53 protein-coding genes (1 of these 53 only partly in view) are annotated in these 57,671 nt (G+C 38.7%); 27 read left to right on the forward strand and 26 right to left on the reverse strand.

Annotated elements, in window-relative coordinates:
- Positions 1-171: 171 nt before the first annotated feature.
- Together AC106K_RS22410 and AC106K_RS22415 are read left to right on the forward strand one after the other, a co-directional pair.
- Entirely contained in the window at positions 172-738 is a 567-nt protein-coding gene (locus AC106K_RS22410; protein WP_482447684.1) for a Crp/Fnr family transcriptional regulator, read from the forward strand.
- 142 nt (positions 739-880) lie between these two features.
- The gene (locus AC106K_RS22415; RefSeq protein ID WP_482447685.1) at positions 881-1,945 is read left to right on the forward strand and encodes a DUF418 domain-containing protein; all 1,065 of its coding nucleotides are present in this window, start codon (positions 881-883) and stop codon (positions 1,943-1,945) included.
- Positions 1,946-2,146: 201 nt separating this feature from the next.
- On the opposite strand, the gene AC106K_RS22420 is transcribed toward AC106K_RS22415, so the two are convergent.
- The 11 genes from AC106K_RS22420 to AC106K_RS22470 all read right to left on the reverse strand — a co-directional run bounded on the left by AC106K_RS22420 (position 2,147) and on the right by AC106K_RS22470 (position 14,007).
- A complete protein-coding gene (locus AC106K_RS22420; RefSeq protein WP_482447686.1) occupies positions 2,147-2,707 on the reverse strand; it encodes a DUF6624 domain-containing protein in 561 nt (186 codons plus the stop codon).
- A gap of 36 nt (positions 2,708-2,743) precedes the next feature.
- Complete coding sequence (locus tag AC106K_RS22425) at positions 2,744-3,301, reverse strand: AAA family ATPase (RefSeq protein WP_482447687.1); 558 nt, start codon at positions 3,299-3,301, stop codon at positions 2,744-2,746.
- 127 nt (positions 3,302-3,428) lie between these two features.
- Positions 3,429-4,427 carry an MsnO8 family LLM class oxidoreductase gene (locus AC106K_RS22430; protein ID WP_482447688.1) on the reverse strand — a complete coding sequence of 333 codons (999 nt, stop codon included), beginning with the start codon at positions 4,425-4,427 and terminating at the stop codon, positions 3,429-3,431.
- Positions 4,428-4,560: 133 nt separating this feature from the next.
- A complete protein-coding gene (locus tag AC106K_RS22435) occupies positions 4,561-5,196 on the reverse strand; it encodes an ABC transporter ATP-binding protein (RefSeq protein ID WP_482447689.1) in 636 nt (211 codons plus the stop codon).
- On the reverse strand, positions 5,183-6,094 hold the full coding sequence (locus AC106K_RS22440; RefSeq protein ID WP_482447690.1) for a hypothetical protein: 912 nt from the start codon (positions 6,092-6,094) through the stop codon (positions 5,183-5,185). The genes AC106K_RS22435 and AC106K_RS22440 overlap by 14 nt, the downstream gene beginning before the upstream one ends.
- 63 nt (positions 6,095-6,157) lie before the next feature.
- Entirely contained in the window at positions 6,158-7,270 is a 1,113-nt protein-coding gene (locus tag AC106K_RS22445) for a hypothetical protein (RefSeq protein ID WP_482447691.1), read from the reverse strand.
- Between the two features lie 261 nt (positions 7,271-7,531).
- Entirely contained in the window at positions 7,532-7,861 is a 330-nt protein-coding gene (locus tag AC106K_RS22450) for a DUF7710 domain-containing protein (protein ID WP_482447693.1), read from the reverse strand.
- A gap of 82 nt (positions 7,862-7,943) precedes the next feature.
- Positions 7,944-9,440, reverse strand: coding sequence for a sodium/proline symporter PutP (gene putP / locus AC106K_RS22455; protein WP_482447694.1), 1,497 nt, complete (start codon positions 9,438-9,440; stop codon positions 7,944-7,946).
- A 211-nt stretch (positions 9,441-9,651) separates the two neighbouring features.
- Positions 9,652-12,216, reverse strand: coding sequence for a M1 family metallopeptidase (locus AC106K_RS22460; protein WP_482447696.1), 2,565 nt, complete (start codon positions 12,214-12,216; stop codon positions 9,652-9,654).
- A gap of 125 nt (positions 12,217-12,341) precedes the next feature.
- Positions 12,342-12,674 carry a hypothetical protein gene (locus tag AC106K_RS22465; protein WP_482447697.1) on the reverse strand — a complete coding sequence of 111 codons (333 nt, stop codon included), beginning with the start codon at positions 12,672-12,674 and terminating at the stop codon, positions 12,342-12,344.
- A gap of 43 nt (positions 12,675-12,717) precedes the next feature.
- Positions 12,718-14,007 carry an Ig-like domain-containing protein gene (locus tag AC106K_RS22470; RefSeq protein WP_482447699.1) on the reverse strand — a complete coding sequence of 430 codons (1,290 nt, stop codon included), beginning with the start codon at positions 14,005-14,007 and terminating at the stop codon, positions 12,718-12,720.
- A gap of 224 nt (positions 14,008-14,231) precedes the next feature.
- Between AC106K_RS22470 and AC106K_RS22475 the strand changes: the two genes are divergently transcribed.
- From AC106K_RS22475 to AC106K_RS22495, 5 genes are all read left to right on the forward strand, one after another.
- The gene (locus AC106K_RS22475) at positions 14,232-15,113 is read left to right on the forward strand and encodes a cupin-like domain-containing protein (protein ID WP_482447701.1); all 882 of its coding nucleotides are present in this window, start codon (positions 14,232-14,234) and stop codon (positions 15,111-15,113) included.
- Between the two features lie 152 nt (positions 15,114-15,265).
- Positions 15,266-15,988 (forward strand): hypothetical protein, encoded by a 723-nt coding sequence (locus tag AC106K_RS22480; protein WP_482447702.1) that lies wholly within the window; start codon positions 15,266-15,268, stop codon positions 15,986-15,988.
- A 424-nt stretch (positions 15,989-16,412) separates the two neighbouring features.
- Positions 16,413-16,946 carry a TetR/AcrR family transcriptional regulator gene (locus AC106K_RS22485; RefSeq protein ID WP_185289572.1) on the forward strand — a complete coding sequence of 178 codons (534 nt, stop codon included), beginning with the start codon at positions 16,413-16,415 and terminating at the stop codon, positions 16,944-16,946.
- Positions 16,947-16,996: 50 nt separating this feature from the next.
- A complete protein-coding gene (locus AC106K_RS22490; RefSeq protein WP_482447703.1) occupies positions 16,997-17,854 on the forward strand; it encodes a tail fiber domain-containing protein in 858 nt (285 codons plus the stop codon).
- A gap of 99 nt (positions 17,855-17,953) precedes the next feature.
- Positions 17,954-23,611, forward strand: coding sequence for a hypothetical protein (locus AC106K_RS22495; RefSeq protein ID WP_482447704.1), 5,658 nt, complete (start codon positions 17,954-17,956; stop codon positions 23,609-23,611).
- 68 nt (positions 23,612-23,679) lie between these two features.
- Here the strand turns inward: AC106K_RS22495 and AC106K_RS22500 are convergent, their stop codons facing one another.
- The gene (locus tag AC106K_RS22500; protein ID WP_482447705.1) at positions 23,680-24,279 is read right to left on the reverse strand and encodes a hypothetical protein; all 600 of its coding nucleotides are present in this window, start codon (positions 24,277-24,279) and stop codon (positions 23,680-23,682) included.
- Positions 24,280-24,637: 358 nt separating this feature from the next.
- Between AC106K_RS22500 and AC106K_RS22505 the strand changes: the two genes are divergently transcribed.
- From AC106K_RS22505 to AC106K_RS22530, 6 genes are all read left to right on the forward strand, one after another.
- Positions 24,638-25,471 carry a sigma-70 family RNA polymerase sigma factor gene (locus AC106K_RS22505; RefSeq protein ID WP_482447706.1) on the forward strand — a complete coding sequence of 278 codons (834 nt, stop codon included), beginning with the start codon at positions 24,638-24,640 and terminating at the stop codon, positions 25,469-25,471.
- A gap of 43 nt (positions 25,472-25,514) precedes the next feature.
- Positions 25,515-26,093, forward strand: a complete 579-nt coding sequence (locus tag AC106K_RS22510; RefSeq protein ID WP_482447707.1) for an FMN-dependent NADH-azoreductase — start codon at positions 25,515-25,517, stop codon at positions 26,091-26,093.
- 2 nt (positions 26,094-26,095) lie between these two features.
- A complete protein-coding gene (locus AC106K_RS22515) occupies positions 26,096-26,455 on the forward strand; it encodes a nuclear transport factor 2 family protein (RefSeq protein ID WP_482447708.1) in 360 nt (119 codons plus the stop codon).
- A gap of 288 nt (positions 26,456-26,743) precedes the next feature.
- Positions 26,744-27,868: a DUF4236 domain-containing protein gene (locus AC106K_RS22520; RefSeq protein ID WP_482447709.1), complete on the forward strand. Its 1,125-nt coding sequence runs from the start codon at positions 26,744-26,746 to the stop codon at positions 27,866-27,868.
- A 172-nt stretch (positions 27,869-28,040) separates the two neighbouring features.
- Complete coding sequence (locus tag AC106K_RS22525) at positions 28,041-30,851, forward strand: TonB-dependent receptor (RefSeq protein ID WP_482447710.1); 2,811 nt, start codon at positions 28,041-28,043, stop codon at positions 30,849-30,851.
- Positions 30,852-30,855: 4 nt separating this feature from the next.
- Positions 30,856-31,896: a phytase gene (locus tag AC106K_RS22530; RefSeq protein ID WP_482447711.1), complete on the forward strand. Its 1,041-nt coding sequence runs from the start codon at positions 30,856-30,858 to the stop codon at positions 31,894-31,896.
- Positions 31,897-32,551: 655 nt separating this feature from the next.
- Here the strand turns inward: AC106K_RS22530 and AC106K_RS22535 are convergent.
- The 8 genes from AC106K_RS22535 to AC106K_RS22570 all read right to left on the reverse strand — a co-directional run bounded on the left by AC106K_RS22535 (position 32,552) and on the right by AC106K_RS22570 (position 42,821).
- Positions 32,552-33,274: a sterol desaturase family protein gene (locus tag AC106K_RS22535; protein ID WP_482447712.1), complete on the reverse strand. Its 723-nt coding sequence runs from the start codon at positions 33,272-33,274 to the stop codon at positions 32,552-32,554.
- A gap of 66 nt (positions 33,275-33,340) precedes the next feature.
- The gene (locus AC106K_RS22540; protein WP_482447713.1) at positions 33,341-33,613 is read right to left on the reverse strand and encodes a hypothetical protein; all 273 of its coding nucleotides are present in this window, start codon (positions 33,611-33,613) and stop codon (positions 33,341-33,343) included.
- Between the two features lie 30 nt (positions 33,614-33,643).
- Positions 33,644-34,972, reverse strand: coding sequence for a S41 family peptidase (locus AC106K_RS22545; RefSeq protein ID WP_482447714.1), 1,329 nt, complete (start codon positions 34,970-34,972; stop codon positions 33,644-33,646).
- 6 nt (positions 34,973-34,978) lie between these two features.
- Entirely contained in the window at positions 34,979-35,719 is a 741-nt protein-coding gene (locus tag AC106K_RS22550) for a hypothetical protein (RefSeq protein ID WP_482447716.1), read from the reverse strand.
- A 177-nt stretch (positions 35,720-35,896) separates the two neighbouring features.
- A complete protein-coding gene (locus AC106K_RS22555) occupies positions 35,897-36,823 on the reverse strand; it encodes a choice-of-anchor J domain-containing protein (protein WP_482447718.1) in 927 nt (308 codons plus the stop codon).
- A gap of 74 nt (positions 36,824-36,897) precedes the next feature.
- Positions 36,898-38,196 carry a hypothetical protein gene (locus AC106K_RS22560; RefSeq protein WP_482447720.1) on the reverse strand — a complete coding sequence of 433 codons (1,299 nt, stop codon included), beginning with the start codon at positions 38,194-38,196 and terminating at the stop codon, positions 36,898-36,900.
- Between the two features lie 344 nt (positions 38,197-38,540).
- Complete coding sequence (locus tag AC106K_RS22565; protein WP_482447722.1) at positions 38,541-41,822, reverse strand: TonB-dependent receptor; 3,282 nt, start codon at positions 41,820-41,822, stop codon at positions 38,541-38,543.
- Positions 41,823-41,873: 51 nt separating this feature from the next.
- The gene (locus tag AC106K_RS22570) at positions 41,874-42,821 is read right to left on the reverse strand and encodes a FecR family protein (RefSeq protein WP_482447723.1); all 948 of its coding nucleotides are present in this window, start codon (positions 42,819-42,821) and stop codon (positions 41,874-41,876) included.
- 242 nt (positions 42,822-43,063) lie between these two features.
- Between AC106K_RS22570 and AC106K_RS22575 the strand changes: the two genes are divergently transcribed.
- Positions 43,064-43,690, forward strand: coding sequence for an RNA polymerase sigma factor (locus tag AC106K_RS22575; protein WP_482447724.1), 627 nt, complete (start codon positions 43,064-43,066; stop codon positions 43,688-43,690).
- A 39-nt stretch (positions 43,691-43,729) separates the two neighbouring features.
- Here the strand turns inward: AC106K_RS22575 and hxpB are convergent, their stop codons facing one another.
- Together hxpB and AC106K_RS22585 are read right to left on the reverse strand one after the other, a co-directional pair.
- A complete protein-coding gene (hxpB, locus tag AC106K_RS22580) occupies positions 43,730-44,371 on the reverse strand; it encodes a hexitol phosphatase HxpB (RefSeq protein ID WP_482447726.1) in 642 nt (213 codons plus the stop codon).
- A gap of 21 nt (positions 44,372-44,392) precedes the next feature.
- Entirely contained in the window at positions 44,393-45,013 is a 621-nt protein-coding gene (locus AC106K_RS22585) for a helix-turn-helix transcriptional regulator (RefSeq protein WP_482447728.1), read from the reverse strand.
- Between the two features lie 195 nt (positions 45,014-45,208).
- On the opposite strand from AC106K_RS22585, the gene AC106K_RS22590 reads away from it, so the two are divergent.
- The 7 genes from AC106K_RS22590 to AC106K_RS22620 all read left to right on the forward strand — a co-directional run bounded on the left by AC106K_RS22590 (position 45,209) and on the right by AC106K_RS22620 (position 49,797).
- On the forward strand, positions 45,209-45,835 hold the full coding sequence (locus AC106K_RS22590; RefSeq protein ID WP_482447730.1) for a superoxide dismutase: 627 nt from the start codon (positions 45,209-45,211) through the stop codon (positions 45,833-45,835).
- Positions 45,835-46,356, forward strand: a complete 522-nt coding sequence (locus tag AC106K_RS22595; protein WP_482447732.1) for a DUF2480 family protein — start codon at positions 45,835-45,837, stop codon at positions 46,354-46,356. The genes AC106K_RS22590 and AC106K_RS22595 overlap by 1 nt, the downstream gene beginning before the upstream one ends.
- A gap of 6 nt (positions 46,357-46,362) precedes the next feature.
- Entirely contained in the window at positions 46,363-46,932 is a 570-nt protein-coding gene (locus tag AC106K_RS22600) for an NADPH-dependent FMN reductase (protein WP_482447733.1), read from the forward strand.
- A 1-nt stretch (position 46,933) separates the two neighbouring features.
- A complete protein-coding gene (locus tag AC106K_RS22605) occupies positions 46,934-47,986 on the forward strand; it encodes an NAD(P)/FAD-dependent oxidoreductase (RefSeq protein WP_482447734.1) in 1,053 nt (350 codons plus the stop codon).
- Positions 47,987-47,991: 5 nt separating this feature from the next.
- On the forward strand, positions 47,992-48,315 hold the full coding sequence (locus AC106K_RS22610) for a 2Fe-2S iron-sulfur cluster-binding protein (RefSeq protein ID WP_482447735.1): 324 nt from the start codon (positions 47,992-47,994) through the stop codon (positions 48,313-48,315).
- Positions 48,316-48,449: 134 nt separating this feature from the next.
- On the forward strand, positions 48,450-48,800 hold the full coding sequence (locus tag AC106K_RS22615) for a 4Fe-4S dicluster domain-containing protein (protein ID WP_482447736.1): 351 nt from the start codon (positions 48,450-48,452) through the stop codon (positions 48,798-48,800).
- 112 nt (positions 48,801-48,912) lie between these two features.
- Complete coding sequence (locus tag AC106K_RS22620) at positions 48,913-49,797, forward strand: alpha/beta fold hydrolase (protein WP_482447737.1); 885 nt, start codon at positions 48,913-48,915, stop codon at positions 49,795-49,797.
- 145 nt (positions 49,798-49,942) lie between these two features.
- Here the strand turns inward: AC106K_RS22620 and AC106K_RS22625 are convergent, their stop codons facing one another.
- The 3 genes from AC106K_RS22625 to AC106K_RS22635 form a co-directional block, all read right to left on the reverse strand.
- Positions 49,943-50,878, reverse strand: a complete 936-nt coding sequence (locus AC106K_RS22625) for a ketopantoate reductase family protein (protein WP_482447738.1) — start codon at positions 50,876-50,878, stop codon at positions 49,943-49,945.
- A 538-nt stretch (positions 50,879-51,416) separates the two neighbouring features.
- The gene (locus AC106K_RS22630) at positions 51,417-51,995 is read right to left on the reverse strand and encodes a Crp/Fnr family transcriptional regulator (protein WP_482447739.1); all 579 of its coding nucleotides are present in this window, start codon (positions 51,993-51,995) and stop codon (positions 51,417-51,419) included.
- Positions 51,996-52,188: 193 nt separating this feature from the next.
- Positions 52,189-52,986 (reverse strand): class I SAM-dependent methyltransferase, encoded by a 798-nt coding sequence (locus AC106K_RS22635; RefSeq protein WP_482447740.1) that lies wholly within the window; start codon positions 52,984-52,986, stop codon positions 52,189-52,191.
- A 333-nt stretch (positions 52,987-53,319) separates the two neighbouring features.
- Here AC106K_RS22635 and AC106K_RS22640 point away from each other — a divergent pair, with 333 nt between their 5' ends.
- The gene (locus AC106K_RS22640) at positions 53,320-53,877 is read left to right on the forward strand and encodes a GNAT family N-acetyltransferase (RefSeq protein WP_482447741.1); all 558 of its coding nucleotides are present in this window, start codon (positions 53,320-53,322) and stop codon (positions 53,875-53,877) included.
- Between the two features lie 237 nt (positions 53,878-54,114).
- Here AC106K_RS22640 and AC106K_RS22645 read toward each other — a convergent pair whose 3' ends face one another.
- Positions 54,115-54,651, reverse strand: coding sequence for a hypothetical protein (locus AC106K_RS22645; RefSeq protein WP_482447742.1), 537 nt, complete (start codon positions 54,649-54,651; stop codon positions 54,115-54,117).
- 300 nt (positions 54,652-54,951) lie between these two features.
- Here AC106K_RS22645 and AC106K_RS22650 point away from each other — a divergent pair, with 300 nt between their 5' ends.
- The 5 genes from AC106K_RS22650 to AC106K_RS22670 form a co-directional block, all read left to right on the forward strand.
- Positions 54,952-55,311, forward strand: a complete 360-nt coding sequence (locus tag AC106K_RS22650; protein WP_482447743.1) for a hypothetical protein — start codon at positions 54,952-54,954, stop codon at positions 55,309-55,311.
- A gap of 106 nt (positions 55,312-55,417) precedes the next feature.
- Positions 55,418-55,771 (forward strand): hydrogenase maturation nickel metallochaperone HypA/HybF, encoded by a 354-nt coding sequence (locus AC106K_RS22655; protein ID WP_482447745.1) that lies wholly within the window; start codon positions 55,418-55,420, stop codon positions 55,769-55,771.
- Between the two features lies 1 nt (position 55,772).
- Positions 55,773-56,489, forward strand: a complete 717-nt coding sequence (hypB, locus tag AC106K_RS22660) for a hydrogenase nickel incorporation protein HypB (RefSeq protein WP_482447746.1) — start codon at positions 55,773-55,775, stop codon at positions 56,487-56,489.
- A 1-nt stretch (position 56,490) separates the two neighbouring features.
- Positions 56,491-56,967 (forward strand): urease accessory protein UreE, encoded by a 477-nt coding sequence (locus AC106K_RS22665; RefSeq protein ID WP_482447747.1) that lies wholly within the window; start codon positions 56,491-56,493, stop codon positions 56,965-56,967.
- Positions 56,957-57,671 carry the 5' portion of an ABC transporter substrate-binding protein gene (locus AC106K_RS22670; RefSeq protein WP_482447748.1) on the forward strand. 293 nt of this gene lie beyond the right edge of the window, so the window shows 715 of its 1,008 coding nt (coding positions 1-715); the start codon lies at positions 56,957-56,959; its stop codon lies off the right edge, out of view. The genes AC106K_RS22665 and AC106K_RS22670 overlap by 11 nt, the downstream gene beginning before the upstream one ends.

Raw genomic sequence — 57,671 nt, forward strand, 5'->3', positions numbered from 1 at the left:
GCTCCTTCGGAGCGGCCGCCTCATGCAAACTCTTCTATCGTATTAGATGTTGTAGGGTTTATGATTGCTAGGATCTTAAAGAGCCCCAAGCATTAATGAATCACTGCCATTGCAATAATACACTTTCAAAACTCATTAAATTTAAATAAGTTTGAACGTGAAAAAATCATCATGACCGAACACATTGAGAAAATCCAGACTCTTATTTCCGGATTCAGTAAAGAAACTCTTGAAATTCTTGACAAAATTACCACCACCCAGCAGTTTAAAAAGGGAGAGATTCTGTTGCATCAAAATGAAATATGCAGAAAAAGCTATCTGATCCTGGATGGGGTTGCCCGGAAGTTTTTCTTTTCAGATAAAAAGGAAATAACCACGGAATTTTTCTTTAAAGATGATATAGCTCTTTCTTTTAAAAGCTATATTCTTCAAAGACCTGGCAACGAGGTCATCGAATGTCTTACGGATGTCACCGCAGAAACGGTAGATTATACAGCATTTGAAACTGCAAAGAAACAATTTCCGCAACTTAGGGAATATGATATTCTGCTATCAGAACTGTATACGCTCTGGCTGGAAGAAAGGCTGTTTGATTTTCATACGCTGAGTGCTAAAGAGCGCTATGAGGGACTTCTGAAAAAGTCTCCGGAATATTTTCATCATCTTAAACTTACCCATATTGCTTCTTATCTGGGAGTATCCCTGGAAACCCTGAGCAGGATCAGGGCGAAAATATAAACGATCTCCGTGAGGTCAAAGCCGAACGAAGAATGTTCTTTTATTCAGTATTTGAATATCGGTAGATCATCTGTTTTTTTGACTTTTGTCAAAGGAATACCCGGTTCTATCCCTGATTTTTGCTGCTAAAATATCATGCAGTATGAAAAACAGAATTATTGGGTTTGATCTGGCCCGTGCTTACGCCATTTTCGGAATGTTTATCGTAAATTTCAATATGGTTCTGGGGCATCACGACGACCCTTCAGTTATTGGCCGGTTTCTGGTGCTCTTTAGTGGACATTCCAGTACAGTTTTTGTGATGCTTGCGGGGATGGGTGTCGCATTAATGACCAATCGTCTTCAGGAATATACTTCAGAAGACCGAAGAAGACTACGGAATATTATTCTTAAAAGGGCTGCTTTTCTCTTCTTTTTCGGGATGATTTTTTATTTCTGGTGGCCTGCAGATATTCTTCACCTTTATGGAGGATATATGAGTATTGGGGCTCTGTTGGTTTTTATGGATAAAAAATATTATCTGAGGGCGGCCGCTATCGCAATAGTGATCTTTCATGTCTTATTATTAATCATTCCGTTTGAAACCGGATGGAATTTCGCCACTTTTGAATATACTGATTTTCTAAGTGTTCCCGGTTTTCTGAGAAATACCTTTTATAATGGCTGGAACCCTATATTCCCTTGGTTTGCTTATTTTGCCCTCGGGCTATATCTTGGAAGACTGGACTGGACAGAGAAAAATACCTTGCGTACCATCTTCTTTACAGGATTGATTGTATATCTATTTATAAAAGGACTCCGCTATGTAAGTACATTTATGAATCTGAATCCTGAAACGAGAGAATTCATCAACGCAGATTATCTTCCGCCTACGCTTCCGTTTGTTCTCAGTACCATTGGCTTTGGAATGATGCTTATTACAGTATTCATGCTGATCAGTCAATATATTTCTGAAAAATCTTGGGCTACAGATCTGGCGAAAACAGGACAGATGACTCTCACCCACTATGTTTCACACCTCAGCATTGGACTTATCGTATTGGCATTGTTTCAAAATGGCCAACCGGAAAAAAATGCAGTACCACCGCTTTATATCCTACTCTATTCTATAGGATTCTTTATTCTAAGCATTCTTTTCAGTAAGTTTTGGAGCAAAAAATTCAAACAGGGACCGCTCGAAATGCTGATGAGAAAGATCACTGACTAACCTACTCTAACCTATTCATTATGTTTCTTATTGAACTCAGAAGTCTTTGCGGAGGCGTATTTCATTTTTTAAATAGTTGATTTTTAAAGCTTCATCCGTCATTTCGTATCACCTAAAGCCTTAATTTTTATTTTATATTTCCTACATGAAAGAACCTGAGCTTTTTGTTCTGGTTCTTTTGTGATGAAGGGATAAAAATTCCTAAATCCATCCTACTTTCTTTCTCCAAACGGTATACTCACTGTCCTGAGCTTCTATTTCAGGGATTCGATCCGGTTCAGGAATATTGTTGATCTCTTCCTGTGAGAGCTGGGGAAGATTAACCTTTATCCGCTCCTGGTTCAGATTTTCTTTATTTTCTACCGGAAAAAGAGTTCCTTCCGCTGTCAGCTGTGTACCGTATTTTTGAGGTTTGCTCTGAAAAACCAGGATCCGATCGTATAGATACGCTTTATTTTTAGGATTTACATCATAGACATGCTTTTCCATCATTTGATAACAAAGCTTCATAAAATACGGTTCACCTATGGAATGCTGGATGATCAGCCAGGCAGCATCGCTTGCCTTTCTGCCTACTGCTGAAATGGTAGGAAATCCAATTTCTGCAATAATCTCACGCAACCGTTTTGCATTGTCCTGATGCACTCTTTCCATTTCAGGATGATAGCCTCCCGAAAGCTTTCCTGCCGCCAGTAATTTTTCCCGTATCGCCAGATCATGATCTGCAAGCTCTATTAGTTCTTTTGCAATTCTGTCATTCATTGTTTTACGAATTGAATGATACAAATTACAAATATTTTATTCAGATGAACTGATTGTAAGGAAACTAAGGATAAATTCAGCTCTTTTTTCTACCGGAGCTTCAGGCACTTCAATCAAATGACAGCTATTTTCCAGATAGATCTCCTTCATATGATTAAACGTTGAAACCGCTTCTCCGAAGCTTTGCTTTCTCTCCGGATCATTTTCATAAATCTGCTTCCAGGGCGGAAGGATAAAGACATGATCATGGTACTTCATTTCCCTGGCTTTTATTTCCATTTCTTCAGGGACAGGCATATTTTCCAGCCTAAGGTATCCTATGGTATCCCATATTCCCCGATCGAAGAAAACAGGTTGAAGACCGGCAGTTTCAATGATTTCCTGATAGGCCTTTACGGAAGCTTCAAACATTAATCTTGCAAAAAGCATTTTATTCTTCCACGGCAGCCCTTCTCCATTGATAAGAATCTGTTCTCTGATGATTCTGCGTCCTTCTTCCGGTACCGTCAGAAACCCCATTTTTTGCAGTTCGTTCAGCAATGTTGTTTTTCCTGCTCCGGGACCGCCTGTGATGATGTATCTCGGATATGTCATATGATTTATTTTGATGGGTTTAAGTTAATTTCATAGGAGAAACAGCAGGAATTATTGAATAATACCTGGATTTATATTGATTTATTGATCCTTCTGTTTCTGTTATAGGTATTTGCTTACCTCCTACTCATTGATTGTTTTTAATAATGCTTTTATAGGTATTGATCCGGTCTTCCTCCCGATACATATTACACAATATCAGGAGATCATCCGTATTGTATTTTTCTGCGACCCTCTGGAGTCTTCCATAAACAGACTGAGGGGTTTCTATAATAATCTGATCTAAAGTTTTAAAAAACGCTTCTTCATCTGCCCCTGACTTTATCCTTTGCTTCACCATCTCCGGAGGAAGAAGTACTTCGGGATTGGATAATTGCCGGGACTGTAAAAACTGATAAGCCATTCCGTAAGCGTTTTGCCTGGCTTCTTCGATATTATCTGCCACAGATACAGCCACAGCGACCTGTAGTAATGGAGCTGAAGCATACTGAGAACGATCAAACTGATCTAAATAAGCTTCTGTAATGCCGGTTCCGCTTTCCCTGTTCATAAAAGCAGCAAAGGAATAGCCTACTCCGTTTCTTGCCGCTTCTTCAGCGGAAGTCATCCCAGAACCCAGCCAGACAATATCCGGTAAATGCTGCAGGTTTTTCGGTTGTGCAATAAGCCCGTCATACACTCCTTTTTCTTCTTTGAGAAATTGAATAATCTCTTCCAGCTTTACTTCCAGATTAGATAAAACCGTAGGTCTGTGATTATTGAGTGCCATTACAGCATCTTTCAGTCCTCCGGGGGCCTTTCCCAGTCCGAGTATAAAGCGTTCCGGATACAGACTTCCCAATAGTTTGGTCCATTCTGCAATTTTATAGGCCGAGTAATTTCTCATCATGATTCCTCCCGTTCCTACTTTTATCCGTTGGGTTTTACTCAGAATAATGGCAGCAAGAAGTTCAGGGCTCGAACTGCCATAAGCTTCTACTCCATGATGTTCCGAATACATCAGGCTGTTGAATCCTGCTTCTTCAGCAAACACTGCCAGATTGATACTATTATGCAATGCCGCTGTTGCATTACTTCCCATTGAGATGGGAGACTGATCCAATATTCCCAGTTTCAGCTTCATCATTATAGAGGCCGTTATTTTATTTCAGGCAGTGTGAAGGTATGAAAAAAGAACGGATCATTGTACCATCAGAAAAACCTCATGCAAAGGAGGTCTGTATAACCTTCATTACTATCATCAAGACTATTATAAAAAATCAAAATTTAAGGGTACTTAGCTGATCAAAGTCTTCTTTTCCATATATCTTTTCAATCTTACCGTTCTGTAGCACTGCGATTTTATCACAGGTATGAAAGAGGGTTTCGATGATATGGGAACTGATCATAACGATTTTGTTTTCAGATTTAAGTTGTCTGATAATATCATACAGAATATGTACTCCTTCAAAGTCTACTCCATTGAAAGGTTCATCCAGAATATTGATGGGTTTATCCAGCATCAGCATCCCTATAAGAGCCAGTTTTTTCTTCATTCCACTGGAATAATACTGCACATATTTTTTCAAGGGAAGGTTAAATTTTTCAATGACCTTCGAGATTTCAGTTTCTTTTGCTGAAGCAAAGTAGGAAAGATACTCTTCTCCTGTAATATAGGGATAAAAGTAATTTTCTGTTTCCAGGTAAGATACCATTTTCCGCTGCAGACGTTCATTGTTCCAGGTGATGTTTCCTGAGAACTTCAGACTTTGATACAAGGATTCAAACAAAGTGGTCTTCCCTGCCCCGTTTTTTCCGAGAATTCCCAATATACAGCCTTCTTCTATAGATAAGTGAAGGTCATTTAAAACTTTTTGATTTTTAAATGTTACATTAATATTTTTAATCTCCAGCATAGGTTTTGATATGTTGAGCAGCCTCTTTTATATTGTTTTTGAGCAGCAGTAATGCCGGAAGTACAGTCATACTGCATATAAGGTATTCAAGATAAACTCCCATATTGTGGTAGTTATTCTTTTCTTTATGATCATATTGTCTGTATTTTCTGGTCAGAATCAGCATAAAATACAGATTCATGAACGTAAAGTAATAGAGTACATATAAACTTTCGGTAGGGTTTAAGATCAGAAAAAGACAGTAAGTGGGCAAAAGCAACAGATTGAAAAACAGAGAATTTTTCCTTAATTTCTCTCTAAAGGTATATTTTCTGAAATACATTTCCAGCATTTCTTTGTTTTCATTAGGCTCGTACACATGAGAGACATAATCCAGAGCAAAAGCACCTACCACAATTAACGTTGCAGGATGATAAGATGAAGCAAGGATCATGATAAACCCTAAAATTACCATGATTGTACTTTTTCTGAAAGTGCTTTTCCATTCAAACAGGTCATCGGGAATAAAATTCCATTGCAATGTCAGCAAAGGTTGATCTTTTGGAGTGAGAAAGCTGAGTAAAGCCAGCAAAAGAAATGAGAGTAATCCTGTCTTTTCAACCTGATAGTTCATATTTCCCAACAGTAAAATGCTATAAATACATGCCGACTCAAGAATGATCACCCACCGCCAATGATTAACAAAAACTTTTTTCAGAAAAGGAATATCTTTTCTTTCATAATGGAAAAAAAGGACAAGGATAAAAAACAAAGGTGGATAATAGTAGTTTTCCGGCAGTTTCATCATGATCAGAAGACCGAAAAAAAGCAAAGCCGGTATGCTTGCTCTGGGATTCAGGTTTAATAGCCTGAAACTCTGACTGAGTCTGAATTGTAAATGATTGATTAGTTTTTTCAAAAGTTCCCGATGTTCTCCCTGCCAAGATATGGAATTGAAAGCGCATTCAGAAACGATCAGGTATTATTTAACGATTTTTATAATATAGAGTTTTTTCGAATCTGTCGTAAATAACTGGAAATTAAGATTTTTATCAGAAAAGTAGAAATAAGGAGAATACTGTTGCTCTAATTCGGTTTTCAGCTTCCTGATTTCCTCTCCTTTCGCTTTATAAAATTTTTCGGTAGTAAAGTTTTCATTAAATGACATCGCTTTTTTAAATTTCAGCGTATCTCCTTTTATTAAAAGCTGGCAATACAGGTCTCCGTCCCAACTTTTTGAGGTATTGGATATACCGCCTCCTGAAGCACTGGAGGTAGATTTGTCAAGTTCTTTTCTTTGAAAATAAACAGGCATGATATTCGGATAGCGGTTGGGATCTGGTTGCCTATCTCCCCAAAAGGCCTCTCCAAAAAGGTTATTACGATAGCCTGGGTTTCTTCCTGAATAATAGTTTCTATCGGAAAGCCGGGTATTGGTATGCAACTGATACCATTTTCCATTCATGTAATAGGTAATCCGCTCTTTCGGACCGCTTTTGCTTTCTATGAAATAGTCTGTGGCATCTTCAGCGATCTTATGATACAGATTGAGCTGCTCTTCTCTTCCCCATTTCAGATCTTCATTCTGAACCACCATAGGTTTACGGATTGTATCACCATCTTTAATCCAGGTTTTATAATATTTCTTTTCATAATTCACGATAAAATCCCCAAATAGCAATTCATCCCAGTTGGCCCGGGTACGCTTGTATACATAATGATCTTTCAGATTCCCGTCCCTGTCAAGTTTATAAAAATGAAAATCCTGATAAAAACGGGTACCTCCCATTGTTGCGTCTTCCTCTACTTCTTTCGGATTTCTGTCCTTAGGAATTTCACTGGTCACCACAATTACCTCTCCTTCTGAGCTTATAAAACTCTGGATAGGTTCAAAACTCTCCCCCAGCAGTTTTATCTCATGCCGTCCAAAGACAATCGGTTCAGAGGTATTGATGTCATGATACGTTTTATATTTTTCCGGTAATGCGGAAGTATTCATCTTGTTGAGTAAATAGACATCCAGCCCACCGAAATTATAAAAGAGAATGAAAACAAACAGTAAAATTCCCCCGGTAATAAACAATCCTTTTTTCATTTGAGTTTTATGGTTCTTTAAAGATAGTTATTTAGCCACGAATGCACTTATATTTTTTTATGAGTACATTCTAAGACATCTGCAAATTATATCTTGTTAGATTTACAAAAGGGGTTTCTCTTTTTACCACGGCAAACATTCTATAGATAAGATTACAACATATCGCATTAATAATAGAATTATTCGTTTTTCTCTGCTTTTTTATTCGTGGATTCGTGGCTAAAAAAATGAGCTATTTGCCGGAAACTGCTCATTGAGATTTTATGCCTCCCTTCTCTTACCTTCTTCAAAATGAAAATGGTCTGAAGATGCGCAGGTAAACCTTTGGATAAATTTGGAATCTTTCTGGTAATCATTTTTAACCTTAAAAAGATCTTCCTGTATAGCCCAGTCATAAAGTCCTTTATCTACCGGATATTTGCTGAGTATCCCACTCAATGAATGAGTTCTGATCCATTCTTCTGCCTTTTCTAATGTGGTAAAAATACCTGCCGGAAAAGAAGCTCCTTCTCCTATGAATACATACATATCATTGTTCATCCTTATCTTCTCTATGGTTATTGAATTTTTAAAAATAATAAATTCTTCCATACCCGCCACCCTAAAAACAACAAACCCTCGCTCAACAGCAAGGGCTTATTTTATGTCAAAATATTCAGAATATCAATATTATTTATTCCTGCATGATTTTTTTCATTTCATCAAATTCACCTTCAATCAACGCATCAGGTTTGTACGTAAACAATGAAACAATAATGTTGGTGAGCAGAGAAAGGGTAAACCCTGGAATGATCTCATACCAGTCTTTCAACGGGTGTTGAAGATATACCCATGCCAGCACCGTAATTCCTCCTACCATCATTCCGGCAAAGCCACCCTGCCAGGTTGATTTTTTCCATAAAAGTGACAGAAGAATCAGTGGTCCGAATGCTGAACCAAAGCCAGCCCATGCATTTCCAACCAGATTAAGGATACTGTCTTTGGGATTCAATGACAAGAGTACGGCAATCACCGCTACTACCAAAACAGAAATTCTGCTGGCCAGCAACAGTTGTTTTGGAGTTGCTTTTTTGTTCAGAAAAGCTTTATAAATATCTTCGGTCAATGAGCTGGAAGTTACCAGCAATTGGGAAGAAATGGTACTCATTACAGCAGCCAGAATTGCAGTAAGCAGGAATCCGGCAATGAAAGGATGAAACAGAATTCTGGAGAAATAGATGAAAATGGTTTCTGCCTCCGTCTTCGAACCATCGAATTTCAGCATTGTTTCCATATCAAATTTCTGCAGATAAGCAATTCCCACAAGACCGATCGCCAATGCTCCGGCCACAGTAAAGATCATCCATGTAATCCCGATTCTTCTCGCTTTGACAAGATCTTTCGGTTTATCGATTGCCATAAAACGTACCAGAATATGGGGTTGTCCGCAATATCCAAGTCCCCATGCCAATAAAGACAGGATGCTTACCGTTGTCGTTCCTCTGAATAGGTCAAGATATTTGGGATCTTTAGCCTCAATGAGTGAAAAAGTTTCACCGATACTTCCAATCTGGGTAATGGCTACAATTGGTACAATCACCAATGCCAGCACCATAATGGTTCCCTGTACAAAATCGGTAAGACTCACCGCCAGAAACCCTCCCAAAAAGGTATATAATACCACTACTACACTCGTCAGTAATAAACCTAAAGTATAATCCATCCCGAAGGCCGACTCGAATAATTTTCCTCCGGATACCATCCCCGCAGACGTATAAAGGGTAAAGAATACGAGAATAAAGATGGAAGAGGTAATCTTCAGAAGATGGTTTTTATTTTTAAACCTGTTTTCAAAAAATACGGGTAATGTAATGGCATTCTGCGCTACTTCGGTATAAATCCTAAGTCTTGGGGCCACAATAATATAGTTGAGATAAGCCCCGATCGTTAACCCTATCGCAATCCATGAGCTGGAAATCCCGGCCAGGTACATTGCTCCCGGAACTCCCATCAGCAGCCATCCGCTCATATCGGCAGCACCGGCAGATAAAGCCGTTACTGCGGCTCCCATCTTTCTTCCGCCTATTAAAAATTCCTCCGAATTACTTGTTGATTTTCTATAAGAATATATGCCTATACCTATCATCAGCAACAGGTACAGTCCCACAGAAACCGCTTCATATACTTGCATATCATTTTTTTTATGAAGCCGAATATAGCTATTTTCCAGGTCAGTCACAAAAACCGGAGCGATGTAATCCGGATCTTTTGGGATTGGAAAAACACAAAAATGCTAAGATTTATCATTGCCACGAATGCGCGAATAAATTCTTCAGTGAATTTTTGTTAGTGTAAAAAAAGTCTGGCTCTTTGGAGATTTAGTTATTTCTTTCTCAATGCCTCTATTTTACTAACGCCTGAGCTCTTCTTACATTATCGGTGGCCTGTAAGATTTTATTTTTCAGAATAGCATTATAGTCAGGGTTTTTTAAAAGGAACTGATTGACGATTTCAAGTGCTTTCGGATTCTGATAGTTTCCAAATGTGGAATTGAGCCAGTTATTCGGGAAGAATATATCTCCTGTTTTTTGAATTTCCTGTAATAATTCTAATGTTTTCGGAAGGTATTGTACAGACGTCTGCTGCCTCAGTGGATGATGCAGGTAAACCAACGCTGCTCCAACAGCTGATTCATTGGATCTATTTTGTTTCTGAGCAAGCCCGTTAAAAAATTCATCACGGGTTTTCTGATCTGAAGAAGCCGCTTTCATAATGATTTTGAAACGGTTGATACGATCCGGATTTTTGATTCTCAACAGCTGTTCCTGCAACAGACCATTATTATCATTGTTTCTTAGTGATAAGGCAAGTGCGAGGTTGGTGAAATCGTCATCATTCAGAGAAACATCCTGAGGAGGTGTCTGGGATTTCCAGATCTTATACAGATTGTCATAAGCCTGCTGAGTCTGAAAGATTCCCTGATAGCAATCGAACAAAATTTTCTTATTATTTCTGGCTGTCTGTTCCTGTAATGCTTTCCATATTGTATTTTCCAGGTTTTCAGATTCTTTCTGCCTTTTATCTTCAGCTAAAAATTCCCAATAGATGGTAGAAATATAACCGGCAATAAGGCGAAGATTTAGTTCTGTAGTCTCTTTTGGGAGCTGACCTGTAAAGAAATGCAATACTTCCTGTGGAGTCATTCCCGATCCTCCCAACATATTCTCATACAACGAAATATAAGCACTGGCACGGCTTACAGGATCTTTGATCAATGAAAAATCTGTCGTGACAGCCTTATCGATGCTGAATACCCCATATCCTATCCCTGATGAATTCTGAAGAACGAAAAGAGGTTTTGCTTTTCCTTTCAGTTCCGGAATTTCCTGCTGTATCCCGGACAATTTTACTTTTACCTTTTCAATACTGTCAGGATAGAATAAACTGATGTCAAATTCCTGAGGCCAGGATTTCTGTTCTTTTCCATATTCCGGACGCTGGGTGATGGTAAAGTTGTCAATCTTATCACCTTTATATTTTACAGTATAGTCTACGATAGGTCTTCCGGGATCATTTACCCAGACTTTGTTCCAGCTTTGCAGGTCTTTATCCGTATGACGGTCCAGAATCTCAATAAGATCCGGCCAGGTTGCATTGCTGTAAGCATATTTCTTAAGATATTCCCCTATTCCCTTGCGGAAATTTTCTTCTCCGGTCAGCAGTTCCAGCTGGCGCATCATGATAGGTGCTTTGCTGTAAATAATGGGTCCGTACATCATTCCTGCATTTTGCAGATTATCCAGAACCTGTCTGATCGGGTTAGCGCCCAAAGTACGGTCTACTGAATAAGCGGCAGGAAAATGGGTCGTTAAAAATTTAAGATCATACACACTTTTGTCAGAAGCTGCCCCTGTACTTTTATCTGCCATAAAGTTGGCAAAAACCTCTTTCATCCACACATCATTGAACCAATCCATCGTCACCATATCTCCAAACCAAAGGTGGGCCACCTCATGGGCAATAAGGTTGGAACGATTATTCAGCTGATTCTGGGTTGCGTTTTTATCTAAAAATAAAGTGGAATTCTGAAATAAGATTGCCCCCGGGTGTTCCATTCCTCCAAACTGAAAATCCGGAACGGCAACCATTCCATGCTTTTGAAACGGGTGGGGAATTTTTGTCCATTTTTCAAAATAATCAAGAGAATTTCTGTACAGCGTGAAAATAGAATCCATACTGTTTTTGATCTTTACGGAGTCTGTTTCACGGTATAAAATTCTTGAATCCTGTTGCTCAATCTTTTCTGTAAAGGCTTTAAAATCTCCTGCAGCAAAAGAAAACAGATAAGTTGGGATGATGTCTGAAGTGTCAAAATGAAGAATCTTTTTTCCTTGTTCTACACTTGTATTTTTAAGTTTTCCATTGGCAATAGCGTTCCATTTTTCAGGAACCGTTAAAGTCAGTGAATATTTTGCTTTCAGGTTCGGCTGATCAAAACACGGGAACATGGTTCGTGCACGATCAGGAACAAATAAGGTATACAGATAGCCGTCTCTTCTGTTCAGGGCTGCATTTCCGGCAAGAAAAGTAAAATCTACCTGATTGAACCCTGATTTCAGGTATTGAGCCTCAATGATGATGTGCTCATTTTCCAGCATCGGTTTTATGGTCTTTCCATTCACCGTAACTGAGATCAGGGAAGCCGGTTCTTCTTTAAAATCGATCAACAGCGGAGCCTGATTTTGTTTTTTATAATCGAATGACAGGATCTCAGTTCCCTCAATTCTTTCTGATTTACTTTCAGGAATTTTCAGGTCCAGCTGATATTTAATATTGTTTAATGAACTCTTTCTGAATTGAGCCAGCTCATAGGAAACACCGGATTCCAATTTGGGCTGAATTTTCGTCTGTGCGTAATAACCACTGCTGAGAACAGCAAAAGATAATGCAAGTAAACCTGTTTTCATAGATCAAATATAAGAATTGAATCGCTTACTACAGGTACGCTGATACAAACTTCCGGATTATATCTTCCCGGCAAGACAGTCATAACGTCATATTATTAATACATATTCCGTCATGTAAAAAGTCTTTATCTATTATGATCTAAAAATGCAGCTCCCAGTTCAGAAACGGCTATACGTATTTTTGTCTCTGTTCCATTATTCCAATCTAACAGTTCTTGTATGTTCGTATCTGTTAATGAAAACTCTGCGATCAAAATTTCATCTCCGTTAAAGTTTTCTCCCTCGAAAAAATTAAAAAGCTTATGATCATAAGCTTCCTGTAAAGCTCCTGAAAAAGAAATAAACAAACTTTCCTCAGACTCTTTATATTGCTGATAATCCTGGAAACATTCCCAAAGAAAATAATAATCATCCAGAATACTGTCAAGTATTATGATAATATCTTCCGTATATTTCATGTATTATTTCAATTTTCTACCTTGATGTATAGCTTTATAGATTTTATTGAGGTTTTGTTTTAAATTTCACAATAAATTTTTCATCTTTCAACGGGTAGCCGTCTTTAGATTCAAAGGTTTTATTCGTGAGAACAAATTCATATTCTTTATCCGGCTTCAGATCCATTGACAGAACCAGCGTTTTATTATTGTTTTCCAGGCCTACTATTTTTGTAATAGGAAAGTTCTCTTTTCCTTTATCGGAAAGGCTTATAGAATATTTATTGGGAATTATTTCTTTTGAAAAGGTGATCTTTATCTCTTTGGTATCCGGATTCACATCTGTTGCTCCGTTGGCAGGATCAGTTTTTGCCACATACATATATTCTGCGATAAGTTTCTCTTTATCGATTTTTTCGTTGAAAAACTTTGATTGATTCAGGAAGTCTTCCACCGCTTTATCATCATCATAATTCAGCTCGATAATATCTTTCACTGCCTGCTTTTTATCTTTTGCCTGCTGATAATAAGATTTACAGATTTCATAACCTACATAATAGCCTAAATCTGCACTTTCTCCTTTCTTCTGCCCGTTATGCAGCCAGTTGGAAAAATTATTGGTAAACATTTCTTTTTTAAACCGATCTTTTACTTCTACAGCATGAGCTTCTCCATAGGAGCGGTATTTCGTTTGCAGCGGCTTATTCAAGACCAATTCAGCAATAAAATCACAAGATCCCTCTTTGATGGAATACCCAAGAACGGTATTGCTCTTTCCATGCTGCTGGGTATGAATGTATTCATGCACATTTAAAAACACAATATTATCCAGCGACTGTCCCGCAAAAAGTGCTTTCAGCCAGTCTTCTTTCAGTTCTGAAACATCTGTAGCCGGTGTACCGGTTCCTATTTCAGCACCTACCAGTACCATATTTCCTTCTGTAGTTCCTCCTGCACGAAGTCCTCCGATCGTAAAGTACATCCCCGCTTCTTTTAGCCCCGGATAAAGCTGTTTCAGCCGGGTGACAGCATTATTAAAATCTCCAAGTCTCTTTTTAATGGTCAGCGTATTGGGTCTGATGGAGTTCCAGAATTTCGGGTATTCATCAATAGCCTTTACATAAACAGTATCGTTATAGTCTCTGGCTTTCATAAATGCCTTAAGGCCCTGAGTTCCTTTATCAATATAAAGGGTATTGATCAGGTTCAGCTTTTTAGAAAAATCGTCTGTTTTTTTGATCTGGTCATAAGCGTTCCAGAAGTTGTCTATATCGGAGGTAAAAATTGTTTTTGATTTTTGGGCAGAAATCCCTGCAAATACAAGGGAAAGAATAATAGTTGTGATCCGTTTCATAGTCAGTTTTAACAGCAGCAATTATACGCAGAATTCATATCATTTACAAATAAGGTTCTTTTTTTGAAAAAGGTATTGATAAGCAGAAATTCATCGTGCTATGGCTTCATTCCATCCCTTCTGTCCATCATTTTATCTTTTATTTAAAATAATTCCAAATAATTTAAATTCTTACCGTTTATTATCACAAATATTTAATACTTTAGCCTAATAATTTGAACCGAATGGGAATACTCCTTAAACCTATTGATATTGTAGATGACATTTCACAAGAAGACTTCCGTGAAAAGTACCTAAAGCCATGCAAACCAGTAGTCATCAAAAACATGGCAAGAAAGTGGCCTGCATATCAAAAGTGGACAATGGAGTACATGAAAGAAGTAGTGGGTGATGTAGAAGTGCCTTTATATGACAGTTCTAAAGCTGATCCTGCGGCTCCGATCAATACTCCGACCACAAAAATGCCTTTCTGCGACTATGTAGACCTTATTCAACGAGAGCCTACAGACCTCAGGATCTTTTTTTTCGACCCTATTAAATTTGCTCCTAAATTACTGGATGATTATATCCCGCCCAAAAATCTGATGGGAGGATTCCTGGATAAATACCCGAGTATGTTTTTTGGAGGTAAAGGTTCTGTAACGTTCCTTCACTACGATATTGATATGCCTCATATTTTCCATACCCATTTCAACGGCAGAAAGCATGTTCTTCTGTTTGAATACAAATGGAAAACCCGCTTGTATAAACTTCCCTATGCAACCTATGCTCTGGAAGATTATGACATCGCCAATCCGGATTTTGAAAAATTCCCTGCACTGGACGGAATTGAAGGAATTGAATGTTTCCTGGAGCATGGAGATACCCTGTTTATGCCAACCGGCTGGTGGCACTGGATGAAATATCTTGACGGATCATTCTCTATCTCTCTTCGTGCCTGGGATAAAAGCTGGGCTGTAAAAGCACATTCTCTCTGGAACCTTGCCGTTCAGCGTAATTTTGACAATTTTATGAAAGGCCGGTACAAAAAAAGATATATGGACTGGAAGGAAAGAAAAGCCGTAGAAAAAGCCAATATTGCTTTGAAAAAGGGACTTCCGAAGTAATATAAAGAATATACCCATTAGAATCAGGACAGATCATTTTCTATCCTGATTTTTTTTGTAAAATACTTTTCAAAATTAACCCGTGCATTTTTATATACCATCTAAAATTTATTTAAATTGCATATTGAACCCGTTCCCTTAATACTCTGTATATGTTCGAAAAACTGATTGACAGCTTCGAGAAGCTTTGCCTGCAGATCATCATTGAGATTCTGCTGGTTCCTGTGACGATTTTCAAATTGTTTCAGAACCCTTACCGTTGTTATGACCTTTCTGTACACGAAATGGAAAAGGAAGAAACGGAGCGCTTCCGGGATTACCTGTCCCCAATCAAGCTTTCTGTTTATACATCTGTCATTGTTTCTGTACTCCTCATGGATTACGGCGGAGAACAGAATTTCATTTCCAGGATCAAGGGATTGAGTATGGTAGAAAAAGCGCTGTTTATATTTCTGGTCAATAATTTTACAGCTGTTGCCTTCAGTGTGATCTTGTTGTGGTACAAAAAAGAAAAAGTGAATACGGTAACTTTCCGTACTTTATTATTTTCATTTATATACACTACCGTCTATACCTCCACTCCATTTTTTATACTGATCCTTTCTGCCATGTTTCTTGGGCAGACTGTGGATGTAAATTCCTATCTGGATCATATTGACAAAATAGCAAGCTCCGGGGATTATTCATCCAGGGATTATATATTCTTCATGATTTTCGTCTTATTTTTTGTGATCATGTTTATTGGCCTGATACAATTATTCAGGGCTCTGCATTATATTCTGAAAGAAAATTTCCGTTATCACCCTTATATTGTATGGTTCTTTACCCTGTTGTTTTTCCTTATACAGCTTTATTACGCAAGAGGATTTGTATAGGCTGTCTTATTTTTTAGTTTTAAAACTGATCATAGAAAACCGTCTTCTGAAATGAATCTTCTGTTGAACAGGAGCTTTTCACCGTACAACACATCTTACGCTATTCACAAACAATATACGTCACCGGTAACAGTCTTTTATCGGAAAACCTGTAAAAGGCAATCATTGCCCAATAGAAATCAATATTGCAAACTGTCTGTCAACACAATTAAATCCTGAGTTTTATTCTTCAATTCTTTAGGCTTATTTCGATATTTCTCCTATTAATTAATTCGAAATTATTTTATAAAAGAGGTCAACAACAGCTAAATTTTAGAGTGTTTCCTTATTGATTTTATTTAAATAAATAATTATTTTAAGATTTTCTTAACAAACATACCAGTCTGTTCATATTTTATTTAAATTTGCAAAAAACATTTAACCAATGCGTAAGCCTCGTGAAAGAATATTAAGTACCGCAATGGTCCTGTTCCACAGACAGGGCTATAACAGCACGGGTATCAATCAGATCATTGAAGATGCTGAGGTATCAAAGGCAAGCTTTTACCAGCACTTCAGGTCAAAAGATGATCTGTGTATCGAATTTCTTGATAAAAGATACGCTTATTGGGTATCTGAGCTGGAAAGTTTTATATCCGGAGCAAAGACCCTTGAGGAAAAATTCCTGAAATCATTTGATTTTCTGATCTATATGAATGAAAAGGAAGACTTCAGAGGGTGCAGTTTTCTGAATATATTATCTGAAATACCTAATGAAAAGGTAGAGATTCACAATGTGATCCGGAATCATAAGAAGACTTTAAGAGATGCTTTTATGGAGGACCTTAAAGACCCTGTTTTATCAGATCATATCTATCTTCTCTTTGAGAGTTGCATCCTGACCAGCCAGCTCTACCGCTCAAATGAATTAATCGAAACTTCTAAAACAGTTGTAAAAAAACTACTCTTATCTTCTTAACACTAAGGAAGAGTTCTAATATACCCGTATAAAAAGCAATTAAAAAAACTATGAAAAACTCTATTTTCTTGCAGAAAGAACATTCTGCACTATTCAGGCTATGCCTTATCGGAAGCATCTCTATCAGCTCATTGATGTTTTCTCAAGCCGGTAGAATAGGAATCAACACCCCCAATCCGAAAGCCACATTAGACATTACCGCCAAAACAGACGGAACATCTGCTGCAGAAGGTCTGATGATCCCACGCCTCACTGGGGACCAGATCCAGACCATGACGGCCAGTATACAGCCAGGTACGGAATCTCTGATGATCTATGCTACTGCTGTTCCTGCCTCTCCTACTGCAAAAGTCTCAAAAATCACCCAACCCGGCTATTATTTCTGGAATGGGAATGGCTGGGAAAGTATGGTAAGCTCTAATATCTATACTGCAGATGGAAGCATTACGACTCCACTGGCTGCAAGAAATGTAGATCTGAACGGTAAGAACCTTGTCTTTTCCGGAAATGGAAGTGTTGGGATTGGAACAGCTCCCTCTGCCTCAGCAAAACTGGATGTTGCCGGAACGGTAAAAGCGAGTGCCATAGATTATAATTCTGATGAAAGACTAAAGCAAAACATCACCCCCATACAGTCTTCCGGAGAAGTGTTGGGTAAACTGAGACCTGTCTCCTATTTCTGGAATGAAAAAGGAAAAAAGAAAGGCGGAAATGCACAGCTCCAATATGGTCTGGTAGCTCAGGAAGTGGAAAAAGTATTACCCAATATCGTCAGTACAGACCATGAAGGTTATAAATCCGTCAATTACAATGAGTTGATTCCTTTATTGCTACAAACAGTTCAGGAACAGGACAAAAAAATCACTGAATTACAGAAAGAGATACAGCTGCTGAAAAAAACGAAATAACAGATCTGGAATCCGGATCATATTCTGATTCCGCATCCAGTGTAGCTAAGGCTGGGATGACTCATCTCAGTCCATCATCAATTTTGTAATTCAAATAACATGAAATTTAAATTATATCTCGTACTGCTCTTTCTGATCAGCAAGAGCTTTTTTGCCCAGAACAATTATTACTGGGTAGGCGGTGCAGGAAACTGGACGGATCTGAATCACTGGCGTATCGGTTCTTCTTCAGGCCAGGTTGCCACCATTATTCCTTCACGCTATGATAATGTATACCTTAATGCAGGAAGTGGATTTCCGGCAAGTGGTTCTAATACCATCCTTAATATACCCTCTACCGCAACCTGTAAAGATTTTATCATTGATGATTCTTTTACAGGAAAAGTAAATTTCCCGGCAGGAAGTATCTTCAACATCTATGGAAATCTGAAATGGAAATCTAATGCAGGAGCTCTATATAATATGACGATGAACCTGTACGCTGACAGCTCCAATCCAAACCCAAATCTGATCGATATTCCTGATAACCTGATTGATCCGAATTATGTCTACATCAATTCTACCTCTTCTATCAACCTTAAGGGGAATGGATCTTTCAAACTGGTAAAGAGTTTTGCCAGCAACGGTTATTTTCAGTTTAATGTCAGTGAAAGTGCTTTTCTCGATACTGATAATAAAAATATCACTTCTCAGCAATTTGTTTACAGTTCTACCACCGCTTCTAAGCTGGGAACTTCAATGCTGACCGGTAATCTTGCTACCCTGAATGCTTCTGTCAATCTTACACAAGCTACCCTTTCTTATTCGAACCTGATTGTTCAAACCACACAGGATATAAAAAAGATCGTACTGCCTGCTATTGCGGGATATATGCAAATAACCGGGGGAAACTTCCTGAAAGTTGATGAAATTTTAGGAACAGGAACCACAGGCTGCAGTATTGGCGGAAACGATTTTGTAATTAACAAGATCAATGTGTATGCTTATTCCATTACGGCCAATTTATTTAAAGCTACTGATATGGTAGCAGGTGACGGAACTGTTGATCTCTCAGGAACACGCTATGAAATCAATAAACTGACCTTGGGTAAAGGAAACAACATCTTCAGAGCCCAACAGTTTGATATTAATCATCTTATCCTTAATGGTGCACAGTATAATTTCCGTCAAAACCCTAACCCTGCTCCTAATTATTTTCAGGTCAACCAAACCCTTACTACCAATACTCCCTGTAATGGTGCCGTTCCAAAATTCGGGGGAGCAGATGCTACCTACCCTGTTAATCTTATTATACCTTCGGCTATTAATGGAAATGGACTTGCCTCTTTTACAGGATATAATCTTGCTAACGTGAGGCTCACAGGCGGAGCATCCGTAACGGCAGGAATAAACGGTGGAAACAATACGGGTAATATTACTTATCCCGGAATCACTCCGAAAACATACTATTGGATAGGCGGTGGCGGAAACTGGAATGATCCTGCCCACTGGGCATTCACTTCGGGAGGACCTTCTTCCAACTGTACTCCTACAATGTATGATGATGTGATCTTTAATGCGGATTCTGGCTTTACTCCAGGAAATAATACCGTTAATGGTACCGCAGGGGTTTCGGCACGGAACATGAACTGGAATAATGCCTCTTCTAATCCGGTTTTCAATGCTACAGCTACCCTATATGGGAATCTTTATCTTCAGAAAGATATGGCAATGGGGACTAATACGACCTTCAATATACTGAAATATACAGCCAATGATCCTGTCACCAACCGATACATGAATTTTGAAGGGCAGAAGATCTATCAACTGGCTGTCTCCGGAAATGATAATTTTTACTTGTTGCCATCCAGCACTGCTACCCCTTATGATCTTGAGGTTTCTGCAACACTCAACTTCGACAATAATGCATTGACAGCTAATTTTTTTGCAGACGGAAGAAAAATAAAAGCAGGAGAATTCTGGCTGGGAGGTAACAGCTTCAGTATCGACAATGCTTTATTGCGGGCTACAACACTCAATATAAATACTAAACAGACTATTAATGCTCCCAATTCCACGGTATATACTGTAAGCTATAACGGACGCTATAATAGCCTTGGAAATATCAATCACTTTTTTGGCAAAGTCTACAAGGAAGGAACCGCTATAGGCGATATACAGTTTATGAATACCGGAACGTTCCAGGTAAATGCAGGGGATCTCAGATTTTACTTTACCAATAAAGCCAGTAATGTTGCGATCAATACGGATTCTAATATTATCATGCTCGATTCTTTTACAAAACTGATTGTAACGGACAGTTTTGTTTATAATAGGGCAGATTGTGATCTGGTTCTTAATTTTACAGGCCAGGGAGGAAATAATCTTATCTTAGGAAACAACATCAACGGAACCGGTTTTATTGAACTGAACCGTATGAACATTACAGGAATCAATGCCGGATATGTGACTCCAGTTGCAGGTTCTAAGCCTGTAAATGCCAGTAATTCTATTGATGGCAGCAACAATTCCGGAATCAATTTCACCATCCCTGCTCCTAAGAATTTCTACTGGAAAGGTGGTAACGGCAACTGGAATGATCTTAGCCACTGGTCTCTGGACCCGTCAAGCACCAGGTTAGCAGCCAATTGTGGTCTTCCTACTATAAATGATAATGTATTTTTTGATCAGTATTCAGGATTTATAGTTGGAAATATTACGAGCATAACTCTTACCAATGATGTTGCTGTAAATGATATTACGTTCACTGGCCTTGCCGCGAATACAAAGTCTCTTTTTGCAGGATATGGCAATTATTACAAAATATCTGTTAACGGAAATATGGTTCTGCATCCCGGATATTATGATGCCGGATATTTTAGCGGGTTTAATTTCGTTAATGCCAACAAACCTTCAGGTAGTCTTAAAAATATAACGCCCAACGGAGCAACTTCTGTATTTAATTTTGCAGGAAATGCCAGATGGAAAATCAACAGGGGTACCACTCAGTATGATCTTGTCAATTCCGTTATCAATCAAAGTAATATTGCAGGAAATATACTGGATATAAGCGGTACAGTCATCACGCTCAATTCCATGACTTTGAACGGAACTCAGCTGCTGATGGATAATGCTGATCTTTCTGTCAATACGGGAATTACAATCAATACTACATTGCCCATAACCAATACTGCGAACAGTGTTTTAAAACTTGCTAAAGGATATACCAGCGCCGGAAATGATATAATATTCAACAACCTGAATCATTATTTCGAAAAAATAGAATTTACCAATACCTCAGGATTAGGAAGTGAGCAGCCTATTGCTTTCAATTTTCCGGGGGGAATGATCAATAATTTTATTATCCGCTCTGCAACTGTTTCAAGGCTGGATAAAACTCTTCCTTCAGTGGTCTTTAAAGCTGCGATGAATGTGAATAACCTTACCATCGAAAAGAATAATCACGTTGCCTTAGATGCTAATTTCCAGGTAAACCAATCACTAGCCATGCTGGGGGATTGTATAGACAGGCTGACTTTTGCCTCTTCAAATACTCAACCTAAAACGCTTGTACTTCCGAATTACAGTACCAACCCTTCCGGCTATACCATAGACAGAGTACAGTTTAAAGCAATTACTTCTTCAGGCGGACAAACCTATACGGCATCAAAAGGTACAGATCTTGGAGGTAATACAGGCATCAGCTTTCCGGATACCACAACTTCTGCTCCAAGAAGTCTTTACTGGATCGGCGGACAGGGAGAATGGAGAGATCCTCAACACTGGTCGATGAGCTCAGGGGGAACAGCCCTTACCAATTGTGATATTCCAACTTCTGTGGATAATGTCTTCTTTGACCAGAACTCCGGTTTTACGTCTGCTCTGAATAAAATTATCATTAAAGGAGTTAACCTTTCAAAGGCCAACAATGTTACTTTTAATAATGCTCCTGGCCAACCTGTAATGGATTTTGGTACTGATGGCGGTAATCCTTATTATCTGACAGTATATGGAAATCTTACTTTACAAAGTAATCTGAAAATCATTATTCCGCTGAACAGCTATGGGCTTACCAGAAATATTATTATGGCTCAGGGAACTTCAGCCGGACAGACGCGTTATATTGATACCAAGGGAGCCTATATTCATCTCAATATCAATGCTCAGGATTATTTCGAACTGAAAAGTGCTTACCAGGGTGATCTTAATTTTAATAATGCAGCAGGCTTTAAAACCAACAGCTACCCTATTACTTTACTTAATTTCAGCTGGAATCAGACCATCAATAACAATCCCGTTTTGGATTTCGGACAGTCTGCGATTACGGGAACCAGAACGAACAGTGCAGGAACGGCTAATTATTATATGGCATCACTTCCTTTTTATGGTTTTTATAGTCCTTATTTTTACATTAATTCCGGAAACAATCCACTTACATTGAATACCGCTGAAGTAAAAGCAGATATAGGTTACCTTACTGCCAATACACCAGACACCTTCAACTTTGGAGATCTTACCATATGGAAAGACGGAACTGTAAATACCGGAACTAAAATCTGGAACTTCAATAAACTAACTTTCCTGGGAAGCACTACCGGCAGTTCTGTAAGTACATTGGCCTCAGCCGGAAAGTACAAAACGCTGTATTTCAATCCGGGGTCTTACCAAATTGAGAATAATCAGACGGTAACTGAAAATCTCTTTATGACAGGAACGCCATGTAACAGAATTTCCGTTATCAGATCCACAGCAGGTCAGAACACAATCAACCTGGATCCAACGGCAGCCTATACCATGTTCTATGCTTCTATCAGAGATATGAACTTCTCCCGCTCCGTTAGTGCTTTCGGAAACAGCCAGGATCTGGGAAACACCAACAATCTGACCATTGTTCCTACGGATGTACAGGCAGCTGGTTTTGGAGGAAACAAGACTCTTTGTGCTTCTGAGTTTCCCAAAACGTATGATGCCTCTACCCTGTTTGGGACAGACACCAATGCATCTTATACATGGACCAAAACCAATGCTCCGAATCAGGGAGCCATCAGCACTGGCCGTATGGTTACCTTCACACAACCTGGAACCTACAGGGTAAATGTGACCTATAGTCAGGATGGATGTAACATTACAGAAGATTTTACAATTTCATCTATTGCGTTGCCTGCTGACAACACTTCTTCTTCTGTGACAAGTGCTGTAAAACAGGCTACCGGTGATATACAGGTGAAATTTAAAGGTTCGCTTGCACAAAACTATATTTTCACCTACAGTATCAATAATGGCCCGGATCAGGATATTGCCTCAGCAGCCAATGGTGAAGCAACAATTCTGCATTCTAAAAACCAGACCGGAACATTTGTTTACCGTCTCAAAGGAATCAGGTTTGCCAGCGGAAATGCCTGTCCTGTGGTCATCAGCAATAAAGAGATTATCGTCAACATCAACCCGGAATGTCCTACTCCCGGCGTTATGATGCTTATGGATAATATTCTAAGAGGCTGTACGGCTTCGATGGGGGCAAGACGTCTTTCTGAACTTAATCCGACAGCGGTATCAAACCCTCCGGCCGATACAGGAGTCACAAGGCTTATTTCGGGAACAGGAATTGTAGTAAAAGAAGACAGCGATGTATTCATGATCCGTAATACCAATGCTTTACCTGAAACGCTGACTCTTCCAACCAATAAAACTCATATTCAGGGGGCGGTCATTTATCATAATGATCACTTCTACGAAGGGATAGAAAATGGAAAATGGATCAGGGTCGATAACGACTAAACAGGATCTGCACTTCATTAAAACTGACTGACTATCATGAACCGCATTGAAAAAATTTCAATGCGGTTTTATATTTTCTGCTGATCAAAAAAGGCTCTGATCATCTTTGAGCTTTCCTCAGCGGTTCTCAGACAGATAATCTCTCCGGATTCATCGGTTGTGATATGCCCTTTGAAGGCTTCCGGCATTCTTTCATATTGTTCATTCAACTGATCCAGCAGATCTTTGAAACACTCATAATCATATTTTCCGACCAGAAATGGCAAGGCATTCTTCCCTCTCAGGAGTTCATATTCCTGGTAATTGTAAGGCGTTGTTTCTTCACGTTTTGCTAAAGTTATTTTAAACTTGCTGACCAGTTTTTCAATTTCCTTTTCATTAGAAAACCGGGCTAATCCACGTAAAGCATAGATTTTCATATCAAGGTATCTTTCTTTTTTATAAGCCATTTCAAAGAATGACTGTAGTTCCGGATCTGTATGATCATAAAGTAGTTTTAGGATCTTATTCCGATACGAGATTTCTTTGGTATCGGTATAAATCCGAACCAGATGATGACCGTTTTCAGCAGTAATATTATTGGGATTAAGATCAAATAATGCTTTTCTAAAATCAGGATGTTTTTGCTTAGCCTTTTCATCTGATAGAATTTCCGGGAATGAGTTCATACTATTAATATTATAGATATTGGGTATTTTCTTGGTGCAAATTGGGAAAAATTATTTTAAAGATACGCTGCAACACTATAGAATTTTATGTTTTGGCTGAATCCAATGGAATTATCTTTATAAAGAAGACGGGCTAAAGCCCGCCCCTATTGATACAAGCACAAAAAGATATTTAATGAGAGATACTTTATACTTTATACTTTATACTTTATACTTTATACTTTATACTTTATACTTTATACTTTATACTTTATACTTTATACTTTATACTTTATACTTTATACTTTATACTTTATACTTTATACTTTAACAAAATTGTCACACTTTCTTCACTAAGTTTGTCTTAAAAAGAAATGTCATGCAGGAAAATTACAGCAGGCTACTTACCTATGCCTATAATATTACCGGATCCTATGAAGATTCTCAGGATCTGGTACAGGATGTAATAGAAAAATATATTTCTTTGGATAAGTCTGAGATCAGAAATGAAACCAATTTTCTAATCAAAAGTACCATTAACCATGCTATTAATTTTAAAAACAGACACAGCAAAAAGATGGTGTATGGAGAGTGGCTTCCTGAACCTCTGTCTTTTGATAATGCAGAAAATAAACTGATCAGGGAACAGACTGCCCGCTATACCCTGCTGGTTCTTTTAGAAAAGCTGAATGCAAGGGAACGTGCCGTGTATATTCTCAAAGAGGCCTTTGATTATTCCCATCAGGAGATTTCGGAAGTTCTTGATATTTCAGTAGAAAACTCCCGCAAGTTGCTGAGCCGTGCCGGTAAACAACTACAAAATATACCATACAGTCCTGATCATGTTAATATATCTACTGATACCCACATTCTTCAACAGTATCAGCAAGCATTAAGTGATGGAAATATTCCCAAGATTGAGGAACTTCTTATTGATGACATCAGACTTTCTGCAGACGGAGGTAAGCGGATTCGTGTCATCAAAGCAGTGGAAGTTGGAAAATCGGCTACAGCACAGCTTCTGACCTATGTACAGCAGCAGTTTTTGGGCAGTAAACCTTTTAGTTTCCATACGTTCAATCATCAGCCTGCAATCTGCTTCTGGCAGGGAGACCGTATTTACAATTGTCACATTCTGGATATTGATGTCCACGGAATGATCCGTGAAATCTACTCTATTGTAGATCCTGAGAAATTAAAAAGACTGCAATAAGTGTCACGTTTCTGAAAAGGAGTGTGTCTTTAAAGAAAAAAGTATGAACACATTACTCAGAATCGACAGCAGCCTCAGAACGGAAGGCTCATATTCAAGAACATTAGGAGATTATTTCATCAATCAATGGAAAGTAAGAAATCCCGATGGGATCATCCTGGAAAGAGATCTCACCAGATCACCTATACCTCATATGTCTCAGCAGACTGTGGATGCCTTTTTCAGTGAAACACCTGATCCGGAAAGCATCAGCTTATCTGACCAATTGATCGATGAACTTTACCAATCTGACGAAATCCTCATTACCTGCCCTATGTATAATTATGGAATTCCTTCTTCTTTAAAGGCCTATTTTGATCTGGTGATCAGAACGAAGAAAACGTTTGCAGGATACAATATTCCGAAAGGATTACTCGAAAACAAAAAAGCATACATTATTTCTTCTATGGGTGGTATTCCTGCAGGAACACTGAATCCTTTAGAAAGTCATCTGACCCAGCTTCTGAATCATATGGGAATTGTTGATATTTCCTACTTCCCTCTTGACGGAACAGTAGATCAGACAAAAATTACCGATAAAATCACTTTACAGCAATTACAAATTCTAAAACACCTTAATTAAATATGGAAGAAATAAAACAAGCCATTGAAAATTTTATCAAAGGTGGCGACAACAGCGACACTGAACTTCTGGAGAACATCCTTCATAAAGAGTATCAGAATATTCAGGATGGATTTTTTGATCAGACCGGAATTTTTATCATTCGCAAAGAAGAATATATCGGGTTGGTACGGGATAAGGTTTTTGGAGGGAAGCCCTGGGAAATTACCTATCATTCCATTGAGAGGAAAAATAATATTGCCTGTGCACAGGTTGCTCTGGAAAGTTCTGTTCTGCGTTTTTTTTCTCTCATTACCTGCGTGCAGGAAAACGGACTTTGGAAAGTGATTACCAATATTCCTTCGATAGAAACCAGAAATTAGATCATATAGGACACGAAGACTCTATAAAAAAATCTTCGAAATCTATATAATCAGAGAGAATAATATAATTGCCACTAATGCACGATTTTTTTTTTCATTCGTGCATTCGTGGCATATAAAATCCCGTTTAAATATCGGCATAAATTCTCCAGTTTGCGAAAAAAATTCATTTGTTTTCCGAAGTTTAAATAGATTAAATAAACAGGCCCTCATTTACGGTTTCCCGTAAACAAATTATAGCATTGCTTACTAATTTTGACCAACAAAGTAATCTATAAAACAATAATCATGGCTTGGAGCTACAGAAAGAGAATAAAAGTAATACCCGGTGTACATCTTAACTTCAGTAAAAGAGGAATATCCACCACTATTGGAATAAAAGGAGCCAGTATCAATTTTAGCCGATCAGGTACAACTCTCAATACCAGTGTACTTGGGTTTTCTACCCGCCATAAGCTATCCGGTTTCCAATCATCTTCAAGACCTGCCCCTTCTCCGGCTTATCCTGAGCCTTCTATAAATCCTGTTTATCTTTCTGAAGAGAATATTTTCAGCGCTGACATTCATGAAATTACAAGCCAAAATATGCAGGGCATCAAAGAGGCTATTATCCTGGCTCAACAGCAAAAAAAAGACCTGACTTCTGATCTAAGGAAAATTACACGGTCCCTTTCCGCTACAAAAGCAAAAAAAATTCTAAGTTATGTACTTCTTTATGGTCTGATCAAAAAGGAAATTCCGCAAAATTCAGATCGGGATATAAAGGCTCAGCAAGAAGCAATCAGGCAAACAAAGGAGATGATTGAAAAATGCTATGTAAATCTCGAAATTGATTTTGACATCGAAATCAAAAGAAAATTTGAAAAAATCTATGAATCTTTCAAGAGGCTTAGTACCTGTCATAAAATATGGGATATTACAAGTGCTCATTTTCAGGACAGAGTAGCAATGCGATCTTCTGCAAGTACCATTGTAAACCGAAGAGAAGTCAATTTTGCATTAAGAGCAATTCCTTATATAAAGTCAGATTATCAGGCGTTATATATGAAAAATGCAAATGGAGCCGATATTTACATATATCCAACCTTCATTGTTATGTATACCAATGAAAACAACTTTGCCATTATTGGAATCAATGAACTGAATTTTCAACATACCTATACCCGTTTTACAGAAACTTCTACAGTCCCCAGAGACTCGAAGATCATTGGTCAAACCTGGGCTAAAGTCAATAAAAACGGGACACGGGACAAGAGATTCAAAAGTAATTATCAAATCCCGGTAGTGCGTTATGGAAATATCAGGCTTTCCACTCAGACAGGACTTAGGGAAGAATATGAATTCAGTAATTATGAACTTACGGAAGAATTCGGTAATGCTTTCAAAGCCTTTCAATCAGAATTCAGATCGTAATGATAACTTCTTAAAGACTGTTTTCACGGATATTCTGAAAACAGTTTTTTAAGTTTTGATCGGGCTTCAGAGTTTCTTTGTTAACAAATCTTAAAACAACCTTAATCTTCTCTTCAACCCTTTTGCCAAACAGACGTTTAATTTTGTTTCAATTTTAATCTATTAAAAGAAAGTGAAGAAAATTTTTACCTCTGTTTTGTTTTGTGCTTCTATCTTTTTCTATGCACAAACCGGATTTCTTTCCGGAAACATTAATGACGACGCCAGAATTGCCCTGCCGGGAGCCAAAATCTCCTTAAGCCCGGGGAATATTTATACTACTTCTGATGAACACGGAAATTTCGTATTTCTGAATGTTCCTCCGGGAAATTATACAATGAAGATCGATTATCTGGGCTATGGAACTCATGAATACAACGTAACGGTAGAATCTGAAAAGAATACCCGTCAGAATATTGTTTTTGATAAAAAAGAAACGTCTATTGCTGAAGTGGTTGTCTCCGGAGCCACTTTAAAGAACCAGGCAAGAGCTTTAAACAAGCAGAAAAACAACGCCAATATCACCAATGTGATTTCTTCTGACCAGATCGGACGTTTTCCGGATGCCAATATCGGAGATGCCTTGAAACGTGTTCCCGGAATTACCATACAAAATGATCAGGGTGAAGCCAGAAACCTTATTATCAGGGGTCTTGCTCCCAATCTTAACTCTGTTACCCTGAACGGAGACAGAATTCCTTCGGCTGAAGGCGACAACCGTAATGTACAGATGGACCTGATCCCTTCTGATATGATCTCTACCATTGAGGTCAACAAAACTCTGACACCGGATATGGATGCCGATGCCATCGGAGGATCCGTCAACCTGATTACCAGAGCCTCTCCCAACGGACAAAGGATCTCTGCTACATTGGCTGGAGGATACAACCCGATCCGTGAAAAAGGCAACTATACAGCCGGACTGGTGTATGGAAACCGTTTCTTGAATAAAAAACTAGGGGCTGTTTTCAGCTTTTCCTATAACAACAACAATTTCGGATCTGACAATATAGAACCGGTATGGAGCCAGGCCAATGATGCTGCAAAAACAGCTTACATCAGTAAAATGGGCGTTCGTTACTATAATGAACACCGCATCAGGCATAGTTTTGATCTTAATATGGATTATGAATTCAATTCTAAAAATAAGATCTATGCTTCAGCCATGTACAACTTCAGGAATGACAAAGAAAACCGTTTTGCACTGGGGTATAAGATAAAACCGGTCTACAATACTGACGAATCTGAGATTACAGGTTGGAAAGGCAGTATCACACGGCAAAATAAAGGCGGCGATGCTGATAATGACAATACCCGTCTTGAAAAACAGAAAGTTCAGAATTATGCATTGAGAGGAGAACATCTATTGGGTTCTAAGGTAGATCTTGACTGGTCTGTGAACTATGCTACTGCCAGTGAAGACAAGCCCCATCAACGCTATATAGAGTTTGAAAACAGTAAAATGAATTTCTCCCCGGACCTTAGCAATCCGAGAAAGCCCATCATCAATCTTCTGGCCTCAGATGATCTGGGAAGCTATAAGCTGAGTGACCTTTCGGATGCCAATAGTTTTACACAGGAAAAAGAATTGGGTGCAAAAGTGAATGTCCGTTTCCCATTTTCTGTGATTGCAGACCAAAAAGGAAGACTTCGTACCGGTTTCCGCATGCGTTTAAAGGAAAAGGAAAGAAATAACGACTTCTATGCCTTTACACCTGTCGGCAATATGGGAAGCTTAGCTTCTTTACCCACTGTATATCTTGACGGAACCAACTTCCAACCGGGAAATTATGTTCCGGGAAAATTCGTTGATCCTGCTTATTTAGGTGGATTGGATTTGTTTAATCCAGGGCTGTTCAACGGAAAATCGAAACCATCAAAATTCCTGTCCAACAACTACAGTGCAAAGGAACAGATCTATGCAGGATATATCCGTTGGGATCAGGATTTCAATGATAAACTTTCCATGATTGTGGGAGCGCGTATTGAAACCACCCAAATTGATTATACCGGAAACTATGTCATGAATGAGAAGGACTTGGTAGGAACGATCAATAATACCAATACCTACACCAATGTACTTCCGAATATCTCTTTCAAATATGTCCCGGTACAGGATTTAGTCCTTCGTGCAGCATTTACCACAGCACTTGCCCGTCCGAATTATTATTCATTGGTTCCTTATCTGAATGTTATTTCAGAAGATGAAATCATTTCAGCAGGAAACCCGGACTTAAAAGCAACCTATGCCTATAATTTTGATTTTATGGCAGAAAAGTACTTCAAATCTGTAGGAATCCTTTCCGGAGGAGTTTTCTATAAAACCCTGAATGATTTTATTTATACTTTTTCCCGAAGAAATTATACAGCGAACGATTTTGCCCATGATTTTGCAGGACAGTCCAATCCTATTCCTGCAGGAGAAAGCAACTGGAAATTTACCCAGCAGCGTAATGGTGACAATGTAGATATTTATGGTTTTGAAGTGGCTTTACAAAGGCAGTTAGACTTTATTCCGGGAGCATTCTGGAAAGGATTGGGAGTGTATGTAAATTATACTTATACGAAATCAAAAGCGAAGGGAATCAGAAGTGAAGACGGAACCGAGAGAACAGACGTTGGTTTCCCGGGAGCTGCACCACATATGTTCAACGGGTCACTTTCCTGGGAAAACAAGCGTTTTTCTGCAAGAATTTCGATGAACTATGCTTCTCATTATATTGATGAATTGGGTGGCAAAGCTTTCGATGACCGCTATTACGACAAACAGTTTTTCCTGGATGCAAATGCTTCCTATAAAATTACCAGCCAACTGAGAATTTTCGCAGAGGCCAATAATCTGACCAATCAGCCGTTAAGATATTACCAGGGAATCCCAAGCAGAACTGCTCAGGCTGAATACTACAGACCTAGATTTACCATGGGAGTAAAATTTGATTTTTAACAACATGAAGAAGATAACTTATTATATAGCAGCACTAGCCATTTTTCCTTTTGTAATCAACTGTAAAGGGCAGAATCAGTCAGAGGAAAAATTAAAGCCTACCGTTATTACGGAAACTGTAGTACACGATACCGACGATCCGGCCATATGGATCAACCCCAAAGATCCCTCAAAAAGCATCATCATCGGAACAGATAAAGATACTGATGGCGGGCTGTATGCTTTTGACCTCAACGGTAAAATCACCCATAAAGTTTCAGGGCTTAAACGTCCCAACAATGTAGATATTGAATATGGTTTTGTTTTGAATGGTAAGAAAACAGATATTGCAGCCGTTACAGAACGTGAAACCAATAAAGTAAAATTCTATTCACTTCCGGACCTGAAAGAGATCGGGGAAATTTCTGTATTTGAAGGTGAAACTGAACGTGGCCCAATGGGAATTTCAATGTATAAAAACCCTGAGACAGGAGCTATTTTTGCCATTGTAGGAAGAAAATCAGGACCTAAAGACGGTTATCTCTGGCAGTATAAGCTTTCTGAAAAAAATGGCCGTATCACAGGAGATGTGGTCCGTAAATTCGGAAAGTACAGCGGACTGAAAGAGATCGAAAGTATTGCCGTAGATGATGAAATGGGATACATTTATTATTCTGACGAGCAATTTGGCGTTCACCAGTATTACGCAGACCCTGCAAAAGGAAATGAAGAGCTTTCAATTTTCGGGCAAGGTGATTTTACTTCTGACGTAGAAGGAATTTCGATCTACCCTACTTCTAAAAATACAGGTTATATTTTAGTCTCCAACCAGCAGAATGATACATTTAATGTCTATTTAAGAGAAAACCCTAAAAAAGGACGAATTGCTGAGATTCCTGTTTCTACCCTTGAAAGTGATGGCTCTGAGGTAACCAATGTCAATTTAGGTCCAAAATTCCCTAAAGGAGTGTTTGTAGCCATGAGCAACGGGCGGGTATTTCATCTGTATGACTGGAGAATCATTGAAGAAAGAATAAAATCTGCTGTAAAAGCTTCAAAGCCGTAATTTTTAAACGAATGTTTTTCAGATAGCACAAGCATTTGTCTTTCTATTATTATTTTAAACCATTAAGATATAACAAGGTCTAAGAATCATTAAGATACATTTCACTTCTTAACGATTCTGATTGCCTTTAAAAATCTTAATGGTTTATGTTTTTTAGGACCTCAGCTCTTCTCCGCTTATGCTTTATCTACTGGTTTAAATAAATTTGTTATTATGATTTTTTCTAAACGCAAAGTTTTTATTTTAATACTGTCATATTTTGAGAGAGTACAGGGTGGAATCAATACATTGATTCTTATGAAGCGTATGCATGGCCACTAAGCTTTATTAGCAGTGAAGCCGCCATATTCTTAGCTTCCTAAAATAAAAGATTCGAATCTCTATTCCTTTGAGTCAAAAAAACTGATACTTTCTTTAAATGTAAAGTTATTTTTTGATTATGCTTTACTATATGTAAGCTAAGGATGAATCGATTTCCAATCGGTCCGATGAAGCAAACTTATAAAAATTCAGAATTTGCAGTATTATTCTCCGTTGCTAAATTTTATCGCAGATAAAATTCTTTGCGCCTTATAAAATCGCATGAAAAAAGCTCTTGTGTCTTTGCGCCTCCCAACAATAACCACTCACCTAATAATAACAAGCTCAAAACATCTCACTTGTAAGTCCCAAACAACCTATCCCAGATAGATGTATAAAATCCAAAGTTTTTGGTTTCATCCAGATGATGCTGATTATGAAACCGCGTTGTTCCAACAAAAAACTTATCAAAAGATGCTGGAAAAAACTCTCTGTTTAAATGCCCGATTGTTCCCCAGATCAGATTAATCAACAGATAAATAGAAATTGAAACTACAGAAAAATCATACACTATCAGCAAAACCAGCATCATCAGACCAAATCCTAGCGTCTCAAAGGGATGAAGTACAAAAAGGCTCAGATAGTTGGTGCTTACATGTTCGTGATGCTTTCCATGCAGCAGCTTATAAACAAAAGGAAAATGGGCTGCATAATGAAAGAAGTACATCAACAAATCCATTAAAAAAAGCAGTGCAACTACTTCCAAAACAATGATACCGGATGACTGATGAGTACCTACTGTAATCCAGCCGTTTTTCCATAGAAAAACACCAATTAACATCACCAGACTGTTGCAAAGAACAGTGAGAAGGCTCTGATAGAAATCGGGTTTTGTTACCGGATGGTTTTGTGCCTGTAAAGCGCTTTTACGACAGGTTTTATCGATGAAAAGGTAAAGTCCTATGGAGAACAGATATAGAAAAATATTAATGACTAAACTGAATATGATCCATTGTGGCCAGGAAAACTGCCAGAATAGTTCTAAATAACCGGAAAGTTCAGTTGCCTTGTAATTCATATACTCTTTTATCCCTTCAACCTGATGTAAAAGTATGAATTTCGGATTTAAAATCAACCATCGGGATTATTTCTCTCTCGCTTTTTTCCTAAGTTCACGAAGCCTCATCGTTAGCTTTCGTCTTAAATCATTATGGTATTCACGATAATTTTTAATGCTTTTTTCCAGGTTCTGCTTATTGAGTAAATAGTCTTCGTACAAATCGTCCAGCTCTGAAATCTTTACCAGAATATCGGAAGACTGAGCGTCAGATTCATCCATGGCTTCTTGTAATAATAAGCGAAAATATTCCATACGGCCCATGAGGCTTGTATGAAGTTTGGGTTCTATTCCTTGCATTATTGTATTTTTAAGAAACTTATAGAGTGGCTATCTCGGTGTCTGAGCAAAATTCACATCACTCTGATACAGTACCTTCACTTCCTGATGTGCTGCTGATTTTAAATAAGGTCCATCAAGCACAGATGAAATAAGGGTTTCCGCAGGATCTCCCAATGGCAGCAGAGGTAATGTTGAATATTCATTAACCATGATCTGGGGGGTAATTCCTTTGCTGTATTCTCCGGTTCCATCTGCATTGAATACTTTATAAATGACCGGATGGATCTGCCATGAAATCTTTTTGGGTTTCCGTTTATCCTCTACAGTAAATCCGGCCATATCTTTTCCCAAAGTAGTATTCCCGATCTGGATGACCTGCAGGTAAGGTTTCAGATTGTTGACCACTATTTCAGCAGCAGAAGCCGTACTGTTAGAAGTAAGAACATAAACCCTGCTGACTCCTAAGGCATTTGAGCGTAAAGTATTAAAATCAAGCGCTTTATGATCATAGGCAATCTGCTGGGCAAATGTTCTCTTTACCTCACCACCGTTTTTATTCCCTTTAAACAGGATAAATGGTGAGCCGGACGAAATTCCTGCAGGAATCAGTGAGCAAAGAGCCGCCGCCGCAGAAACTGATCCACCGTAATTATAACGGAGATCAACAATAAGTTCCTGTACTCCAGCAGCTTTAAATTCTGCAAACTTTTGGTTGAAAACAGCAGTCATCCCATCGGGAAAATCATAGACATAGAGATAGCCTACCTTCTTTCCGTTTTTATTAAATATTCTTGATAATAAAGGCTGTTCGGAAGAAAAACCATAGTATACCTTGATTTCTTTTTCATTGGCAACGGTTCCATTATTCCATGTTCCTACAGTAAGATCAAGCACGGTAAAGTCTTTCATAGAATCGGTGATCGTTTCTGCATTGTTTGCGGTAATTGCTTTTCCGTTGATCTTCGTAATCATCATTCCCCGTTCAAGCCCGGCATTGAATGCAGGAGAGTTTTTAAGAACCAGTTTAATGGTAGTAACCACCTGCCCGTTTGGCAGCTGAATCACGGTATAATCAAAACCATACATATTCCGGATAGAACGTGGATAGCTGGAAGGGTCTTCAGTATTTACAATGAAAGAAAACCGATCCTGAGGAGCCAGTAAACTTTTAAAAAAATCTTTTACAGGAAGGTGATAATCAGGTTTTGCAGGCATTTGCTCTGCCCAGTAATAATATCGTCTCATACTGTCCTGCACCCAGACATTCACTGATTCTGTACTTCCTTCGGGGAAAACCGGAACATTGTCATCATTATTGGTACAGGAAATAAGGATGAAAACAATGGCTATCAATTGAAGTTTAAAAAAATTCCTCATTCCTGATTATAAGTATTCTGAAATATCAATATCTCCTTTCACTCCCCACACTCCATTTTCCAGTGTTTCCTGAAGCACGATCATATTAGCCCCTGTATGCTGTTTTATTTTAACCTTAATGATTTCAGAGCCTGAATAAGGTTCGGTAGTTCCCGGTTTATACAATTCAAGATATACCGGAGCTGTAGCGCTAAAATTATTATAGATCTTTACAGGCGTAAAGCTGTCTTTTCCAATATTCTCAAATTCTGCCAGTACTACTCCATTTTCTCGTTTCAAAATACCCTTCACATTTTTAAGGGTTGAGCCGGAATATTCTCCCAGATTCGGAAAAATAAACTCAAAACCTACTTTTCCAAAATTCACCTGTGGTTTTACAGCATCTGCCTGCAGGAAAATCCCTGGGAGATTAAAGAAAAATATATTTTTATAGTCTTCTACATGATCATAGCTGATATTGTATTTTGCTATTTCTGCACCTGTTTCGTTATTATATATGGACAGTCTGTTGGTTTCACCCTGATCCAGGACAAACTGAAGCTTGGTTTCTATTTTATTGGTATAGGAAGTTTTGCCATCAATAGATACAGGTTCTCCCTTGAATCTCAACTGAAGAACATCAGGTCTGGAATATCCTTTAATGACCACTTCTCCCGGTTTTTGCACGGCATCATATCTTTCCATCACCGTTTGGTCTGTGCATGAAAATAATATGATCAATAATAGTAATGCAAAGATCTTATTCATCTTTTATATGATTTAAAAACTTTTAAAAATTGCCCCGCCCTTTGATGCAGGGCAATAATAATTATAAAAAAACTAGTTGGATATGTTCTGGATAACGCTCTTATAAAGATTGTTGTCCATTATTGTATGTCTTAAACTTTATGATATTTCTCTTCTCAATTTTTACAATCAGAAGGTTTATTTTCTGATCAGCTTCAGTTTTTCTGAGATTTTTCCATCGGTAACCTCCAAGATATAAGCACCTGCCGGTAAAGCTGCTATATTTACAGACTTTGAATACTGGGCTGTAAGAACTTTCTGCCCTGCTGTATTATAAATACCGATCATCGTCATGTTTTCTTTCAATTCCGGATTAAGTTGCAGCTGTAAGTATTCTTTTACCGGATTTTCTATTATTCTGGTAAGATTTTCTTTCTTTTTTACATCCTTTGTGTTTAAAGTAAGGGATGAAGCATAAATAGCCATTTCATCTATATTGATATTCTGAATATTGCTTCCTGCTGATTTTCTGTTGGACCAGATTCCGATGTAGATTTTCTTTCCGGCAAAAGAGGACAGATCTACAAGACTTTGTACAAACTGGGTAAGATCTGCAGGAAAAGGATTCTCGGTGTATCCACCTTTGATTTTATAGGGGTTAGGAAGGTCATTTCCATTCGTATCTACAGCAAGTGCCTGAAAATCTGCCAAGCCCGGAACAGGTTTCTGAGGAGTGCTTACATAGATATAAAGATCTCTGGCCACTGTAGCCTGACTTGCTCTCTGTCTTCCTACATCAGCTGTTAAAGTAATGGTTCCTGAAGCGGATGACAGATCAATTTCCGGAGAAATAATCCAATCGTTTTCTGAAGCGAAATTGGCGGCTGTACCTGAAGGAACAAGATTGATAGAGTGACGGATGGTTCCTGAAGTTCCATAGGCCATTGTCGTTCCGTTATGGTAGATATTTTTCCCCTGGCTCCATGCATTTCCGTTATTATTCAGATCATGGATTGTCCATCCCTGAAGGTCATCAGCCGTTTCAAAAGAATTGCTCCATACAAGCTCCTGAGCTGCAGCAGCCTGTGATACCAATACAACAGATAGTAAAAATAATTTTTTCATAATACGTATTATTAAGATTTTTTTGAAGAATAAAAGCAGGGAAAGACATAATGCTTTCCCTGTTATTTAAAAGCTTATTCCTGAACTGAGAAGTCATATTTTGTCCAGACACCCTGGAAGTTTCCACAGTTTCTAGGAGAAACATTCCATGGCCCTTCGTTGAAGAACGGCTGGCTCATTCCCCACAGAGAAGCAAGAGTACCTGTCAGTAGGTTTGAAGCAGGAATTCCTGCAGTTCCCGCACCTGTCACAGAAGTTCCGAATCCATGTACAAAAATTGAATTTAGATTAGAAGCTGAAGAAAGTTCAGAACCTGTACCTTCTACCTTGATTCCTACAGGGTATCCTGTAACTACAGCATTATTTAATGTCAGTTTTCCATTTCTTCTGATGTGGATCCCGTTTTCGTAAGCAAGTCCTTGTCCGGCTACTCCATTTTTAGCCCCGATAATCGTAAGATTGTTGATTACAGGATTAGTAATCAATGATGTAGCAGTACCTCCGGCGTTGTTATCCAACTCGATACCGTTAGAATCCGGATCACCTCCACTCACAGTGTGTGCTGATCTGTAATCTGCCAAAGACAATGCACAGGTAATGGTTCCTGTATATCCGTTATCAAAGTCGAAATTATCATCTTCTGCTGCAAAAGAGATCAGGTTGGAAGCATTTACTGTTCCTCCGAAGAACTCAAAAGAATCGTCCTGACCGTAAGAAACCTGGATATGATCTAAAGTAGTTCCATTTCCTACACCTCCCAATGATAATGCGTTCACCTCGTTTCCAGAGTTAGCTCCTACGAAGTCATAACCGGCGAACTCAATACGTACATATTTCATTGTTCCTGCGTTGTGAGAAGGATTGGTTCCTCCAAAGTAATAATCGCTACCGCTTAATCCTTCGATAGTAGTTGTAGAAGGTACGTTGGTAGGTGCATCTCCTAACAGGATCACCCCTCCAAAATCTCCAGGTGTAGCAGTCGTAAGATCATCTCCATCCAATAATCTGTAACTTGTAAAAACAATTGGCTGAGATTCAGTTCCTGTAGCATTGATTTTACCTGTTTTGGTAATAACAAGAATTCCTGAACCTTCTCCTATTGAATTAGGTTTTGCTTTGATAAAAGTTCCAGGCTGAATGGTAAGGGTTGCTCCGTTTTTCACGGCTACTGTACCGTCAATTTCTATCACTCCACTCCAGGTTACGTCAGAAGTAATAGGACCACTTACCTTAGTTACAGGAAGACCAGCAGCTGTAAGATACTCAGCTGAAGTAGGTTTCATCTCGAAAGGAGTGGAAGAATCTGCTAAATGATCGTTTTGACAAGCTGTAAGGGATAATGCAGCAGCTGCAATTAGAGTTAATCTTTTCATTGTTATAATTTTTGATAGATCCGGTTATTTATTTTTATGACCGGAAATTTTTAATATTCAGAAATATCCGCCTCTATATCTCTGCGATTTGGTTATTGTTTACCTCCTACAGACCAGGAGGAGCTGATCTGTCTGAGTTCCCTGTACATCCGCTACTGTCCGGGAAAAGACAATGGCGTCCGGTTTTTGGCTGGTCCGGTACTGCTGTGCGCTTCATCAGTATTGATCCGGCTTATGTTCAGGATTCCGAAACCTGTACACTTCTCTATCAAGAGCTCTTTTTATCTCATCTTTTTCAAAAACAGAGTATTTCCTCAACTTTTGAAAATTATTCTGTAAAAAAATCAAAATGTATAATTCACACTCAGCCCGAACATTCTTCCGCTATACGCCCGAAACAGAATTTTATCAATATCCTTATCATATTTGCTGGTAGCACCAGGCAGCAGTTCCATTGATTCTCTTACGGTTTCCAGATTACTTCCGGCATCTTTTTTACTGACATAGGAATTATAGTTGTTGTAATATTCTTTGACTCTGTTGAAAAGGTTTCTGATATTCAGCTTTACTTCAAGATTTCTGTTTCTGAGAAACTTATAGGAAACCTGTGCATCTGCCACCGCATACGCCCGTTGTATTTCTTCGCCATTATAAGCGTATCCCACCGTGATGTACTGATCCCCTTTTGCATTATATAAAAAACTGAGTCCCAGTCTCTCTCCATCATACATTAATCCTAAATTATAGGCATAAGGTGTCTGCCCGTAAAGAGGTCTATCCACTTCATAAGTAGCATCGTTTTCCCCCGTTTTTTCCCTGTCTTTGAAAGCGGTTACTCTGGTATCGTTATAGGTAAAATTTCCACTGATGAAAAGTTTGGAGAAAAATGAGTCCGGAATAATAAATCCTAAGTTTTTTCTCACTTCAGCTTCTACTCCTTTCAGTTTTGCATTTTTTGAATTGCCATTATAGAGATAAAGATTTCCTTCATTAGAAATAAATCCTTCACGTTCAATAGGATTATCTATATTTTTATAATACAGTCCTGCCGAAAATATTTCTCCAAGCCCTGGAAACCATTCGAATTTAAAATCATAATTATTGACTATTGATGATACCATTTCCGTATTGAAAATCTGACCGTTGGCTATCGGATCGAAATAAGGTAATCCGGTTCTTTCGTTAAACTGAGGACGGATAACGGTTTTGTTGTAGGCCAGCCTCAAATTGATCTTATTGGTAGGACTATAGGTAAAATTAGCGGAAGGCATCCATTGCCAAGGTTTATCATCAACTCCATATCGGGCAAAGTTTCTGGAATCTTTAGTTTCCAGCTGCTGAGAAATCAGGTCATACTGAAAATACTCTGCCCGTAATCCCCATACCAATCTGAATTTGTTCTTCCAGCGATTATCCAACATCACATACATCGCATGCTGCTCAACTTTTCCTTCATATTTACCATCCACATACAATGGTCTGGTCTCCCATCCGATTCCTCCGGGTACATAATGAGAACCGTCAAACCAATCGGCAAGAGCTCCGTACATCTGTAAGATTTTTGGATTAGGAACGGGTCTGTTTTCATCAACTCTCAACAAAAATTTCTGCTGCTGGTTGGTATTAGTCTTGGACACTCCGGCATAGCCTACTTTAATATCATTTTTGAAATTTTCCCTGTCAAAGCTCCATTTAAAAGAGGCTCCGTAATTATAATCCGTTTCCTTACTGGCAATATATCCCCTGGCAAAATCGCTTGAAGAGTTATTGACCTCGTAATAATTTAAAATCTCACGCCCCACAAAACTATACAGGTTCTTGTGCAAAGTATAATCTTTAGTATCTGATGACACTCCGGTTCTGGCTGCAAACCAGTTGATTTCCATATTCCCAAACCTATGATTCCCCTCCAGTTTATTCTGCAGGAATGTCTGATAGACAGGGTAATCCGTATTTCCTGTAAAAGGTTTGTCTAAAGAGGAGATTTTGGACGGATCATTATTGGGAATAATCCCATGATAAAAATAATTATAGGAAGCTTCAGCATTGGCTGGCAGTCCACTTCCGCCCGTATATTCGTCCCACCCTGTAATTCGGGTCAGCGTATTGTCATAGATATGGGTGTATGAATTACGGAAAGAAATTCTGTTTTTATTCAGCTGCAAGCCGAAGTTAAGCATTCCTGCCACGGTAGAATTGTAATTGTAGGATGCTCCTTTATTTTTAAAATTATAAAAAGGAATCTTTCCGTTTTCATCAGGCACTCCGGTCGTATCCAGCCAGTTTCCTCTTCCTGTATGGTCTATATCCAGTTTATTTTGCTCGTTTCTGATGATAAAAGCCCCTGCAAAACCCCATTTATTATTATTTTTAAGAGCATATGTTCTCCCCAATGCAAGCTGTATATTAGATCCCATGTCTCCTCTTGTCTTGTAAGTAGTGAAGTTGTCATTGGTAAACTGTCTGGACTGCTCGAAGAACAATGGGTTAGCCTGGTTTACCGCTCCAAGACCTTTCGGAAAATCTCTTGTCCCGTCATCATAGCCGAAATAATCATACCTTCCTCTTTTACGGGTCAGAAACTCTTTAAAAGCCGACTGATCATTATAGGAAGTTCCCAGACTCACAGTCGTAAAGTTTTCATTGGGAATATCTTTGGTTCTGATCTCCACATACCCGCCCGCAAAATTGGCGTTCATATCCGGTGTTGCCGATTTGCTTACCACAACACTTTCCACCATGGCTGTTGGAATGATGTCAAAAGAGAAGTTCTGATTGTATGTTTCGGTACTCGGCAGATTGATTCCGTCCATAGCCGCTGTATTCCACCGCTCTCCCATTGATCGCACTACTACATATTTGTTGTCAATAGTGGTAATTCCCGTTACCCTTTTCAAAGTTCCGCCCACATCATTATCCGGAGTTTTGGCAATCTGTTCCGCTGAAATTCCGTCGCTCATCTGGGCTGCCTTTTTCTGCTGGGCCAGTAAGCCAGCCTGAGTATCGGCTTTACGGGTGGCTGTCACTACCACTTCTTTAATATCGGTAACTTTATCAGATGCTCTGTTCAACGCAAATGATACAGAATTCGTTTCTTTATTATTGACCATTAATTTTTCTACCCTGAGTGTGTTGTATTTAGGGGCTTTTATGGTCAGATTATAGAGTCCTGAAGGAAGATCTACTGAGAAATCTCCGTTATTATCCGTTACGGTATTTCTTCCGGAAATATTCACTTCAGCTCCTGCAACAGGGTTTCCCACTTCATCTACTATTTTCCCGGAAATACGTCCGTTTCCCGGTATAGAAGCATTCGTGATTTCATATTTTATTGAAATAAGGTCTCCATGCAGGCGGAATACCACAGGAAGTCCATTTGTAATATCTTTTAAACAGGTATTGATCGATGAATTTTCACATTTTACCCCTTTTACCTTCAGCTCTTTGATGTCTACTTTTGAATAGGCCAGTCTCATCCCTGTCTTTCCTGCAAACTCTTCCAAAACTTCAATTAATGGTCTGTTGGCAGGAACAGAAAACGAAACTTTCTGAACCAACTCCTGTGCTTCTGCTGCAACAGTAAAAAATAAGGCTGCTATGGTAAAACCACATTTCAAACTTTTCATACGTAAGTGTTCTCTTTAGATTTAAGATTATCTGGTTATTTATTTTTTGGATTATTTTTTCAGGATGTAGGCATTATCTTTCATCTGTACTTCAAACCCCAGAATAAAGGCAAGAGATTCAATATTTTCGCTCACCGTTCCTCCCGTAAAGTCTGCCGTGATTTTTCGGTCTTCAGCTTCTTTCGGATAATGGATTTTCGTATTGTAGTTGCCTTCCAGAACGGTAATTACTTCTTTTAAAGGAACATCATTAAAACTCAGAGCCAGCAGTTCAGGAAGCTGTTTTCCGGAAGCTTTATCCGATGTGAATGAAATAACTGCTGCCGTATGGGCTACCCCGAAATTGGTCCATTTCTGATTGGGTTTAAGATAAGAAACCGGAACTCCTGCAGAAGATACCGCAACTTTACCTTCGTACAGATCTACCGCCTTTTTCCTTCCGGACTGAGAAATCTTAAATACCGTTCCCAATACTTTTGTACTGAAACCGTCTGCCTGAACGATGAAAGGATGCGTCTTTGATTTCGCTACAGAAAATAAAGCATCTCCTTTTAGGCTCACCAATCTGGTAGCCGCCGGAAATGATTTTTCAACAGTCAGCTCAGCACCGGGTAATAAGGTAACTACAGAGCCGTCTTCAAGATGAACAATTCTGTTCTCTAATGTCGCAAGATAAACATCCGGCTTGATGAATGTATGATAAGTAAAGAGTCCGCCCACCGTCAGAAGCAGAATAATGACCGCTGCAATTCTGTAGATCCTGTTTTGGAAACTCTTCCTGTGTCCTATGGTTGGAGAAGGAGCAAAATAATGTTCCAGCTCAGCCAGTACTCTTTCTCTGGCTTCCTGCATATGAACCCCGTCAAGATCTTTTTCTGCACGGCTATTCCATGACTTTAGAACTTCCTCCTCTTTTTCAGAGATCTTTTCCTCTGAAACTTCGCGTGCCCAAAGTCTGAAAACAAAGGCCTCGATATTTTTATAGTTAAAACGTTTCATAAAATATTTCATCGTATTCACAGATGCTTCTATCTATAAGACTGTGAAAATGAAAAACTTCCCCAGGCATTTCTTAATATTATATTCACATTAAAGCCTGGTTTATGATGATTTTCAACCTTTTTTACATTTACTCAACATTAACTTCATATTCAAGCTTGGTTTTTCAGAAATATTTAACCTTACCATAATTAAAGTTCACAAAAAGTTAATTTTCCTTTAGGTAATTTTGTGACAGCAATATGAACCTAACAGACTATACTCTACTCAAGAAGATCAAATCAGGCGACCGTCCTGCATTTATGCTGCTGTATGACCGATACTGGGATAGTTTGTACCGTTTTGTTTTTATACGGACAAAGGATAAAGAAGTTTCTGAAGAACTGCTTCAGAACTTATGGGTAAAGATCCTTGAAAATACAGACACCATCCAGACTGATGAATCTGAAAGTGCAAAAGGCTACCTGCTCCGCCACCTTCATTACAGAATCCTGGATTACTACAACAGCTATAAAAATGCGCCTCCTACGCTGAGCATTGATGAATTCGATATGCCTTCAGAAATAGACATTTCCGATACTGAATATTTTGAAATCCTTGAAGAAAATGAAATTTCCGCTTTATTATCGATGATTGATGAAGTGGTTTCACAACTTCCTTCCACAGAACAGCAGGTATATGAAATGAGAATCCGGCAGAATATGTCAGTCAATGAAACGGCAGAAGCATTAGGAATCAGCAATAAAACCGTAAGTAATAAATTAAGCAAAGCACTTGGAGAAATCCGTGAACAGCTGAGTCCGGACTATCAGTCTTCTAAAAAACTGGTATCTATCCTGATGCTGATGGAAATATTGACAAAGTATTGATATTTTTAAGGATATTGAAACCAAAATGCAGGTTTTCTCCTAAAAAACAGGCAGTAAAGCTTCTTTAAAGGTCATTATTTTAAAATCAGCGAGATCAGAATGTATATTTTCATCATTATTGGTAAAAATGATCGTCTTCATACCCGCTGCTCTGGCTGCCCGTAATCCGGAATGGCTGTCTTCTATGGCCACACAGTGTTCAGGAGATACTCCCAGTTTCTGCGCAGAGGTAAGATAAACCGCCGGATGTGGTTTTCCCTGTATTTCCAGTTCGGATGAATGAACAACATCAAATAAATCACGGACTTTCAGCTTTTCGAGAACTGCATCTGCCACCCGTAGAGGGGCATTGGTTGCCAATCCGATCCTGTATTCTTTATGGCTAAGATCCTGAATAAAATCCTGTATTCCGGACATTGTGCAGTCTTCCCTTTTGATCAGCTCTATAACTCTTGATACCACTTCCTGCTCCACCTTGGGTACATCCAGGTTTTCCCAGGGAAATCTTTCATACCAGAACTCTGTAACCTCTCTGGTAGTCATGTATCTGGTCTGTGCTGCCAGTTCATCAGTAACCTGAACTCCATAGGATGAAAACACATCCTGCTCTGCCTGAGCCCAAAATCCTTCGGAGTCTACAAGAACTCCGTCCATATCAAATATTACCGCTTTTACAACCATTTTTTATTGATGAATCACAAATTACTGACTGATTTTATACACACAACGCTGTCCCCCGGAAATAATGTGATCTACTCTTTCCACGGTATATTCTTTCCCTAGCAATGATTGAAAATTGGATAATTCGGCCCGGCAGAATCCCTGGCATTCTGTAGCTGCAGCACAGATAGGGCAGTGATTTTCAATGAGGAAATAATCATTACCTTCTTTCTTCCATTCTGCCATATAGCCTTCTTTACTTCTGGCTACGGCGAGAACTTCCAGACGTTGTTCCAGATTTTTGGTTTTGGCAAGGGCTTTTTCGTATCGGTCATGGGTATTTTTCTCCCGGTCACTGATCAGCAGGTCCAGGGCATTTTCGCCCAACAGATTTTTGACAGATTTCAGCAGCTGGACGGTTATTTCAGCATGAGTATCCGGAAACTGAGCCAGTCCTTTTTCTGTCAAAGTATAATAGGTAGAAGGACGCCCTACTCCCTCACTTTTCACAGTAGGCTGTATCAGTCCTTCCTGTGCAAGGTTCAGCAAATGCTTCCTCGCCCCTTCCTTGGTGATAGACAGTTCTTCAGAGATAAGAAGTGAAGTAGCCTCACCTCTCATTTTTAAAAACATCAGAATCCGATCTGCAGCCGACTTCTTCATTTGACAATATTTTGGTTGTTTTATTTTCCAACAACAAAGATAGTCATTTTCTATAATCTTTGAAATAGAAATACAAATCACTAGTTTACAATATTTTAAATAAAAATTCAACACAATCCATAAAACAACCAAAAAGTTGTTTTATTGAAATATATTATTACCTTTGTCTCACATTAATCAAAAAAAATAAATAGAATGAAACCATTTACATTACCTCAGCTTTCTTATGCTTATGATGCCCTTACTCCTTTTATCGATACGGAAACAATGACGATTCACCATCAGCGTCACCATCAGGCTTATGTAGATAATTTGAATACTGCTCTCGAGCAAACCAATGAAACCAATCCTGACCTGGATTCATTGCTGCAGAGAATAAGTGAATACAGTCCGGCTGTAAGAAATAATGGTGGCGGTCACTACAACCATTCTTTATTCTGGGAAATTCTGTCACCACAACCTAAATTAAACCCCGAAGGCAATCTGAAAGACGCTATTGTATCAACTTTTGGCAGCCTTGAAGACCTTAAAGCAGAAATGAAAAAAGCAGGTCTTGGACAATTCGGATCCGGATGGGTTTGGCTTTATGTAAAATTCAACGGTTCTCTGGCTGTAAGTGCTACTCCTAATCAGGATAATCCTATGATGGATGTTCTTACCATGAACAGAGGTTTTCCTATTCTTGGAATTGATGTTTGGGAACACGCCTATTACCTGAACTACCAGAACAAAAGAGCCGACTACCTGGATGCTTTCTGGTCTGTCCTGGACTGGTCTGCTGTGGAGAAAAAATATGAAGAAGCCCTTTCAAAAGTAAAATAATGTGTGACTGTACCCCCGTTATGAGCCAAAATCCTTTCATTAATAAAGCAAAAGCTTCGGGCATCATTGCTCTTGACCTTTCAGACTATAAACCTACTACCGAAATTGTAGAGCTGGATATTAAAGACCATCTTTTCATGGCAATGATCGTCAAGGAAAAAGAGTTTAAAGAATCCATTGCTGCCACAGATTTTTCCCTATACGACGGAAAAGCAGTGGGGGTCATCTGTTCTACGGATGCGATCATTCCGCCGTGGGCCTATATGTTTATTATGGAAAAGCTTTCTCCGTATGCTGTATATGCAGATTTAAACAATGCCAAAACAATACTGCTTGATCTCTGGAAGCGCCGTTTGACCTATGCAGATCTTAAACAGTATAAGGATCAGAAAGTAGTGGTAAGAGCCAATTCGGATCATGATCCGGCACTGTATTTACTGGCGGCCGGACTTCTGAAACCTCTGGTAAAAAGCCTGATGTACGGAGAAATAGGTTTACCAAAAGTAATTTTCAAAAAATAAAACAACATGAAAGCAATCATATTCAACGGATCGCTGGAAAGAAGAACGGAGTCTACCTCCGGACTCATTTCCCGATATTTTGCAGAACGTCTGGAAGCATTGGGAATTCAGACGGAAGTGTTTACCCTTGCTGATTCGGGAATTCCTCTGTTTGATGTTACCCTCAGCAAAACACCGATGGCTGTGGAACGCATGAGCCAGATGTTCCGGGATGCCGACCTCCATTTCTGGCTTGCTCCACTTTATCACGGAAGTATTCCGGGCGTCATGAAAAACTGCCTGGACTGGCTGGAAGTAACGGCCAATAGGTACGAACCGTATCTCACAGATAAAACAATAGGTCTGGTATGCTGGGCCGATGGCTTGCAGGCCATGCAGGGAATCAATACGATGGATGTCATTGCTAAATCACTGCGGGCATGGCCTCTCCCATTCAGTGTTCCTGTTGTCAGAACCTCATTATTTGCCCCTGACAATCCAAAGGAGATTTCACCGCTGTATGCAGCTAAGTTTGATAAGCTGATCAGCATTGCCACCACAAAAAGAATAGAAAAAACGACTATAAACCACTTATAACATGATAGAAACAGATATACTGATCATTGGTGCCGGCCCTGCAGGGTTATTTACGGTATTTGAAGCCGGCCTTCTCAAGATGCGATGCCATATTATTGATGCATTACCCCAGATGGGAGGCCAGTTATCAGAGTTATATCCCAAGAAACCTATTTTTGATATTCCAGGATTCCCGAGTGTACTGGCGGGAGAATTGGTTGACAATCTTTATGAACAGATCAGACAGTTTGAACCTGGTTTTACCTTCAATGAAACGGCTGTCCATCTTCTGAAACTTGAAGAAAACCTTTTTGAAGTCATTACAGACAAAGGGACCAGACACAGAGCAAAAGCAGTGATTATCGCCGGTGGTCTCGGAAGTTTTGAGCCTAAAAAACCGCCTATTGAAAATATTGCTGATTATGAAGATCTTGGTGTCAACTATTTCGTCAAACGCCCTGAAGACTATGCCGGAAAACGGGTGGTGATTGCAGGAGGTGGTGATTCCGCTCTGGACTGGACGATTCATCTTGCAGAAATGGCTTCTTCTATTACCCTTATTCACAGAAGAAATGAATTCAGAGGCGCACTGGATTCCGTGGAAAAAGTAAAAAAATTAAAACATGAAGGTAAGGTCAATCTGATCACTCCGGCAGAAGTGATCGGGCTTGAAGGAAACGGTTCTTTACAAAAGATTATTGTGGAGAAGGAAGGAACGCTTCAAACCATAGAAACTGATTATTTCATTCCTTTATTCGGGTTGGTTCCTAAACTCGGGCCTTTGGCAGATTGGGGACTGGAACTGGAGAAAAATGCGATCAAAGTGGATAACAGTACCGATTTTCAAACTAATATCTCCGGGGTTTATGCCGTAGGTGACATTAATACTTATCCTTATAAAATGAAGCTGATCTTATGTGGATTCCACGAAGCTGCCATTGCCTGCCAAAGTATCTACCAGCGTCTGAATCCGAACAAAAAATTTGTACTGAAATATACTACCGTCAGCGGAATTGAAGGCTTTGACGGAACTAAGAAACAGGCAGAAAAACAAGTTGTAGCAACGATTGACTAATGACAATGAAAGATGAAATTACAATCACGGTGACTGATCCGTCAGGAACCCTGCATACACTAATTTGCCCGCTGGAAATGGGATTGACTTTAAAAGATATATGCAAAGCCTACGACCTGCCTATGGAAGCAATGTGCGGCGGAATGGCCATGTGCGCGACCTGTCATTGTTATATTCTCAACGAGGAAGCTTCACTGCCAGACAAAAATGATGTGGAAGAAGCGCTGCTTTCAGAGCTATTCAATACTCAAGCAACCAGCAGATTAGCCTGCCAGATCTATCTCACGGCTCAAATGGATGGGCTTTCTATAGAAATTGCATCAAATTAATTGATTTAAGATACAAGTTTGCATAGTTTATGATGTGTATAAATTATTGAAACTGTTTTAATTAAGTTTAGCTGGGATTTCCGGAACAGTGATGTGAAAGGAATCCCTTTTTAAAATCTTTAAAAATAAATAATATGGCTATAAAAATAACTGATGCCTGTATCAATTGTGGAGCCTGTGAACCGGAGTGCCCCAATTCAGCCATTTATGAAGGTGCCATCGACTGGCGCTGGCAGGACAAAACGAAACTCTCCGGAACTGTCACTTTTCCGGATGGTACAACGGCCGATGCCAATGCTTTTAACCAAGCCGTCTCTGATGAAGTATATTATATTGTATCCGGAAAATGTACGGAATGCAAAGGTTTTCATGAAGAACCGCAATGTAAAGCGGTATGCCCGGTAGACTGCTGTGTAGATGATCCGGATCATCGGGAAAGTGAAGAAGTATTACTGGATCGACAGAAATTTATGCATGGAGCATAAAATTTTTCACATTATTTGTCATTTTAATTTATTCTGTAACAATAGCTTATCATTTTTCTACTAATCGGGAAATGGAATATCATCAGTAATTTTAAACAAAATACTATAAATTATGAAACCGATATTATTTTTTCTCGCCATGCTGCCTGCCTTATTTTCAGCACAGACAGATGTTCCAAAACTCAAAAAAGAATATATAGGAATTTTAGAAACTTCCGGTTATGGTAATAATGCCAAAGCGGGTCAGTATTATGACGTCAATGGCATCAAAATGTACTGTGAAACCTATGGACAGGGGCAACCTTTACTTCTCATTCATGGAAACGGAGGATCCATTGTTGATTTTTCCAAACAGATTCCGTTTTTTTCCAAGCATTATAAAGTGATTGTTGCTGACAGCAGAGCTCATGGAAAATCGGTGGATAAAGGAGATGCTCTTACCTATGAAATGATGGCTGATGACTATGCCCAGCTGCTTCAGAAAATGAAAATCGATTCTGCCTATGTGATCGGCTGGAGTGACGGAGGAATCAATGGACTTTTACTAAGTATGAGACATCCGGAGAAGGTAAAAAAGCTTATCGTTACCGGAGCCAATTTAAGACCGGATTCTACGGCAGTACAGGCTGATGTATTCAAACGGGTAAGTGCCAATTATACAAAATTTAAAAACCAGTTTGCAGCCAAAAAAGATAAAACAGATCTGGACTATAAGGTTCTCAAATATAAAAGATTATTAAGCGAGCAGCCAAATATCAATCCAAAAGCATTACAGGGTATTAAAGTTCCTGTTCTTGTGATCGGAGGAGATTATGATGTCATAAAGCCGGAACATACGCTGGAAATTTTCAGAAATATACCTCAGGCTAACCTATGGATTTTACCCAATTCCGGGCACAGTACTCTGGTTGTTTACACCGACGAGTTTAATGCCAAAGCGGATGCTTTTTTTAAAACAAAGTTCAGAAGCATTAAAGACAGAGATCGTGAGTTTTAAGGATCAATCTTTATGATTTTCTCTGTAATTTCTGCACAATGCAGATAATTTTTGAAAGTATTTTATATTTATATTTCTAATTTACATTAAAAAGGCAGGTTTTCACCTGCCTTTTGTATTGATTCATAAAATTTTAGCCAAAAAATTATCTTTTTTTAATCTCATGATGCATCTTTTGAGTAAAAGGAGTCTCTGTATTCAATGCTTTACCATATTTTAAAATGGCTCCCGCAAATAATTCCAGCTCATTTTCTTTTTTCCCGGAATGAATGTCCAGCTGTAAAGATGTAGGCGTTTCAAAAGGGAATGTACCCGCTTTTTCAAAGGTTTTTTCAATTATATCTTCTTCAAGATGAATTTCCTTTTGCTCTGCAATCTGCCTGATCTCCTTCATGATTTCCGTTGCTTCATGTTTTTGTTCTTCATCTGCACATACAGTTCCGATGGATGAATTGTGTTTCGCTGTTACCAGCCCAAAACTGGCAATGAAAATAAATTTCGTCCATATATCCGTCAGGGAATTATCTTTAAAATCAAAATCAATTTTACTTTCCTGCAGCAAATCTACAACCCAGTCCACCTCTGCTGAAAAGTGTTGCGGATCTCTGCCTACAATCATCTTTCCAGCCTTACCTTTATGTTCCACCACTCCTCTTTCTTTTATATGGGAAGCGACATAAATACAGGTTGGCAAAATAACATGGTCAGGAATTATTTTTCGGATCCGGTCATAAATATCTGCTCCATTCATCATGGGAAGCAGTATCGTATCTTTAGTAATAACTTCTGCAAGCTGCTTGCAGACATTTTCAAGGTCATATTCCTTTACGCAGATCAGAACCAGATCAGGGTTTTTAATATCACGGATGTTTTCTTCAATGGCGTTGGGGTGAGTTCTGTCGTTAGGGTGTTCGGGAGAGATAAGAACCAATCCGTTTTCCTTTACTTTCTCATAAGTCTCTCCACGGGCAACAAAAGATATTTTATATTTTCCGGAAACTTCATTGGTCTGATTTATTTTAAATCCGAAGTATCCGCCTACTCCTCCCAATCCTACAACCACAATATGTTTTTTGTTCATGAAATTATTTTTGACAAAGATGGAGCACAAATTTTGATCTATCACTTGACAAATGAAAAGAAATTATATTTTCCAAAAACAATAGCTCAAAACTTTAATTACTGTTTTTATTAAACGCAGAGAACGCAAAGATGCTTTTTTGTAGTGCTTTATTTTTGAGCGCAAGGGCACTTCGTTCAGCTAAGAATTAGCCATATTCTGCCTTTGCTGAGTGAAACGCCATTGCGAACGAATTTAAAATATCCGATTCAAAACCCTTGCGGACATAGCCTTAAAAAGCAATAACCAAAAACTTGAATTACTATTTTATTAAACGCTAAGAGCACAAAGATTCTTTTTTTGTAACGCGTTATTTTTGATCGCAAGGGCACTTCGTTCAGATAAGAATTAACAATATTCTGCCTTTGCTGAGTGAAACGCCATTGCGAACGAATTTAAAATATCCGATTCAAAATCTTTGCGGACATAGCGTTAAAAAAATAACAGCTAAAAATCTGAATTACAAAACAGTAGATTTTTTTTTGTAAAAACAGTGTATTCAGCTCTTAATCTCTCTTCTAATTCTGCTCAGTGAACTGTCTTTGATTCCCAGATAAGAGGCAATAATCTTCAAAGGAACATACTGAAAAATATCAGGGTCTTTCTTCATCAGATTGGAATATCTTGTCAAGGCTTTCTGGCTGGCCATTTCGATCAGCCTATCGTGTATGGTATAGTAATTCAGGACAAAAAGAAGCCTACTGAACTCTCTGAACTCAGGGATATTATGAAAATTGTATTGTACGTTTTCCAGTCCTGTTTCCCAAAAAGAGCAGTCTGTCACCGCCTGGTATATTTCCTTTGTAGGCTGCTGTCTGAAAAAGGATAAAAAATCATTCACAAAACAAGGAGCTGCATAAATATTGGTCGTGATCTCTTCATTATCTTCATTCAATATATAGGACCGCACATAGCCTCTTTCCAAAAAAAAGGTTTTGGTACTGATGGTATCTTTTTCCAGCAAAACCGCATTAGCTTTTAAATCAAAATGTTTGAACGTACTTGTAATCTGTTCTACCACTTCATCTTTGATGCTGAATAAGGAGTGAAAATAATTGTTGATCGAGGATTTATCCATTAAATAACACAATATTTAAGCTTGACGAAAATAGGGATAATTCTGTGAATTTTGAGGAAATATAAACGGAAGATCAAATGAAGAAGCAACCCGTCAAAAATTATGTGAATGCCCACCATTCCTTCAGAAGAGGGAAATAATTGCTTCTTCAATTGTAATATCATTAACGATTAGATTGCCTATTTCATAATTCTTATCTAACCAATTTAACGGCCTTTGTCGCTATAAAAGTCGGCAGGTATCTGTCAATTAAAAATCTTGGATGCGGCTGCATTTCTTCAGTATAATCTGCAATGAGAAAACCGGCTCTTATCTGTCCGCCGATTAAATCCGAAAGGGTATGCCCAAAAACCAATGCTTCCCGGTTCTCTATCTTTCCGGCAATCTGTTCTTCATTCAAATCTTTTATATCTGCATAAGGTAAAGTATATTTTGGTCTGATGATTCCTTCTGCCATATCCTGCGGGTTGCGGTCTGCCACAAAAACTACCGGATTGAAGAAACTTGCCAGTAAGATTCCTCCTTTTCTCAGAACCCTGTAGGCCTCTTTCCAGACAGGATTGACATCTTCAACATAATGATTGGATATAGGATGGAAAATTATATCAAATGATTCATCTTCAAAAACACCCAGATCCCTCATGTCTCCCTGAACGGTTTTCAGAGACAAGCCATCACGTTCCGCAACCCTTTCATCCTGTTTCAGTTGTTCTTCTGAAATATCAAAAACCACTACAGAAGCCCCCGCAGCCGCCAGTACCGGAGCCTGTTGCCCGCCGGCAGAAGCCAGACACAATATTTTTTTACCTCTCACCTCTCCCAGCCATTCTTTATTCAGAGGTTTGGGTGTCAGGTGAACTTCCCATTTTCCTTCTTTCGCTTCTTTGATTAGTTCTGTGCTTACCGCCTGAGACCATTCGTTCTGCTCCAATGCCTGTTTGTTCCAGGCTGACTCGTTGTGGTGTAAAAAGTCGATTTTATGTTTCTGCATATTAATTATTCTTTTTCATTGGCATTATTAAAACATTTTACAATGCTTGTTGCCTCATTCAAATATAGGGAGTTTGCTACTGATCGCTATTGGAAAGACTGTCTGTTTTCGTGAAAAAGGCTGATCAATGATCGTATTCTGGCTGTATCTGATTATTAACAAAGAAAAAAACCTGATTTTACAAATGCATAAAGCACCAATATAAACAAAGTAATAATCAATACAATTTCAAGAATCCTTATCTGAAAATAGGCACACCACATCCCGGATTCAGATTATTCTTTATATATTGCTTTAAATTTTCAAACCTGCTAAACAGGTCTATTAAATACAATGAACGATCTTACATTAGAATCAAAACGTCTTACCTTACGCCCATTCAGAGAAAGTGATATTCTTACAGTGCATGAACTGCTTTTAAAACCGGAAAGTACTGAATTTAATCCCACAACTTATTCTGACAATGAAGAGGAAACAAAAAATTTGGTCAGTTCCTGGCAGAAAGAGTCTGAACAAGGAAAACTCCGAAAGAAATTTACTTTTTTAATAGAAACCCTTACTGATCAAAAATTTGTAGGAATTATAGGAATTGATCTTATCAAATTGCCCTATAAAAATGCTGAAGTTTGGTTTAAACTTAGTCCTGAAATCTGGGGAAAAGGCTATGGAACAGAGGCATTGGAAAGAATAATCAAGTTTGGTTTTGAAGATTTAAAACTGCACAGAGTTGAAGCAGGCTGCGCAGTTGATAATATCGCCTCTTATAAAGTCATGGAAAAATCAGGAATGATCAGAGAAGCGCATCGCAGAAAATTACTTCCTTTAAAAAATGGCTGGAGTGATAATTATGAGTATGCGATTCTTGAAGAGGAATATTTTTCGGGCCGCTAGTTTTTGATTTTTGTTGCCACGAATGCACGAATTTTTTATGCGTACTATACTTTACAATAAACTTCGATTTTTGACTAGTTTTGAAAACTAATCAACAAAATTAGAAGCCTATATGTAAATAAATTCGTTCATTCGTGGCAAAACATATTCCTTCAAATTAAACTGATTCCGTAAGCTTTTCTATAAACATCCGTGTCATCAGCAAAATCTTAAAGCAATACAATCCGTAAGAATCCCTTAAAGCGAAGGCGCCACTGAATATTCAGATTTTCTGAATATTCTGCCGGTTTTCACTTCCTTAATTCCCGTAATCTCTTTACCTTTTCTGATGATTTCCAAACTAATCTTTTCTTTTTTGGGATCTTTTTTATCAGAAATAAGAATCGTATTTCCTTTCACATCCACAGAATCATAGCTGTCATCTTTCATGGTATATCCAAAAACAGGAGGTTCGGGTTCTCCCTTGGCAGGTTTTTTATAGGTCACAGATCTGAGTGGATAATGTGACATCACCCTTACCCTGAAAGTATCATTGAAGGTATAATATCTTTCTACAAGATCAGTGGGAGTAAACGTCGTTAACGTTTCCGGCTCGTTCTTCCAACCGAATGTTACATTTCCCAGAATAGGTTCAGGTGGTCTTTTGGCTTCCGGAGGTCCGGCTACTTTCTGAGGACGTGGCGGAAGAGGTTCTTTAGCTGCTTTTTTCTGAGAAGGGATCATCATGAATACCAGCAGCAAAACCAATGAAATTTGATATTTGATCTTGTTCATTTTCAATAATATTTTAAATGGTAATAAGGTGTATGGTGTAATTGTATTTTCAAAAATACTATTTTTTTCAGTACCGGAATCAGTCTTCTTTTTAAACATTCCGACCCATCTTTCAATAGGCAAATAATTTAAAAACCAAAACACAACAATTTAACTATCAACAATATAAATATTATATCATTTAGTAAAAATGAAATTACCTAATCATTCCTATTCTTTTATTTCATCCCGATTTTGAACATTTTTAAAAGGTTTTTGGTAATCATAAAGGCTGGTAAACAATCTAAATTTGCAATACCGATGAAGAAGTCTTTTTACATATCACTTTCCCTATTGCTTTTCCTGTTTCTGAGTACAGTTCTGGGATTTGCCAATGACAGGAAAAACACGATACCTAAAGACTCTCTACAAAACCAGATGGGTCTGAAATCAGCAGAATCTGTTCAGCATGGCACTCTACTTTTGGTCTCCATTGCTGAAAATGATTTCGATGTTGATAAAACCTTCTTTGATCTTTCCTTTACTCTGTTTGTAAAGCAAATATTATCTCTGGGATTTAATCCGGAGACTAATGTCATAGCCAATTCTATCTCAGAATCGGTACATCATTACCATCTTCCCAAATATCTCCTTTTTCATAATTTAAAGATCAGGCTTTAAACAATCATTTTCGTAAAACTCGGTTTATCTGAGTATTTACACTAAATCCCCTATTACATTTATCTGTTTTCACAGATAATCATTTCACCCATAAAAACAGTAAGCTATGCATGAATTAAGTATAGTGAAGGATATTTTTGACACTTTGGAAGAACATTATAATGCCAAAGTAGAAGATATACAACAGGTTCAGGTAACGGCAGGTCTACTGTCCAACGTTCAGCCTGTTCTCATTCAGAATGCGTTTGACGCCTTTATTACCGACCACCCGTACTATCGGGAAATGGAGCTGGAAGTTCTCGTCAACGATATTATTGCCCATTGTGACCATTGCGGTAAAGATTTTCAGGTCAGGTACCACAGGTTTGTCTGTGACGACTGCGAAACACCCTCCAGCCAGATTGTTCAGGGTAACGAACTCTTCATTTCAAAAGTAATTTTTAAACAAAAAGACCATTAATATGTCAACAGCTAATCCAAAAAGTCTAGGAAACCGCGTAGGATCGGTTCAATGTGATAATACAACCCTTCATTTGCTGAAGGCCAATGATTTCGTAGCCAAAGCCATCAGAGACCGTTTAAAAGATGTTTGCGTCATCAACGTATGTTCTTCTCCCGGATCCGGAAAAACAACTTTGATGCAGGAAACAGGCAAGCGTCTTGCTCAGGACCTTAACATTTCAATTCTTGTAGGAGATCCTGAAACAGAGCGTGATGCCATCCGTATGCGTGAAGTGGGAATCAATGCACTTCAGATCGTAACCGGCGGAATGTGCCATATCGAAGCCCAGATGATCCTTCAGGCCCTTGATCATATTAACCTGGAAGGAGTTGATTTACTATTCATTGAAAATGTAGGAAACCTTCTTTGCCCGTCTGCTTTTGACCTTGGAGAAGACTACCGCGTAACGCTTCTTGCCTCTACAGAAGGAGATGACAAACCTAAAAAGTATCCACGTATGTTCCTGACCAGCGAACTGATGCTGGTTTCCAAAGCAGATCTGCTTCCTTATGTTCCATTTTCTGTAGAAGCTGTAACCAAAGATGCCCATGAAGTAAATCCTAACCTTGAGGTAATGACCATCAGTACCTTAAACGGTGACGGAATCGATGAATGGTGCAACTGGCTGAAGGAAAAAGTAAAACTGAAAAAAGAAAGCGCAGCTAAAGAAGCTTAATATGAATACAACACAGCCAGTCGTCATAGATGAAGTAAAAACCGGAATGAGCCTGAATAATTCTCATGCTGATGTTCTGGAAATCGAATGGTTTGAAAACAAAAAACAAAAGCTGACCCGGACGACTCAAGCCGGGACAGTTTTGGAAATGAGTCTGGGCAATCTGAAAGAATGGCAACAAGGAGACGGATTATACAGTAATGGAAAACTGATTGCCCTCATTTCCATCAAAACCTGCCTTACGATCTGCTTTCCTGCGAAAGACGATACTGAAGCCGCAGACTTCTGTTATTTCATCGGGAATCAGCACCTTCCGGTATTTCTGACAGCCAATCAACAGTTCGCAGTTCCTTATGATGGACGCCTGTATGAACAGCTGTCTTACAGATATGGCGACCGTATCGAGCTTACAGACACTCAGCTTCTATCTACTCAATCACTGCGTTATCTGGCAAAAAACAGAACACATGAAAATTAAAAGTCTATTGATTACAGGATTTTCTGCTATTATAGTAACAGTACAAAGCTGCAGCAATCCCAACAGTTCCAAAAAATCCTTATCCGGAGGAACAGTCACCGCAACCGACAGCAGAGGCAAAACGATTAAACTTCCTCATGAGGCCATGCGGGTAGTGGTTTTATACAATGCCCTTGTGGATGATGTGTATATGCTTCAGGCAGGTGAAAAAATTGTGGGAATTCCACGGCAGATTTATGAAATGGAAGATACCTACAGCTTTCTTTCCAAGCTTGATGACCGGATTAAAAATAAAAGCATTGCGACTCCCACTTTCGGAGGACAATCCAGCAACGCAGAGACGATTGTTGGGTTAAAGCCGGATCTGGTACTTACTTTCAATACGGATGAAGATAATATTAATCAAATTGAAAATCTGGGAATTCCGGTGTTTACTTTTTCTTCTTTAAATGACGAAAAAATACTGGAGGAGCTTAAAAATGTGGGAAAACTGCTGGGAAAAAAGAAGCGTGCAGAGGAAATCACCGGCTATGTTTCTGAAGAAGTAAAGAAAATGAGAGCTTCACATGAGGTTTCTCCTAAAAAAATCTATTATGCATGGTCTAAAGGACGCATCATGTCTACCTCAGGAAAAGGAAGTCTGATTGATATGGCGATCACGCTTTCCGGAGCTCAGAATGTATGCCCTGTTCCGGTAGAAGCTC

It is taken from the genome of Chryseobacterium sp. FR048, assembly GCF_056844665.1.

What these genes read in the sequence shown, in the direction of transcription:
- AC106K_RS22410 (WP_482447684.1), top strand. Translation starts at nt 172, where the DNA reads ATGACCGAACACATTGAGAAAATCCAGACTCTTATTTCCGGATTCAGT.
- AC106K_RS22415 (WP_482447685.1), top strand. Translation starts at nt 881, where the DNA reads ATGAAAAACAGAATTATTGGGTTTGATCTGGCCCGTGCTTACGCCATT.
- AC106K_RS22420 (WP_482447686.1), bottom strand. Translation starts at nt 2,707, where the DNA reads ATGAATGACAGAATTGCAAAAGAACTAATAGAGCTTGCAGATCATGAT.
- AC106K_RS22425 (WP_482447687.1), bottom strand. Translation starts at nt 3,301, where the DNA reads ATGACATATCCGAGATACATCATCACAGGCGGTCCCGGAGCAGGAAAA.
- AC106K_RS22430 (WP_482447688.1), bottom strand. Translation starts at nt 4,427, where the DNA reads ATGATGAAGCTGAAACTGGGAATATTGGATCAGTCTCCCATCTCAATG.
- AC106K_RS22435 (WP_482447689.1), bottom strand. Translation starts at nt 5,196, where the DNA reads ATGCTGGAGATTAAAAATATTAATGTAACATTTAAAAATCAAAAAGTT.
- AC106K_RS22445 (WP_482447691.1), bottom strand. Translation starts at nt 7,270, where the DNA reads ATGAAAAAAGGATTGTTTATTACCGGGGGAATTTTACTGTTTGTTTTC.
- AC106K_RS22450 (WP_482447693.1), bottom strand. Translation starts at nt 7,861, where the DNA reads ATGGAAGAATTTATTATTTTTAAAAATTCAATAACCATAGAGAAGATA.
- putP (WP_482447694.1), bottom strand. Translation starts at nt 9,440, where the DNA reads ATGCAAGTATATGAAGCGGTTTCTGTGGGACTGTACCTGTTGCTGATG.
- AC106K_RS22460 (WP_482447696.1), bottom strand. Translation starts at nt 12,216, where the DNA reads ATGAAAACAGGTTTACTTGCATTATCTTTTGCTGTTCTCAGCAGTGGT.
- AC106K_RS22465 (WP_482447697.1), bottom strand. Translation starts at nt 12,674, where the DNA reads ATGAAATATACGGAAGATATTATCATAATACTTGACAGTATTCTGGAT.
- AC106K_RS22470 (WP_482447699.1), bottom strand. Translation starts at nt 14,007, where the DNA reads ATGAAACGGATCACAACTATTATTCTTTCCCTTGTATTTGCAGGGATT.
- AC106K_RS22475 (WP_482447701.1), top strand. Translation starts at nt 14,232, where the DNA reads ATGGGAATACTCCTTAAACCTATTGATATTGTAGATGACATTTCACAA.
- AC106K_RS22480 (WP_482447702.1), top strand. Translation starts at nt 15,266, where the DNA reads ATGTTCGAAAAACTGATTGACAGCTTCGAGAAGCTTTGCCTGCAGATC.
- AC106K_RS22485 (WP_185289572.1), top strand. Translation starts at nt 16,413, where the DNA reads ATGCGTAAGCCTCGTGAAAGAATATTAAGTACCGCAATGGTCCTGTTC.
- AC106K_RS22490 (WP_482447703.1), top strand. Translation starts at nt 16,997, where the DNA reads ATGAAAAACTCTATTTTCTTGCAGAAAGAACATTCTGCACTATTCAGG.
- AC106K_RS22495 (WP_482447704.1), top strand. Translation starts at nt 17,954, where the DNA reads ATGAAATTTAAATTATATCTCGTACTGCTCTTTCTGATCAGCAAGAGC.
- AC106K_RS22500 (WP_482447705.1), bottom strand. Translation starts at nt 24,279, where the DNA reads ATGAACTCATTCCCGGAAATTCTATCAGATGAAAAGGCTAAGCAAAAA.
- AC106K_RS22505 (WP_482447706.1), top strand. Translation starts at nt 24,638, where the DNA reads ATGCAGGAAAATTACAGCAGGCTACTTACCTATGCCTATAATATTACC.
- AC106K_RS22510 (WP_482447707.1), top strand. Translation starts at nt 25,515, where the DNA reads ATGAACACATTACTCAGAATCGACAGCAGCCTCAGAACGGAAGGCTCA.
- AC106K_RS22515 (WP_482447708.1), top strand. Translation starts at nt 26,096, where the DNA reads ATGGAAGAAATAAAACAAGCCATTGAAAATTTTATCAAAGGTGGCGAC.
- AC106K_RS22520 (WP_482447709.1), top strand. Translation starts at nt 26,744, where the DNA reads ATGGCTTGGAGCTACAGAAAGAGAATAAAAGTAATACCCGGTGTACAT.
- AC106K_RS22530 (WP_482447711.1), top strand. Translation starts at nt 30,856, where the DNA reads ATGAAGAAGATAACTTATTATATAGCAGCACTAGCCATTTTTCCTTTT.
- AC106K_RS22535 (WP_482447712.1), bottom strand. Translation starts at nt 33,274, where the DNA reads ATGAATTACAAGGCAACTGAACTTTCCGGTTATTTAGAACTATTCTGG.
- AC106K_RS22540 (WP_482447713.1), bottom strand. Translation starts at nt 33,613, where the DNA reads ATGCAAGGAATAGAACCCAAACTTCATACAAGCCTCATGGGCCGTATG.
- AC106K_RS22545 (WP_482447714.1), bottom strand. Translation starts at nt 34,972, where the DNA reads ATGAGGAATTTTTTTAAACTTCAATTGATAGCCATTGTTTTCATCCTT.
- AC106K_RS22550 (WP_482447716.1), bottom strand. Translation starts at nt 35,719, where the DNA reads ATGAATAAGATCTTTGCATTACTATTATTGATCATATTATTTTCATGC.
- AC106K_RS22555 (WP_482447718.1), bottom strand. Translation starts at nt 36,823, where the DNA reads ATGAAAAAATTATTTTTACTATCTGTTGTATTGGTATCACAGGCTGCT.
- AC106K_RS22560 (WP_482447720.1), bottom strand. Translation starts at nt 38,196, where the DNA reads ATGAAAAGATTAACTCTAATTGCAGCTGCTGCATTATCCCTTACAGCT.
- AC106K_RS22565 (WP_482447722.1), bottom strand. Translation starts at nt 41,822, where the DNA reads ATGAAAAGTTTGAAATGTGGTTTTACCATAGCAGCCTTATTTTTTACT.
- AC106K_RS22570 (WP_482447723.1), bottom strand. Translation starts at nt 42,821, where the DNA reads ATGAAACGTTTTAACTATAAAAATATCGAGGCCTTTGTTTTCAGACTT.
- AC106K_RS22575 (WP_482447724.1), top strand. Translation starts at nt 43,064, where the DNA reads ATGAACCTAACAGACTATACTCTACTCAAGAAGATCAAATCAGGCGAC.
- hxpB (WP_482447726.1), bottom strand. Translation starts at nt 44,371, where the DNA reads ATGGTTGTAAAAGCGGTAATATTTGATATGGACGGAGTTCTTGTAGAC.
- AC106K_RS22585 (WP_482447728.1), bottom strand. Translation starts at nt 45,013, where the DNA reads ATGAAGAAGTCGGCTGCAGATCGGATTCTGATGTTTTTAAAAATGAGA.
- AC106K_RS22590 (WP_482447730.1), top strand. Translation starts at nt 45,209, where the DNA reads ATGAAACCATTTACATTACCTCAGCTTTCTTATGCTTATGATGCCCTT.
- AC106K_RS22595 (WP_482447732.1), top strand. Translation starts at nt 45,835, where the DNA reads ATGTGTGACTGTACCCCCGTTATGAGCCAAAATCCTTTCATTAATAAA.
- AC106K_RS22600 (WP_482447733.1), top strand. Translation starts at nt 46,363, where the DNA reads ATGAAAGCAATCATATTCAACGGATCGCTGGAAAGAAGAACGGAGTCT.
- AC106K_RS22605 (WP_482447734.1), top strand. Translation starts at nt 46,934, where the DNA reads ATGATAGAAACAGATATACTGATCATTGGTGCCGGCCCTGCAGGGTTA.
- AC106K_RS22610 (WP_482447735.1), top strand. Translation starts at nt 47,992, where the DNA reads ATGAAAGATGAAATTACAATCACGGTGACTGATCCGTCAGGAACCCTG.
- AC106K_RS22615 (WP_482447736.1), top strand. Translation starts at nt 48,450, where the DNA reads ATGGCTATAAAAATAACTGATGCCTGTATCAATTGTGGAGCCTGTGAA.
- AC106K_RS22620 (WP_482447737.1), top strand. Translation starts at nt 48,913, where the DNA reads ATGAAACCGATATTATTTTTTCTCGCCATGCTGCCTGCCTTATTTTCA.
- AC106K_RS22625 (WP_482447738.1), bottom strand. Translation starts at nt 50,878, where the DNA reads ATGAACAAAAAACATATTGTGGTTGTAGGATTGGGAGGAGTAGGCGGA.
- AC106K_RS22630 (WP_482447739.1), bottom strand. Translation starts at nt 51,995, where the DNA reads ATGGATAAATCCTCGATCAACAATTATTTTCACTCCTTATTCAGCATC.
- AC106K_RS22635 (WP_482447740.1), bottom strand. Translation starts at nt 52,986, where the DNA reads ATGCAGAAACATAAAATCGACTTTTTACACCACAACGAGTCAGCCTGG.
- AC106K_RS22640 (WP_482447741.1), top strand. Translation starts at nt 53,320, where the DNA reads ATGAACGATCTTACATTAGAATCAAAACGTCTTACCTTACGCCCATTC.
- AC106K_RS22645 (WP_482447742.1), bottom strand. Translation starts at nt 54,651, where the DNA reads ATGAACAAGATCAAATATCAAATTTCATTGGTTTTGCTGCTGGTATTC.
- AC106K_RS22650 (WP_482447743.1), top strand. Translation starts at nt 54,952, where the DNA reads ATGAAGAAGTCTTTTTACATATCACTTTCCCTATTGCTTTTCCTGTTT.
- AC106K_RS22655 (WP_482447745.1), top strand. Translation starts at nt 55,418, where the DNA reads ATGCATGAATTAAGTATAGTGAAGGATATTTTTGACACTTTGGAAGAA.
- hypB (WP_482447746.1), top strand. Translation starts at nt 55,773, where the DNA reads ATGTCAACAGCTAATCCAAAAAGTCTAGGAAACCGCGTAGGATCGGTT.
- AC106K_RS22665 (WP_482447747.1), top strand. Translation starts at nt 56,491, where the DNA reads ATGAATACAACACAGCCAGTCGTCATAGATGAAGTAAAAACCGGAATG.